This window comes from Burkholderia sp. 10_S31 (assembly GCF_056930375.1).
Window position 1 is genome coordinate 339,543 of sequence record NZ_JBXOWK010000003.1, and the last position, 54,926, is coordinate 394,468.

A 54,926-nucleotide genomic window follows, 5' to 3' on the forward strand; every position below is an offset into this window, starting at 1 on the left:
TCACCGAGGATCACGACCGCGCGATGCGCTTCCTGCGCGAAGTCGATTCGGCGAGCGTGATGGTCAACGCGTCGACGCGCTTCGCGGACGGCTTCGAATTCGGCCTCGGCGCGGAAATCGGCATCTCGAACGACAAGCTGCACGCACGCGGCCCCGTCGGCCTGGAAGGGCTCACGTCGCTGAAGTACGTCGTGCTCGGACACGGCGAAGGCCGCCAGTAAAGCGAGGCGCACAACCGATGGCAATGCTCTGGGTCAAGACGTTCCATATCGTTCTGATCGCCGCGTGGTTTGCTGGGCTGTTCTACCTGCCGCGCATTTACGTGAACCTGGCCATGGAGACCGATCCGGCCGCGGTGCGGCGCCTGCTGCTGATGGCGCGCAAGCTGTTCCGCTTCATGACGATGATCGCGGTGCCGGCGCTGGCCTGCGGGCTGTGGCTCTGGCTCGTGATCGGCATCGGCCAGGGGCAGGGCTGGATCCACGCGAAGGTGACGGTCGTGCTGCTGCTCGTCATCTACCACGCGTATTGCGGGCACCTGCTGCGGGTGTTCGAGCGCGGCGAGAACCGCCGCACCGACAAGTGGTATCGCGTGTTCAACGAGCTGCCGGTGCTCGGCATGCTTGCCGCGGTCGCGCTGGTCGTGATCAAGCCGTTCTGAGCGGCATGGCCGGCGCGGTTGCCGGCGTCGCTTGATGCACAACGACAAACGGCGCCCCGCGGGGCGCCGTTTGTCGTTGTGCGCGCGGTCTGCACGGTGCGTTCTCAATCCTTCGCGCCGTCGTCGATCCGGCGACGCGTGATCGCTTCCTTCGCGCGACCGACGCGCTCCATCAGCGCGGGCCCGCGCGACAGCGCGACGCCGACCGCGAGGATGTCGCCGATCGCGAGATGAGACATCCGCGACGTCATCGGCGAGAACACGTCGGTTTCCTCGGCCACGTTCGACGCGAGGCTTACCGTCGCGAGTTTCGCGAGCGGCGAATGGCTCTGCGTGATCGCGACGACCTTCGCGCCGCACGCGAGCGCGGAGCGCGCGGCATCGACGATGTCGCGCGTGCGGCCGGTGTTCGAAATCGCGACGACGACGTCGTGCGGGCCGAGCAGCGCCGACGACATCGAGAACGTATGCGGGTCCGAATACGCGACGCTCGGCACGCCGAGCCGGAAGAACTTGTGCTGGATGTCCTGCGCGGCGATGCCGGAGCCGCCGGCGCCGTAGAACTCGATGCGCGACGCGTTCGACAGCAGTGCGATGGCGTCGGCGACGCTGCCGGCCGACAGGCTGTTGCGCACCTCGATCAGCGCGCCGATCGTGCGGTCGAACACCTTGCCGATGATGCCGGGCGCGGGCTCGTCGGGTTCGACGTCGCGATACACCGACGACACGCCCGGCGCGACGCTCTGCGCGAGCCGGATCTTGAATTCGCGAAAGCCGCTGCAGCCGAGCGCCTGGCAGAAGCGCGCAATGGTCGGCTGGCTGACGCCCGCGCGGGTCGACAGCTCGGTCATCGCGAGGTCGAGCACCTCGCGGGGTGCGGCGAGGATATAGTCGGCGAGCTTGCGCTCGGACGGGCGCAGCTCGGCGCGGATCGCTTCAATGCGAGGCAGCATGGGACGGCGGATGAAAATCGGGTTCGGATGAGCGAGTGTATCGCAATCAAATTGTAGAAAATCTACAAGGAAATGCTAGCCTCGCTGTCAGTGATTTCTAGAGATGGTGGAGTGGTGAATTAGGGTTTTCACTAGGTAAACCCTTGCTGGTGGCGGGAATGAGGGTTACCCGCATGACAATCTGCATTGCGTGCTTGTAGTTTTTCTACTAGACTGGCTTCGTTCGTTCGACGCACTCGATCGTCCCCACGATTCCAACCGCCGGTGTCGCCGGCATACAGGAGCGCCCAGCATGACGTCGCTGCACCCCACTCTGGCGAAAGTCACCGAACGCGTGATCGCCCGCAGCCAATCGACCCGTTCCGCCTATCTGCAGCGCATCGACGGCGCGCAAGGCAAGTTCCCGGCGCGCGGCGCGCTGTCGTGCGCGAACCTCGCGCACGGCTTCGCGGGCCTCGAAGGCAGCGACAAGTTCCAGATCAAGGCGATTCGCGAGCCGAACATCGGCATTGTGTCCTCGTACAACGAAATGTTGTCCGCGCACGCGCCGTACAAGGATTTCCCCGACATCATCAAGGTCGCCGCGCGCGAGAACGGCGGCGTCGCGCAGTTTGCGGGCGGCGTGCCGGCGATGTGCGACGGCGTCACGCAGGGCAACCCGGGGATGGAGCTGTCGCTGTTCTCGCGCGAAGCGATCGCGATGGGCACGGCGATCGCGCTCACGCACAACATGTTCGACGCGGCGCTCTGCCTCGGCATCTGCGACAAGATCGTGCCGGGCCTGCTGATCGGCGCGCTGCAGTTCGGCCACCTGCCGACCATCTTCGTGCCGGCCGGCCCGATGACGAGCGGCCTGTCGAACGACGACAAGGCGAAGATCCGCCAGCAGTTCGCGACCGGCCAGGTCGGCCGCGATGCGCTGCTCGAAGCCGAATCGGCCGCGTATCACGGCCACGGCACCTGCACGTTCTACGGCACCGCGAACAGCAACCAGATGCTGATGGAGCTGATGGGCCTGCACCTGCCGGGTTCCGCGTTCGTCCATCCGCACACGCCGCTGCGTACCGCGCTGACGGCCGAGGCCGCGCGCCGCGTGCTCGACCTGACGGTCGAGCGCGGCCAGTACACGCCGATCGGCCATGTGATCGACGAGAAGGCGATCGTCAACGGGATCGTCGCGCTGCTCGCGACGGGCGGCTCGACCAACCACACGCTGCACCTCGTCGCGATCGCGCGCGCGGCCGGCATCCTGATCGACTGGAACGATTTCGACGAGCTGTCGGCGGTCGTGCCGCTGCTCGCGAAGATCTACCCGAACGGCAAGGCGGACGTGAACCATTTCCACGCGGCCGGCGGCGTCGCATTCCTGGTGCGCAACCTGCTCGATGGCGGGCTGCTGCACGAAGACGTGACGACGGTCGCGGGCAAGGGCCTGTCGCACTACACGAAGGAGCCGAAGCTGATCGACGGCACGCTCACGTGGGTCGACGGCGCGGCCGAGAGCCACGACACGAAGGTGCTGCGCGGCATTCGCGACCCGTTCCAGCCGGACGGCGGCCTGCGCCTGATGCAGGGCCGCCTCGGCCGCGGCGTGATCAAGATTTCGGCGGTCGCGCCCGAGCACCGCAAGGTGACGGCCCCCGCGATCGTGTTCGATTCGCAGGAAGCCGTGCAGGAAGCCTTCGATCGCGGCGAGCTGAAGCGCGATTTCGTCGCGGTCGTGCGCTTCCAGGGCGCACGCGCGAACGGGATGCCCGAGCTGCATCGTTTGACGCCGCTGCTCGGCGTGCTGCAGGATCAGGGCTTCCACGTCGCGCTCGTCACCGACGGCCGCATGTCCGGCGCGTCGGGCAAGGTGCCGGCCGTGATCCACGTGTCGCCGGAAGCGCTGCTGGCCGGCCCGCTCGGCAAGGTGAAGACGGGCGACACGCTCGTGATCGACGCGGAAGCCGGCGTCCTCGATATCGAGATCGACGAAGCCGAATGGCACGCGCGCCCGGTCGCGCAGCCGCTGCACCAGGCCGACAACGAAACGGGTTTCGGGCGCGAACTGTTCGGCGTGTTCCGCGCGGCGGCCGCACCGGCCGAGCAGGGCGCATCGGTTTTCGGGACGCTGGTCGGCGAAACGGCCGCTCACGTCGCTGCATGAATTTCAAGGAGCCAATTCAATGAAGACGATTGCTGAAATCGTGAAGCTGGGCCCGGTCGTCCCGGTGCTCGCATTCGACTCGGTCGAGCAGGGCGAACACGTGTCGCGCGCGTTGCACGCGGGCGGCGTCAAGGTGCTCGAGATCACGCTGCGCACGCCGGCGGGCCTGGAAGCGATCCAGCGCGCGAGCCAGCTCGCGGACGACATCGTCGTCGGCGTCGGCACGATCACGAAGCCGGAGCACTGCGAGCAGGCGAAGCGCGCGGGCGCGAAGTTCGGCGTGTCGCCGGGCCTGACGAAGGACCTGCACCTTGCGTCGCTCGACGCGGGCCTGCCGCTGCTGCCGGGCGTGATGACGCCGAGCGACATCATCCAGGCGCTCGAATTCGGCTACGAGATCGTCAAGTTCTTCCCCGCGCAGCAGGCCGGCGGCGTGCCGATGCTGCAGGCGTTCCACGGCCCGTTCCCGGCGCTGAAGTTCTGCCCGACGGGCGGCATCACGGTCGACACCGCGCCGAGTTTCCTGAAGCTGCCGAACGTCGTGTGCGTCGGCGGTTCGTGGCTTACGCCGAAGTCCGCGCTCGCCGCGCAGGACTGGGCCGAAGTCACGCGCCTCGCGCAAGCTGCAAGCCAGCTCCACCGCTAAGACTTGTACGAAACGAACGTTTGACCCTCGGCAAGCAAGCGCTTAGTGCTTGTTTTACCGAGGGTTTTTGCTGATGGAACCGGTTCTATCCGTGGACCGTAAAGATAAGTAAAATTCAGCGTCCTCACGGGGTGGGTACCCCCCGTGTTTCGGAGACCTGCATAGCCGGGCATACTCGCAACAACTCGCCCGGTTTCGAACAATCCAAGGAGGAGTGCCACATGGGGGCTGTCCAAGGCAGCATGCTGCTCGTATTCACGCTGATCGCGATCGCCGCGCTGATCCTGATGATCGCGCGCTACAAGATCTACCCGTTCCTGGTGCTGATCATCGTTTCGTTGGGCCTGGGTCTCGTCGTCGGCATGCCGATGGACAAGATCGTCAAGTCGTTCGAAACGGGCACGGGCGGCACGCTCGGCCACATCGCGATCGTCGTCGGCCTCGGCACGATGCTCGGCAAGATGATGGCCGAATCGGGCGGCGCCGAACGGATCGCGACCACGCTGATCGACTGGTTCGGTGAAAAGAACATCCACTGGGCGATGATGTTCGTCGCGATCATCGTCGGCCTGCCGGTGTTCTTCGAAGTCGGCTTCGTGCTGCTGATCCCGATCGCGTTCAACGTCGCGAAGCGCACCGGCAAGTCGCTGCTCGTCGTCGGCCTGCCGATGGTGGCCGGCCTGTCCGTCGTGCACGGGCTGATCCCGCCGCACCCGGCCGCACTGCTGGCCGTCCAGCAATACGGCGCCGATATCGGCAAGACCATCGCATTCGGCCTGATCGTCGGCGTGCCGACCGCGATCATCGCCGGTCCGCTGTTCGCGCTGACGATCTCGAAGTTCGTGAAGCTGCCGGAAAACAATCCGCTCGCCGCGCAGTTCGTCGATACGCACACGGACGGTCGAAAGCGCGAACTGCCGAGTTTCGGCATCACGCTGTTCACGATCCTGCTGCCCGTCGTGCTGATGCTCGTCGGCAGCTGGGCCGATCTGGTGTTCGCGCCGAAGTCGCTGCCGAACAACCTGCTGCGCTTTGCCGGCAACTCCGACGTCGCGCTGCTGATCGCCGTGCTGGTGAGCTTCTTCACGTTCGGCAAGCTGCAGGGCTTCAACCGCGACCAGATCCAGAAGTTCTGCGGCGAGTGTCTGGCGCCGATCGCCGGCATCACGCTGATCGTCGGCGCGGGCGGTGGCTTCGGCGGCGTCCTGCGCGACAGCGGGATCTCGCAGCAGATCGTCGAGACCGCGAAACACGCGCACCTGTCGCCGCTGCTGCTCGGCTGGTTCGTCGCGGCGCTGATGCGTCTCGCGACGGGTTCGGCGACGGTCGCGATGACGACGGCCTGCGGCATCGTCGCGCCGATCGCGGCGGCGTCGGGCGCGGCGGTTCGTCCGGAGCTGCTGGTGCTCGCGACGGGCTCCGGTTCGCTGATCTTCTCGCATGTGAACGACGGCGGCTTCTGGCTGATCAAGGAATACTTCGGGATGACGGTCGGCCAGACGTTCAAGACCTGGTCGCTGCTTGAAACCATCATCTCGGTGCTCGGTCTGAGCTTTACGCTGCTGCTGAGCCTGGTTCTGTAACAAGGGGTAGTCAATGATTCTGATCGCAATGGGCGTGTCGGGCGCGGGCAAGTCGCGAATCGGCGAAATGCTGGCGGAACGCCTGTCGTGCAGCTATACCGACGGCGACGCGTTTCACAGCGCGGCGAACAAGGAAAAGATGCACAACGGCATTCCGCTGACCGACGACGACCGCTGGCCGTGGCTGCGCACGATCCGCGCGGCCATCGAGGAAAAGCAGCGTGCCGGCGAGATGGCCGTGTTCACGTGCTCGTCTCTGAAGCGGTCGTACCGCGACGTGCTGCGCGGCACCGACACCGACGTGCGGTTCGTGTATCTGAAGGGTTCGTTCGAGGTGTTGCACGAGCGCCTGAAGAGCCGCACCGGTCATTTCTTCGATCCGTCGCTGCTGAAGAGTCAGCTCGACACGCTCGAGGAGCCGGGCCCGGACGAAGCGATCGAGGTCAGCATCGAGCTGACGCCCGAACAGATCGTCGATCAGGTCATGCTGAAGATCGGCTTCGCGCAGCACTGAGCGCGGTTCGCGGCGATCGTCAGGCAAATAGCGAAAAAGGCACCTTCGGGTGCCTTTTTCGTTTCAGGTGCGCGGGCAGGTCAGGCGGCGTGCGCGTGCTGGGGCGCAGCACGACGTCAACGCGTATCTGCTGAAGCGGCTGAACACGGTGTTTCCGCAGCACGATGGCCGTTTCGCGCTCGACTCCTGCTGGAGCGGCGTCAGCGACTTCACGCTGAACGGCGCGACCGACAGCCGCAAGACCGACGGCCGCCTGCCGATGTACATGGTGCAGGGCTGGAGCGGGCACGGCGTCGCGCAGACGGTGCGGATCGGCAAGGCGATCTGCGACGACTTCGTCGGACGCAATGACGATTTCTCGATGCTCACCGGCATCGACCGTCGCGAGATTCCGCTCGGCCGGCAGTTATCGCCGATCGCGATTCCGGCCGCGAAAGCGGCGATGAGCGTGATGAGCGTGATGAGCGCGCCGAATCCGGGGCGGATGATCTCGTTCTGATCGGCTGCGGCAGGCAACAAAAAGCCCGATGCGATCGCTCGCATCGGGCTTTTTACGTGCGGAGACGGCGGCGCTTACGCGATCCGCTTCGCGAGTTCGACCGCCTTGCCGATGTACGACGCAGGCGTCATCGCGAGCAGGCGGTCCTTCGCGTCCTGCGGGATCGCCAGCGTGCCGACGAATTCCTGCAGCGCTTCGCGCGTGATGCCCTTGCCGCGCGTCAGTTCCTTCAGCTGCTCGTACGGGTTCTCGATACCGTAGCGGCGCATCACCGTCTGCACCGGCTCCGCGAGCACTTCCCAGCAGTTGTCGAGATCTTCGTTCAGGCGCTGCGGGTTCACTTCGAGCTTGTCGAGGCCGCGGATCAGCGAGTCGTACGCGAGCAGCGAGTAGCCGAGCGCGACGCCCATGTTGCGCAGCACCGTCGAGTCGGTCAGGTCGCGCTGCCAGCGCGACACCGGCAGCTTGTCGGCGAGGTGGCGCAGCGTCGCGTTCGCGAGGCCGAGGTTGCCTTCCGAGTTCTCGAAGTCGATCGGGTTGACCTTGTGCGGCATCGTCGACGAGCCGATCTCGCCGGCCTTCGTCTTCTGCTTGAAGTAGCCGACCGAGATGTAGCCCCACACGTCGCGGTCGAGATCGAGCAGGATCGTGTTCGCGCGGGCGACCGCGTCGAACAGCTCGGCCATGTAGTCGTGCGGCTCGATCTGGATCGTGTACGGGTTGAACGTCAGCTTCAGGCGGTTCTCGATCACGTCGCGCGAGAACGCTTCCCAGTCGAATTCCGGATAGGCGGAGAGATGCGCGTTGAAGTTGCCGACCGCACCGTTCATCTTGCCGAGGATCTCGACCTTCTCGATGCGTGCGATCGCGCGCGCGAGGCGCGCGGCGACGTTCGCCAGCTCCTTGCCGAGCGTCGTCGGGCTGGCCGGCTGGCCGTGCGTGCGCGACAGCATCGGCTGCTCGGCGTGCGCGTGCGCGAGTGCGACGAGGCGCTGGTAGACCGTGCGCAGCGCCGGCAGGATCACGTGTTCGCGCGCACCGGCGAGCATCATCCCGTGCGACGTGTTGTTGATGTCTTCGGAGGTGCACGCGAAGTGGATGAATTCGCTGGCCTTCTCGAGTTCGGCCTGGCCCTTCACCGATTCCTTCAGCCAGTATTCGACGGCTTTCACGTCGTGGTTCGTCACGCGCTCGATTTCCTTGATGCGCGCGGCGTCGTGCGCGGTGAAGCGCTCGGCGAGCTGCAGCAGGAATTGTTCGGACGCATCGGAGAAGCGCGGGACTTCCGCGAAGCCGGCGCGCGACAGCGCGATCAGCCAGTGCACCTCGACGGTGACGCGGTGGCGCATGAAGGCGGCTTCGGAGAGCCAGTCGCGCAGCGCTTCGGTCTTGCTGGCGTAGCGGCCATCGATGGGCGAGAGCGCGGTGAGGGCGAAAAGCGTATCGGGACGAGTGTCGGACATGATCGGGCGGGCCGTGGAGCCGGGGCAACGAGGGGGAGAAGAATCCGGCATTTTACCATTGGCGCGGGTCGATCCCGGCCGAACCGGTCCGGCCGCCGCCGCCGCGGGCGATCGGCGTGCAACCGGCGCCCGGGCGGCGCGGCAATGGCCTGCCGGCGGGCGCCCGCGCCGGCTCGCCCGGCTGCCTGCCACGCCGCCGGCCGGGCCCGCCCGCCGGTAGAATGCAGGCTTCTTCCCGACCGCCGCCCGCCGCGCCCGCCTGCATGGAACTGAAATGGCTCGAAGACTTCGTCTCGCTCGCGGAAACGCGCAGCTTTAGCCGGTCCGCCGAACTGCGGCACGTGTCGCAGCCCGCGTTCTCGCGGCGCATCCAGGCGCTCGAGGCGTGGCTCGCGACCGAACTGATCGACCGTTCGGTCTATCCGACACGGCTCACGCAGGCCGGCCAGATCTTCTACGAGCAGGCGCTGACGATGCTGTCGCAGGCGCACGAGGCGCGCACGCTGCTGCGCGGCCACGTCGGCGCGCCGGTGCCGACCATCGAGTTCGCGGTGCCGCACACGCTGTCGCTCACGTATTTCCCGCGCTGGCTGCAGCGGATCGAGGCGAAGATGGGGCAGGTCCATACGCGGCTGCGCGCGCTGAACGTGCACGATGCCGTGCTGTCGCTGGTCGAGGGCGGGTGCGACCTCGTGATGGGCTATCACCACCCGAGCCACCCGGTCGCGCTCGACCCGGCCCGCTACGACATGCTGGTCCTCGGCAGCGAGCCGATCAGCGCGTTCTCGGCGCCCGGTCGCGCGGGCCGGCCGCGCTACATGCTGCCGGGCACGGCCGATGCCCGCGTGCCGTACCTGTCGTATACGCCGAACGCGTATCTCGGCCGGATGACCGAAGTCATCGTTGCGAACGCACCGACGCGGCTGTTCCTCGATCGCGTGTACGAAACCGATATGGCCGAAGGGCTGAAGGCGATGGCGCTCGCGGGGCACGGCGTCGCATTCCTGCCGCACAGCGCGGTCGAGGACGCGGTGGCGAGCGGCCGCCTGATCCGGCTCGACCGTTCCGCGCGCAGCGGCACGCATCCGTTCACGCTGACGATGGAGATCCGCCTGTATTGCGACAAGCTCGCGCTGCAGGGCGACGACCCGCGCCAGAAGCTCGTGCGCGCGCTGTGGGACGTCGTGCGCGACGAATTGCGCGAAGCAGCCGATTGACGAGCTGACGAGCGCGAGCGCGGCCGCGCGTGCGTGCGTGCGTGCGTGCGGCTGACAGCGAGCTTGTGGTGCCTGTCGGACGGCTGTCCCGCGGGCATCCGGCGCATTTCCCGACGATTCTTCGCGGACGCGATGCACGACCGATCGCGCGCGTTCTTGCGCAAATCGACCGCGGATTTGCGAAAAATCCCGATCATGCAAGAAACGCATAATCGAATAAGCAAACGGCATTGGATAAAAAAAACGGGTTTTTCGACAATGTGCGCAATCCGTTGAACGTTGGAGCGTCCATGTCTTCGCAACTGCAGTCCATCCCGTCCTACCTTCACGCCGACGATCTCGGCCCGTGGGGCAACTACCTTCAGCAGGTCGATCGCGTCGCACCGTACCTCGGTTCGCTGTCGCGCTGGCTGGAAACGCTGAAGCGTCCGAAGCGCATCCTGATCGTCGACGTGCCCATCGAGCTCGACAACGGTACCGTCGCGCACTTCGAAGGCTATCGCGTGCAGCACAACGTGTCGCGCGGTCCGGGCAAGGGCGGCGTGCGTTACCACCAGGACGTGACGCTGTCGGAAGTGATGGCACTGTCCGCATGGATGTCGGTGAAGAACGCGGCCGTGAACGTGCCGTACGGCGGTGCGAAGGGCGGCATCCGCGTCGACCCGCGCAAGCTGTCGCGCGGTGAGCTCGAGCGCGTGACGCGTCGCTACACCAGCGAAATCGGCATCATCATCGGACCGAACACCGACATTCCGGCACCGGACGTCAACACCAACGAACAGGTGATGGCGTGGATGATGGACACGTACTCGATGAACCAGGGCCAGACGTCGACCGGCGTCGTGACCGGCAAGCCGATCTCGCTCGGCGGTTCGCTCGGCCGCAAGGAAGCGACGGGCCGCGGCGTGTTCGTCGTCGGCTGCGAAGCGGCGAAGAAGAAGGGCCTGGAAATCGAAGGCGCGCGCATCGCGGTGCAGGGCTTCGGCAACGTCGGCGGCATCGCGGCGAAGCTGTTCCAGGAAGCGGGTTCGAAGGTGATCGCGGTGCAGGATCACACGGGCACGATCTACCAGCCGGCCGGCCTCGATTCGAACAAGCTGCTCGACCACGTGGCACGCACGGGCGGCGTCGCGGGCTTCGAAGGCGCGGAGCCGATGCCGAACGACGAGTTCTGGACGGTCGAAACCGACATCCTGATCCCGGCGGCACTGGAAAACCAGATCACCGAGAAGAACGCAGCGAAGATCCGCACGAAGATCATCGTCGAAGGCGCGAACGGCCCGACGACGACGGCGGCCGACGACATCCTGAGCGCGAACGGCGTGCTCGTGATCCCCGACGTGATCGCGAACGCGGGCGGCGTGACCGTGTCGTACTTCGAGTGGGTGCAGGACTTCTCGAGCTTCTTCTGGACGGAAGACGAGATCAACCACCGTCTCGAGCGCGTGATGCGTGAAGCGTTCGCCGGCGTGTGGGCGGTCGCGGAAGAGCACAAGGTATCGGTGCGTACGGCGGCGTTCATCGTCGCGTGCAAGCGCATCTTGATGGCGCGCGAAATGCGCGGCCTGTACCCCTGATCAGTCATTGCCGATCGGCGATCGGTTGACTACGATCGAAGCATGACGCAATCCACCCGATTGCGTGCATGAGCCTGCACGGGCGGTGCCGAATCCGGCACCGCCCGTGCGCGCATTCAGGCGCCGCGAGCGCGCCCGAAGCCGGGAGGACGGCTTCGCACAGGACGATTCGTAGTGCGGTAAACAACCAGTTCTTTCAAAAATATTACTTTGATACACTGGCTCGGGTTTTAGCCAAGGAGATGACCAAAATGAAATACCACAAGGCAGTCCTGATGGTCGCGGCGCTGTGCGCGTTCGCGAGCGGCGCGCATGCACAGGAGACCGGCACGCTGAAGAAGATCAAGGACACGGGCGTGATCGCGCTGGGCCACCGCGAATCGTCGATCCCGTTCTCTTACTATGACCAGAACCAGCAGGTCGTCGGCTATTCGCGCGAATTCCAGATGAAGGTCGTGGACGCGGTGAAGAAGAAGCTGAACCTGCCGAACCTGCAGGTCAAGAACATCCCGGTCACGTCGCAGAACCGCATCCCGCTCGTGCAGAACGGCACGGTCGACATCGAGTGCGGCTCGACGACCAACAACCTCGAGCGTCAGCAGCAGGCCGCGTTCTCCGACACGATCTTCGTGATCGGCACGCGCCTGATGACGAAGAAGGATTCGGGCGTGAAGGACTTCGCGGACCTGAAGGGCAAGACGGTCGTGACCACCGCCGGCACGACGTCCGAGCGCCTGCTGCGCAAGATGAACAACGAGAAGCAGATGGGCATGAACATCATCAGCGCGAAGGATCACGGCGACTCGTTCAACACGCTCGAGTCGGGCCGCGCGGTCGCGTTCATGATGGACGACGCGCTGCTCGCGGGCGAGCGCGCGAAGGCGAAGCAGCCGGGCGAGTGGGTGATCGTCGGCACGCCGCAATCGGAAGAGGCGTACGGCTGCATGATGCGCAAGGGCGATGCGGACTTCAAGAAGGTTGTCGACGACGCGATCTCGCAAGTCGAGAAGTCGGGCGAAGCCGCGAAGATCTACGCGAAGTGGTTCGAGAACCCGATCCCGCCGAAGGGGCTGAACCTGAACTTCCCGCTGTCCGATTCGATGAAGAAGCTGTACGCGAACCCGAACGACAAGGCGCTCGACTGACCACGCGGCCGTTGATGCAGAAATGACGCTACTGAAACGGAAGAGGCCACGCTTCTTCCGTTTCTTTTTGCTGGAGTCTTGCCCATGTCTTACCACTGGAACTGGGGCATCTTCCTGAGCCCCGTCTCGACCGGCGAGCCGACGACTTATTTCGGATGGCTGATGTCCGGCTTCTGGGTGACGATCGAAGTGTCGCTCGTCGCCTGGGTCATCGCGCTGATCGTCGGTTCGCTGTTCGGCGTGCTGCGCACGGTGCCGAACAAATGGCTGTCCGCGATCGGTACCGTCTACGTGTCGATCTTCCGGAACATTCCGTTGATCGTGCAGTTCTTCGTCTGGTATCTCGTGATACCCGAACTGTTGCCCGCGTCGATCGGCACCTGGATCAAGCAGTTGCCGCCGACCACGCAGTTCTTCACCGCGTCGATCATCTGTCTCGGCCTGTTCACGGGCGCGCGCGTGTGCGAACAGGTGCGCTCGGGGATCAACGCGCTGCCGAAGGGCCAGCGCGCGGCCGGCCTCGCGATGGGCTTCACGCAATGGCAGACGTACCGCTACGTGCTGCTGCCGGTTGCGTACCGGATCATCGTGCCGCCGCTCACGTCCGAGTTCCTGAACATTTTCAAGAACTCGGCGGTCGCGTCGACGATCGGCCTGCTCGACCTGTCCGCGCAGGCGCGCCAGCTCGTCGACTACACCGCGCAGACCTACGAGTCGTTCATCGCGGTCACGCTCGCGTACGTGATCATCAACCTCGTCGTGATGGCGTTCATGCGCTGGATCGAAGGCCGCACGCGGCTGCCCGGCTACATCGGAGGCAAGTGATGCATCAGTTCGACTGGAGTAGTATTCCCGGCGCGATACCGACGCTGTGGTCCGGCGCGATCGTCACGTTCAAGATCACGCTGATCGCGATCGTCGTCGGCATCGTCTGGGGCACGCTGCTGGCGCTGCTGCGGCTGTCGGGCGTGAAGCCGCTCGCGTGGTTCGCGAAAGCGTACGTGACGGTGTTCCGCTCGATCCCGCTCGTGATGGTGCTGCTGTGGTTCTTCCTGATCGTGCCGCAGGTGCTGCAGGGCGTGCTCGGGCTGTCGCCGACGATCGACATCCGGCTGGCATCGGCGATGGTCGCGTTCTCGCTGTTCGAAGCCGCGTATTATTCCGAGATCATCCGTGCCGGCATCCAGGCGGTGCCGCGCGGGCAGGTGAACGCCGCGTTCGCGCTCGGCATGAACTACGCGCAGGCCATGCGCCTCGTGATCCTGCCGCAGGCGTTCCGCGCGATGGTGCCGCTCTTGCTCACGCAGGCGATCGTCCTGTTCCAGGATACGTCGCTCGTGTACGTGATCAGTCTCGCGGACTTCTTCCGCACGGCCGCCAACATCGGCGATCGCGACGGCACGACCGTCGAGATGGTCCTGTTCGCGGGTGCATGCTATTTCGTGATTTGCTCGGTGGCGTCTGCCCTCGTCAAAGGTCTCCAGAAAAAGGTCACAAGATGATTTCCATCAAGAACGTTTCCAAGTGGTACGGCCAGTTTCAGGTCCTCGCCGATTGCACGACCGAGGTCAAGAAAGGCGAGGTGGTCGTCGTGTGCGGTCCGTCGGGCTCGGGCAAGTCGACGCTGATCAAGACCGTCAACGGCCTCGAGCCGTTCCAGCAGGGCGAGATCCTCGTGAACGGCCAGTCGGTCGGCGACAGGAAGACGAACCTGTCGAAGCTGCGCTCGAAGGTCGGGATGGTGTTCCAGCATTTCGAGCTGTTCCCGCACCTGTCGATCACCGAGAACCTCACGCTCGCGCAGGTCAAGGTGCTCGGCCGCGGCAAGGACGAGGCGAACGAGAAGGGCATGAAGCTGCTCGATCGCGTCGGCCTGAAGGCGCATGCGCACAAGTTTCCGGGTCAGTTGTCGGGCGGCCAGCAGCAGCGGGTGGCGATCGCGCGCGCGCTATCGATGGACCCGATCGCGATGCTGTTCGACGAACCGACGTCGGCGCTCGATCCGGAAATGATCAACGAAGTGCTCGACGTGATGGTCGAGCTCGCGCAGGAAGGGATGACGATGATGGTCGTCACGCACGAAATGGGCTTCGCGAAGAAGGTGGCCCATCGCGTGATCTTCATGGACAAGGGGGCGATCGTCGAGGACGACCGCAAGGACGATTTCTTCTCGAATCCGAAGTCGGATCGCGCGAAGGACTTCCTCGCGAAAATCCTGCACTGAGCGCGCGTGCAGCGCCTGCGCTGCATGCACGCTGATGAAAAAACCGCCCGGTTGAACACCGGGCGGTTTTTTTTCGCCCGCTGCTCGTTGCCCGTCGCCGCCGATGGTGCACGGGGCGACCGGGTTGCCGGGACCCGTCGGGTCGAGCTGCGAACGCAGGTACCAGCCGTTCGCAAAAGGCCGGAAGACGCGCACGGCGATCGGGCGCGGCCGTCAACGGTTCGGTCGCCTGGCGACGGGAACCGGGAAGGGCGCGAGTGCGCGTGGCTCAGAAATCGATCGGATCGTCGGCGTCGTCCGCGGCGCCGGCCGCCAGCGCTTCGCGACGCACACCGCCACACGGCGCGGACGCCGACGCGTCGAGCGCGGGGTTGCGCAGCTTCTCGAGCACGCGTTCGGGCACCGGAATCTGCATCCGCGCGGCGACGTCGCCGCACTGGAACATGATCAGCTCGCCTGGTTCGAACGAGGTCCAGATCTCGTTGTCGGTCAGCGGCTGCGTGGCGATCACCGCGACGCGATCCTCGGGCGTCGTGTATTTCGCGAAGTCGATCGACAGGTCTTCGTCGACCAGATGCGCGGTCGAGAACGGCCAGCGCCGCACGAGGTAGTGCAGCCGCGTCGAGCAGTGCGCGAAGAGCGCCTGGCCGTTCGACATCAGGAAGTTGAACACGCCGTGATCGGTGATGCCGCGCGTCAGTTCGCCGACGCGCTCGAACAGTTCCGGCAACGGCGGCTGCGCGCCGGGGAACGCTTCGCGCAGCCCCTGCATCAGCACGCAGAACGCCTTCTCGCTGTCGGTCGTGCCGACCGGATGGTAGACGCTGCCGTCGAGGTCGGGTTCGTAGTCCTGCAGATCGCCGTTATGCGCGAAGATCCAGTGCCGGCCCCACAGCTCGCGCATGAACGGGTGGCTGTTCTCGAGCAGGATGTGACCCTGCGTGGCCTTGCGGATGTGCGCGATCGTGTTCTTGGACTTGATCGGGTAGCGCTTGACCATTTCGGCGATCGGCGACGTGGCCGACGCCTGCTGGTCGATGAAGAGGCGACAGGCCTTGTCCTCGAAGAACGCGATCCCCCAGCCGTCGGCATGATGATCCGTGAGGCCGCCCCGGGCCGCGAAACCTGTGAAGGAGAATGTGACGTCCGTCGGCGCGGCGCAGTTCATTCCTAGGAGTTGGCACATTTTACGTGGGGCGGGGGGCGGAAGCAGGGTAACCAACCGGGTGAACCCCGGTACAATGTGGCTTCTAGCATATCACCGAGCCTTGAGCGGTAAAAAGCGGATTCCGCCGGCCGAAGGCCTCGTGTTGCGGTTTGCCGTCAGTCGGCCCGCGCACGCGCGTTCCGGCCCCGCAGATGGCCAGCCCGTTCCTCACGACGCCTCCTATGACTGCCTCGAACGCTTCCTCTCCGGCGACGCTCACGCTCGCCCGTCCCGACGACCTGCACCTGCACCTGCGCGACGGCGACATGCTGGCCGCGGTGCTGCCGCATACCGCGCGCCAGTTCGCGCGCGCGATCGTCATGCCGAACCTGAAGCCGCCCGTCACGACCACCGCGCACGCGCAGGCCTATCGCGAGCGGATCCTGGCCGCGCTGCCCGCCGGGATGACGTTCGAGCCGCTGATGACGCTGTACCTGACCGACAACACGGCGCCCGACGAAATCCGCCGCGCGCGCGACAGCGGCTTCGTGCACGGTGTGAAGTTGTATCCGGCCGGCGCGACGACGAACTCCGATCATGGCGTCAGCGATCTCGCCAAGTGCGCGAAGACGCTCGAGGTCATGCAGGAAACCGGCATGCCGCTGCTCGTGCACGGCGAGGTGACCGATCCGTCGATCGACATGTTCGATCGCGAGAAAGTCTTCATCGACCGCGTGATGACGCCGCTGCGCCGCGATTTCCCCGGCCTGAAGGTCGTGTTCGAGCACATCACGACGAAGGACGCGGCCGACTACGTGCGCGGCGCCGACGCGGCGCCCGGCCTGCTCGGCGCGACGATCACCCCGCAGCACCTGCTGTACAGCCGCAACGCGCTGTTCGTCGGCGGGATTCGTCCGCATTACTACTGCCTGCCGGTGCTGAAGCGCGAAACGCATCGCGTCGCGCTCGTCGAAGCCGCGACGTCCGGCAACCCGCGCTTCTTCCTCGGCACCGACAGCGCGCCGCACGCGCGCGACGCGAAGGAAACCGCGTGCGGCTGCGCGGGCTGCTACACGGCACTGCACGCGCTCGAGCTGTATGCGGAAGCGTTCGACCAGGCCGGCGCGCTCGACAAGCTGGAGAATTTCGCGAGCCGCTTCGGCGCCGATTTCTACGGGCTGCCGCACAGCACCGAGACGATCACGCTGCGTCGCGAGACCTGGGAACTGCCGCGCGAGGTTTTCGCTGGCGATACGCCGGTCGTGCCGCTGCGCGCCGGCGAACCGATCGGCTGGAAGTTCGCGTGACCGGCGCGCCGCCGCGCGGGGCCGGCCAGGCGGCCGGCGGCGGGGCGGCGGAGTTCGCGCGGATCGACTGGTCCGCGCCGTGGCTCGCGCCTTACGCGGCGCCGGGCCGTATGCTGCAGGCGGCCGCGCTCGCGGGCGAGGCCGCGTTGCGCGATGCACTGAATGGCGCGATGCAGGGCGGCGCGCGCGTCAGCGGCCGCGGCAGGCCGCTGCGCTTCGTGCCGCAGGCCGAGCTGCCGCCCGGCATCGCGTACGAAACCCATATCGCCGACACGGGCGGCGTCCCGACCCGCCACAATCTTCACGACTTCTTCAATGCGCTCGTCTGGTTCGCGTATCCGCGCACCAAGGCCGCGCTGAACGCACGCCAGGCCGCGACGATCGACGCGGCGGGCGGCGTCGGGCCCGTGCGCGGCACGCTGCGCGATGCGCTGACGCTGTTCGACGAGAACGCCGCGCTGTTCGTGACGGCCGAGCGCACGCTCGCCGACGCGTTGCGCGGCTTCAGCTGGCAGCAACTGCTGGTGGCCGCGCGCGACGCGTGGGGCACGCGCTGCGAGGCGCGGCTCGTCGGGCATGCGTTGCTCGAGAAGCTGGTCGCGCCTTACAAGTCCTGCACTGCGCATACGTGGATCGTCGAAGTGAGCGACGACTATTTCTCGTGGCCCGACGCGCAGCGCGCCGCGCATGTCGACGCGCGGATTGCCGGCGAACTCGCGACCCGCGAGCTGACGAGCCGCGATTTCGCGCCGCTGCCGGTGCTCGGCGTGCCGGGCTGGTGCGATGCGAATGCCGCGCCCGCGTTCTACGACGATCCGGCGGTTTTCCGCAGCGGCCGTCGTTCGCGCGCTGCCGGCGGCGGCGCGCAGTGCTAGAATGCGCGTCGCAAAGCAGGCTAGGCAGTCGCGGCCTCGCCGCCTTCGGGCAGGCGGGGGCGAGGAAAGTCCGGACTCCACAGGGCAGGGTGATGGCTAACGGCCATCCGTGGCGACACGCGGAACAGGGCAACAGAAAGCAAACCGCCGATGGCCCGGCGCAAGCCGGGATCAGGTAAGGGTGAAACGGTGCGGTAAGAGCGCACCGCGGCGACGGCGACGTTCGCCGGCACGGTAACCTCCACCCGGAGCAATTCCAAGTAGGCAGGCGCGCATTTTCGGATGCAGGACGGGGCCCCCGTCTCGTCTGCGGGTAGGAAGCTTGAGCGCGTCAGCAATGGCGCGCCTAGAGGAATGGCTGCCACGCGCTGCGCGCTTCGGCGTGCAGCGTGCACAGAATCCGGCTTATCGGCCTGCTTTGCGGTTCGAATGCGAAAGGGCCGGCGCTCCATCGGGAGCGCCGGCCCTTTTTTCATCCGCGGCTGCCGCGGGCTCAGTCCGCGACGATGTCGAACGAATGCGTGAGTTCGGCCGTCTTCGCGATCATGATCGACGCCGAGCAGTACTTGTCGTGCGACAGGTTGATCGCGCGCTCGACCGTGGCCGGGTTCAGGTTGCGGCCCGTGACGGTGAAGTGGAAGTGGACCTTCGTGAACACCTTCGGATCTTCGCTCGCGCGTTCGGCCTTCAGCGTGACCGAGCAGCCGGTGACTTCCTGGCGGCTCTTCTTCAGGATCAGCACGACGTCGTACGCGGTGCAGCCGCCGGTGCCGACCAGCACCATTTCCATCGGGCGCGGCGCGAGGTTATGACCGCCGCCTTCCGGCGCGCCGTCCATCGCGACGAGGTGCCCGCTTCCGGTCTGGGCGGAAAACGCCATGCCGTCCTGACCCATCCAGCTTACTTTGCATTCCATGCTTGTACTCCAGCGTTGCCTGATTCGGATTCGATCCGGCATTGTAGCCCGCTGCGCAACGGTCGGCTGATGCGCTGCACGACGCGAAACGTCGCGTCTGCGTGTGCGGCGCCCGGTGGGGCGTCGAACGCCGATTTCCCTGTCGCCTTTAGGGGTTTTACTCTAGATGCGACGTGTTATGTCTCCTGCGCGTGCAATCCAGATATTTGATTTTAAAGAGGAAAGATGCTTGGCTAGCGAAACGCGTCAAATTTCGTATTGTGGTGCGTGATTTCGCAATGCAAATTTTCTTGTGAAGTCGGCGACGCGTTCGTATAATGAGCCTCATTGGTTGTCGCGCTGCGGCAACCTCCGCATGTCTCCTCCACCCTCCTCCTAAGGTGGATTAAGCCCGAACCAGCCGTTCGGGCTTTTTTTCGTCCCATGCAAGCCTCGGCGCGCAGTTTGCGCGCTCCGACACCCGTATCGATCCCGATTACGCGTGCTGCCGTACGGCCGGCTGCGACGCCGCGTCGGGCGGCGTGTTGCTGGAACGGGCGGCGGGCGCCGGCGCGTGGGCGGCCGACGCGTGGCCGTGGCCGCGCGCGCAGAAATGGCGCACGCGTTCGCGCACCGCGCGCAGGCGGGCGATGCGATCTTCGGCATGGGCGCGGCGGGCATCGGCGATGCGGGCGTCGAGGGCGTCGAGCTTGGCCTCGCAGCCGGCCCGGGCGGCGACGGCGGGCGCGGCGGCGGCCAGCAAGGCGGCCGCGAGAAAGGGCGTAAGTCGTTGTTTCATCATGCTTGTTTGTTGTTTTTCCGTTGTCGGCCAGTCTGGCGCGGCAAGGTCAGGTGCCGCGCGTCGATGGGTGCCTCTCCCGGCGCTCGGTTCGCCTGGCGTGTTGGGGCACGACCGGATTTTGGCCCATTTCGGGCGCCGCCGGCACGGGGCGTGGATTCTCTTTGACCGCGCCGCGCTATTTCCTTTATAATTCAGGGCTTTTCCGCATTCATGCCCACGGAAAAAGAACAGGGAGAGCCTGCACCGCGCCTCGAAGCGCACACAGACAAGCAGGAAGAACACATCGGGCAAAGCATTTTTTTTGGATCGATCATGAAGACGTTTTCCGCAAAAGCCCATGAGGTGACGCGCGAATGGTACGTGATTGACGCGACGGATAAGGTTCTCGGCCGTGTTGCCAGCGAAGTGGCACGCCGTCTGCGCGGCAAGCACAAGCCTGAGTTCACCCCGCACGTCGACACTGGTGATTTCATCATCATCATCAACGCAAGCAAGTTGAAGGTCACGGGCAACAAGACTCTGGACAAGAAGTACTACCGTCACTCGGGTTACCCGGGCGGTATCTATGAAACGACGTTCGGCAAGATGCAAGAACGCTTCCCGGGCCGCGCGCTCGAGAAGGCGGTCAAGGGCATGCTGCCGAAGGGTCCGCTCGGCTACGCGATGATCAAGAAGCTGAAGGTCTACGCAGAAGCGACGCATCCGCACTCGGCTCAACAGCCGAAGGCGCTCGAGATCTAAGGGGAGCCCACATGATCGGTAACTGGAACTACGGTACGGGCCGCCGCAAGAGCGCAGTCGCACGTGTCTTTATCAAGGCTGGCAAGGGCGACATCATCGTCAACGGCAAGCCCATCGCTGACTACTTCTCGCGCGAAACGTCGCTGATGATCGTGCGTCAACCGCTGGAACTCACGAACCACGGCCAGACGTTCGACATCAAGGTCAACGTCAATGGCGGCGGCGAAACGGGTCAGGCAGGTGCAGTGCGCCACGGCATCACCCGTGCACTGATCGACTACGATGCGACGCTGAAGCCGTCGCTGTCGAACGCAGGCTTCGTCACGCGCGATGCACGTGAAGTCGAGCGTAAGAAGGTTGGTCTGCGCAAGGCACGTCGCGCAAAGCAGTTCTCGAAGCGTTAATTCCGCTTCATGGCCGCGCCGCTTTCGGGCGGCGTCCGCCGAAAAAACCGCCAGCTTTCGCGCTGGCGGTTTTTTTATGCCCGCGCGACGGCCGCCTGCATGGCCGGGCGCATTGAAATCAACAAGAACCTATTGATTTCATGGACATCAGCACGATCTTCTGATCGGCCCTACAATAGCGGCTAAAGCTTTTTGGAGAGTTCGCATGAACGCTGTTACCGAATCCGCAGCAACGACGGCCGAAATGCCGGTACCGTTCGTCTTCACCGACGCCGCGGCCGACAAGGTCAAGCAACTGATCGACGAAGAGGGCAATCCCGACCTGAAGCTGCGCGTATTCGTGCAGGGTGGCGGTTGCTCGGGCTTCCAGTATGGCTTCACGTTCGACGAGGAAGTCAACGAGGACGACACCGTGATGAACAAGAACGGTGTCCAGCTCCTGATCGACTCGATGAGCTACCAGTACCTGGTCGGCGCAGAGATCGACTACAAGGACGACCTCAACGGCGCCCAGTTCGTGATCAAGAACCCGAACGCAACGACCACCTGCGGGTGCGGCTCGTCGTTCTCGGTCTGAGCGCACGACGGATCCTGTCCGGTTCGCCGAAATGAAAAACGGGGCTTTATGCCCCGTTTTTCATGTCCATGCGCGGCGTGGGCCGCACGGAGTGCGTGCAGCTGGATCTCACTTCAGCGCGGATAGAGCGCGCCGAGCACGCGCTCGCCCGCGGCACCCGTCACGCTCGCGAGATTGCCGGGCTGGCGCGCGGTGAAGCGATACGCGAGCCACGCGAACGCGAGCGCTTCGACCTGCTGCGGCGGCACGCCGAGCGCGGCGGTCGTATTCACCGTCGCCGGCACGCCGGCCTCGCGCAGTGCATCCGCGAGCGCGGCGAGCAGCACCGGGTTGCGGGCACCGCCGCCGCAGACGAACACGGCCGTGCAGCCGGCCGCGTGCCGTGCGATCTCGCGGGCGACCGAGACGGCGGTGAGCGCCGTCAGCGTCGCCTGTACGTCTTCCGGCGCGACCTGCGCGAACCCGGCGAGCTTCGCATCGAGCCACGCAGGATTGAACAGGTCGCGGCCGGTGCTCTTCGGCGGCAGCGCGTCGAAGTAGGGCTCGTCGAGCAGCGCGTCGAGCAGCGGCGCGTGCACGGTGCCGCGCGCGGCGAACTTGCCGCCGTCGTCGAACGGCTTGCCGAGGTGGCGCATCGCCCACGCGTCGAGCAGCGCATTCGCGGGCCCGCAGTCGAAGCCGCGCACGTCGCCGCCTTCGCCGGGCAGGATCGTGATGTTGCTGATGCCGCCGAGGTTGCAGACGACCCGCGTCTCGCCCGGCGCGCCGAACACCGTCGCATGGAATGCCGGCGCGAGCGGCGCGCCGTGGCCGCCGGCCGCGACGTCGCGGCTGCGGAAATCGGCGATCACGTCGACATGGGCAAGCTCGGCGAGCAGCGCCGGATTGTTGAGCTGGCGCGTGTAGCCGCGCTCGGGACGGTGCCGGACCGTCTGGCCATGCACGCCGATCGCGCGGATCTCGTCGCGCGACAGCCCGGCCGTGCGCTGCAGTTCGTGACAACACACCGCGTAGCGTGCGACGAGCGCGTTCGCCGCGATCGATTCCCGGTCGATCTCGTTGTCGCCGGGCTGCTGCAGCGCGAACAGCGCGTCGCGCAGCGATTGCGCGAAGCCCACGAACGCCTCCGCGAGCACGACGGGCGCACGGCCGGTCTCGAAACGCACGGCGACGCCGTCGACGCCGTCCATGCTGGTTCCCGACATCAGTCCGAAGTAGATGCCGTCGGCCGGATGGGCGGGTTGCGGATGTCGTTGCGGCACGTTGGGTTCTCCTGGATCGAGCGGCGCGGGCCGGTGCCACGCGCCTTGCGCCCGATTATCCGCGCAACCTGACGCGTCGTTAAGCGATGCACGCGCAAGTTATGGGAAAATCCCTGTCTTTGCGACATTCTTCCTGGCACCGATGAGCACCGAACCCAGTTCCAAGCCTGTTTTCCCGATTACCGACGAAGTCCGCCATGCGCTCGCCGTCACGAAGCGCGGCGTCGACGAGCTGCTGATCGAGGAAGAGTTCGCGCAGAAGCTCGCGCGCAGCGCAGCCACCGGCAAGCCGCTGCGCATCAAGCTCGGCCTCGATCCGACCGCGCCCGACATCCACATCGGCCACACGGTCGTGCTGAACAAGATGCGCCAGCTGCAGGACCTTGGCCATACCGTGATCTTCCTGATCGGCGATTTCACGTCGCTGATCGGCGACCCGTCGGGCCGCAACGCGACGCGCCCGCCGCTTACGCGCGAACAGATCGAATCGAACGCGAAGACCTATTTCGAGCAGGCCGCGCTCGTGCTCGATCGAGAAAAAACCGAGATCCGCTACAACAGCGAATGGTCGATGCCGCTCGGCGCGGACGGGATGATCAAGCTCGCGTCGCGCTACACGGTCGCGCGGATCCTCGAGCGCGAGGATTTCACGAAGCGCTTCCAGGGCGGCGTGCCGATCTCGATCCACGAATTCCTGTACCCGCTGATGCAGGGCTACGACTCGGTCGCGCTGAACGCCGACCTCGAACTCGGCGGCACCGACCAGAAGTTCAACCTGCTGGTCGGCCGCGAACTGCAGAAGCAGTACGGCCAGGAACAGCAGTGCATTCTCACGATGCCGCTGCTCGAAGGTCTCGACGGCGTCGAGAAGATGTCGAAGTCGAAGGGCAACTACGTCGGCATCAGCGAGAAGCCGACCGACATGTTCGGCAAGCTGATGAGCATCTCGGACACGCTGATGTGGCGTTACTTCGAACTGCTGTCGTTCCGCAGCCTCGACGAGATCGCCGGCTTCAAGCGCGACGCCGAAGGCGGCCGCAACCCACGCGACTTCAAGGTGCTGCTCGCGCAGGAAATCGTCGCGCGCTTTCACTCGCAGGCCGACGCCGAGCGCGCGCTCGAGGACTTCAACCACCGCGCGAAGGGCGGCGTGCCGGACGACATCCCGTCGGTCACGCTCGCGGGCGCGCCGCTCGCGATCGGCCAGCTGCTGAAGCAGGCGGGCCTCGTGCCGTCGACGAGCGAAGCGCTGCGCAACATCGAGCAGGGCGGCGTGAAGATCGACGGTGCGACCGTGTCCGACAAGGGCCTGAAGGTCGAGGCCGGCGAGTTCGTCATTCAGGTCGGCAAGCGCCGCTTCGCGCGCGTCACGCTGACCGCATGATCGCGCTGATCCAGCGCGTGAAGCGCGCCGACGTACGCGTCGGCGACCGCACGACGGGCGAGATCGGCGCGGGCCTGCTCGCGCTCGTCTGCGCGGAGCGCGGCGACACCGAGGCCGCGGCCGACAAGCTGCTCGCGAAGCTGCTCGGCTATCGGGTGTTCAGCGACGCGGCCGGCAAGATGAACCTGCCGGTGTCGAACATCGATGGCGCCGGCGGCGCCGGCGGCCTGCTGCTCGTGTCGCAGTTCACGCTCGCGGCCGATACCAACAGCGGGCTGCGGCCGAGTTTCACGCCGGCCGCGCCGCCCGACGAAGGCGCGCGGCTGTTCGACTATTTCGTCGCGGCTGCGCGCGAGCGCCATCCGGTCGTCGAGACGGGCGAGTTCGGCGCCGACATGCAGGTGTCGCTCGTCAACGACGGCCCCGTGACGTTCTGGCTGCAAGTGCGGCCCTGATTCTTTCCCGGAGACGCGCCGCGATGGCCACCACGCAGATCCTGTTCATTCGCCATGGCGAGACGGCCTGGAATCGCATCAAGCGTATCCAGGGCCATATTGACATTCCGCTGGCCGACACGGGGCTCGCGCAGGCGCAGCGGCTGGCCGTCCGGCTTGCGCGGGAAGCGCGCGAAGGGCAGCGGATCGACGCGATCTATTCGAGCGACCTGATGCGCGCGCAGCAGACCGCGCAACCCTTTGCCGATGCGCTCGGGCGGCCGCTGCAATTGCGCGAAGGGCTGCGCGAACGCGCGTACGGCGTGTTCCAGGGACACGACAGCACCGAGATCGAGGCGCTGTTTCCGGATGCCTACGCCGCGTGGCAGACCCGCGACCCGGGTTTCGCGCCCGACGGCGGCGAGTCGCAGCGCGAGTTCTATCACCGAGTGCTGCACGCGCTCGAGCCGATCGTCGCCGCGCATCCTGGCGGCCGGATCGCATGCGTCGCGCACGGCGGCGTGCTCGACTGCGTGTACCGTTTTGCAAACGGTCTCGACCTGTCCGCGCCGCGCAGCTATCAATTGCTCAACACGAGCATCAACGTCGTCGATTACGTCGATGGCCGCGCGCAGGTCGTGCAATGGGCCGACGTGTCGCATCTGGATGCCACGAGCGACGACGACGGGTATCGCAAGGTACTCTGATTCGATCGCATCGGCGGCCCCGCCCGGCGTGGCCGGCCGGAGCCGTCTTCCGCGTCGGGCTTACTGCGGCAGTGCGTGGCGCGTCTTGTAGTCGAGCGCATACGCGATCTTGCCAGGCTTGTCGGCCGTGATCGGCTGGCGCAGCTTGTCGAATTCCCCCTTGCTGTACTTCTTCCCGCCGTTGATCGCACCCGTGCGCCCGAGATCGGCGCCCGTCTTGCCGTCGATCACGGGATCCGTGGCCGCGACCATGCGCGTCGACGCATTCCACACCGCGTTCAGATAGCCGGTATCGGCCTTGGCCGGATCGGGATCGGTTGCACCCGCGCGCGTCAGGTCGTAGCTCGCGAGCGAGAACGTGCCCGGCTGCGCGCGCAGCCAGTCGGCCCAGTAGAACTCGAGGTAGTCGGTGGATTGCGCGGGCTTGCCGTAGCCGATGTCGCGCGTGAAATAGACGAGCGACCGGTAGCGGTCGTTTGTCATTCCGAGCTTCAGGCCGAGGCCGCTCGGCAGTTGCGTGCTCGTGATCGCGTTGCCTTCGCCGTCCTTCAGGCGCACGTAGCCGCGGCTTTGCATCTGCTGCCAGAACGCATCGCCCGAGTAGTCGCTCAGGTTGTCCTTCACGACGACGTGCACATGCAGCGTCGGGCCGCCGTCGGGCGTTTCGTAGTAGGTCGACAGGCCGTGATGGCCGTCGGTCACGTACAGCGTGTCGCCGTTCGGGCCGATCACGACCGGGCTCAGCACCGAGCGGTCGCGCGCATTCGCGTCGGTCGTCGTGCACGTGTAGCTGGCTGGTTCGCGCAGCGTCGATTGCGCGCTGTAGCCGCTCGATGCGACGCCGCCGAGGCCTTCGTCCGCGCAGAAGTCGTCGAACTTCTTGTCGGGCTGCAGTTCGTAGCGGCCGAGCTTGTAGTAGATCTGGTCGTAGCCGATCGCGCCTTGCGTCGGATGGAGATCGCCGAGCGTCACGTCGATCAGCTCGCCTGCGCGCGCGGCCTTCCATTTGCCTGGCTGCGGCGTGACGGTCGCGGGCGGCGCGGGTGCCGCGGTGTTGCCGTCGGATGGCGTTTGCGCATCCGAACGGGCGACGGCGGCGACATCGTCGCCTCCGCACGCGGCGAGGGCGAGAGCGGTGGACAGGCTGGCGGCGAGGGCGAAACGGATCGGCAGGCGTGGCATCGCTGGCATCGGAAGTCGGTCGGGTGGGCGGAACGCCGCGCGGACGACCGACGTGCAGGACGTGCGAGCGTGCGCGCAGGCAAGTCCGTCAGCTTGTCACAAGTATTTGACAGCAAATTGAAATGATATGAAGGATCGTCAGGCGGGCGGGTTGCCGTCGGGCGGTGTCGCAGTTGCGCGGCGGCGTGCGCGTTTCGACGCGCCGTTGACGAGCGCCCAGCGCAGGACGGGGGCGACGGCCCGGATGCCGGGCCGGACCACGGCGCGTCGCAGCGGTGCGAACGTCGATACACCGAGCATGCGCTGCGCCCAGGGCGGCAGCAGGTCGATCCCTGCATGCATCATCAGCGACGCGGCCGGCCGCAGCGCGGGCGTTGCGACCGGCACATTCAGCAGGATGTCCATCACGTCGAAGGTGCGCGGCCCGGCTGCGAGTTCGGGCTGCATGCGCGCGAGATAGGCCGCTATCTCGGCCCGTGAGCGGGGAACATCCTCGGCGCCGAGCAACTCGGCGATCAAGGCCGTTTCGGCGTAGTAGCCGTCCTGCGACTCGCCCGACAGAGACGGATTCACATAGCGCAAATGCGCGGCGAGGAAGCTCGATACTTCGGCGACATGCACCCACGTCAGCAATGCCGGATCGTCGGCTCGGTACGGCCGGCCGTCGGGCGCGGTACCCGATATGCGCGCGTGGATCGCCTTCACGCGCTCGATCAGCGCGAGTGCGTCCGCGCGGCTGCCGAACGTCGTGCCCGTGATGAACGTGGCGGTGCGCCGCAAGCGGCCGAGGATGTCGGTGCGAAACGACGAGTGATCCCAGACGCCCGCGAGCGCGAGCGGATGAAGCGCCTGCAGCAGCAGCGCGGCGATGCCGCCCGTCATCATCGACGTGAAATCGGCATGCACGCGCCAGCAGATGGCGTCGGGGCCGAACAGCCCAGGATCGCCGGGCGGCGACGAGAGATCGATCGACGGACCACCGCCGCCTGCTGTCAGATGCGTGATGCCGGCCACGAGCCGCTTGCGGATCGGCTCGGCCCAGCGCGGGCCCGGTGCGGGGGCGGCGTGGTGAGGGCTGGGCGGCGTGGTCATGGCTGGCTTGGTGCGGGCAGCGTGCTACTTCCCGTCGGGGGTATCCCACATCCCGCGTTCGGCGTTGCCGGCATCGGGTGTAGAGAGCCCGAAGTGGCGATACGTGAGCAGCGTCGCGACGCGCCCGCGCGGCGTGCGCTGCAGGAAGCCCTGCTGGATCAGGTATGGCTCGAGCACGTCCTCGATCGTGTCGCGTTCCTCGCCGATCGCCGCCGCGAGGTTGTCGATGCCGACCGGGCCGCCGTCGAACTTGTGCAGGATCGCCTCGAGCAGCTTGCGGTCCATCAGGTCGAAGCCGACCGGATCGACGTCGAGCATCGCGAGCGCGGCGTCGGCAACGGCCGCTGTGATCTGGCCGTCGGCCTTCACTTCCGCATAGTCGCGCACGCGGCGCAGCAGCCGGTTCGCGATCCGCGGCGTGCCGCGCGAGCGCTTCGCGATCTCCAGCGCGCCGTTCGGATCGATCTGTGCGTTCAGCAGCGATGCCGAGCGCCGCACGATGCGCGACAGCTGGTCGGCATCGTAGAACTCGAGGCGCGCGACGATCCCGAAACGATCGCGCAGCGGGTTGGTCAGCATCCCCGCGCGCGTGGTTGCGCCGACCAGCGTGAACGGCTGCAGGTCGAGCTTCACGCTGCGCGCGGCCGGCCCTTCGCCGATCATGATGTCGATCTGGTAATCCTCGAGCGCCGGATACAGGATTTCCTCGACGACCGGCGACAGCCGGTGGATTTCGTCGATGAACAGCACGTCGTTCGCTTCGAGGTTGGTCAGCAGCGCGGCGAGGTCGCCCGCGCGCTCGAGCACGGGGCCCGACGTCTGGCGCAGGTTCACGCCCATCTCGCGCGCGATGATGTGTGCGAGCGTGGTTTTGCCGAGGCCCGGCGGCCCGAACAGCAGCACGTGGTCGAGCGGCTCGGAGCGGCGCTTCGCGGCCTCGATGAAGATCTCGAGCTGGCCGCGCACCTTTTCCTGGCCGACGTAGTCGTCGAGCTGGCGCGGCCGCAGCGCGCGTTCGAACACCTCCTCGTGCGACGAGGTGGGCGTGGCGGCGATGATCCGCTCGGCGGCGAGTTTGTCGGTTTCAATCATGCGGCCATTGTACCGCGCACCGTCACGCGGCCGAACTGGCCGAACGGCCGACTGGCGCGCGCCGCATCGCGGCGCGACACTGGCTCCGACAGCCGGTTCGGGCGCCTGCCCGGGCCGCCGTTACACCTTCGACAGCGCCTTGAGCGCGAGCTTGATGCCCTCGGACACGCCGGTGCCGGCCGGCACGTTCTTGATCGCGGCGAGGCCTTCCTTTTCGGAATAGCCGAGTGCGACGAGCGCGTTGAGGATGTCGGTCGCGTGGTCGGACGGCGACGCGGCAGCGGCGAGCGCACCGAGGTCCGCGCCGAGCTTGCCCTTCAGTTCGAGCAGCAGGCGCTCGGCGGTCTTCTTGCCGATGCCGGGCAGGCGCGTGAGGCGTGCGGCGTCCTGCATCGTCACCGCCTGCGCGAGCTCCTGCACGCTCATGCCGGACAGCACGGCGAGCGCCATGCGTGCACCGATGCCGGTGATCTTCAGCAGTTCGCGGAAGGTCGTGCGCTCCTGCGGCGTCAGGAAGCCGTACAGCAGGTGCGCATCCTCGCGCACGATCTGCTGCGTGAGCAGCACGACGCGCTCGCCCGTTTGCGGCAGGTTGTAGAAGGTGCTCATCGGCACGTCGATTTCGTAGCCGACGCCGTTGCAGTCGACGAGCAGGTGAGGCGGGTTCTTTTCGAGCAGGATGCCGGCGATGCGACCGATCATGGATGGCGGGATGCGAGGAAGAAAGCGCGAGTGTAGCGCAGGTGCGGCGCGATGCCGATGGGTCGGCCATCAGGTCGGGGCGATGCGCCGCGCGTGCGCGACGCGGGTCGATCAGGCGGACAGGGCTGCGGCAGGCGCAATGCGCGCGCCGCGCCGGGCGGCTGCGTGCGGTCGTATCAGCCGACGAGCCGTCCGCGCCGCACGCGCAGCCCCTTTTTCGCGAGCGCCGGCGCAAGGCCGCCGATCGTGCCGAGCGTATTGCCGCTGTGCGCATGGCAGATCGCCATCCCGAGCGCGTCGGCCGCGTCGCTGCCGGGCTGGCCGGTGAGATTGAGCAGTCGCGTGACCATCTCCTGCATCTGCGACTTGGTTGCGCGGCCGTACCCGACGACGGCCTGCTTCAGTTGCAGCGCGGTGTATTCGGCGACGGGCAGGCCGCCCGCGACGAGCCCGCAGATCGCGGCGCCGCGCGCCTGGCCGAGCAGCAGTGTCGACTGAGGGTTCACGTTGACGAACACCTGTTCGATCGCAGCCTGGTCGGGCGCATGTTCGCGCACGAGCGTCGATACGCCCTGGAAGATCGTGCCGAGCCGGGTGGCCAGGTCGGCCGTCGGCGTGCGGATCACGCCGCTTGCGACATAGGCGAGCCGGTGTCCGCTGACGTCGATGACGCCGAAGCCGGTGACGCGCAGGCCGGGGTCGATGCCGAGAATTCGCATGAGTGAGGAGAAAAACCTGATGCAGCGATACTACAACGAATGGTGCGCGGCACCGGCCGCACGGTCGCGTGCGCCGGCGCCGCGCAATAAAAAACCCGGCGGGTGCGATGCCGCCGGGTTTGCGTGCGGCGGCCGCGCGGGCCGCGTGCGATCAGTGACGGAAGTGACGCACGCCCGTCAGGATCATCGCGATGCCGTGCTCGTCGGCTGCCGCGATCACCTCGTCGTCGCGCATCGAGCCGCCCGGCTGGATCACGCAGGTCGCGCCTGCCGCCACGACGACGTCGAGACCGTCGCGGAACGGGAAGAACGCATCCGACGCGACGGCCGAGCCGGCCAGCGTGAGGCCTGCGTTCTGCGCCTTGATGCTCGCGATGCGTGCGGAATCGACGCGGCTCATCTGGCCTGCGCCGACGCCGAGCGTCATGCCGTTGCCGCAGAACACGATCGCGTTCGACTTCACGTACTTCGCGACGCGCCATGCGAACAGCAGGTCGTCCATTTCCTTCGCGGTCGGCTGGCGCTTCGTGACGACGCGCAGCTCGCTCGGCTGCACGTTCTTCGAATCGAGCGATTGCACGAGCAGGCCGCCGCCCACGCGCTTCAGGTCGAATGCGTTATGGCCTTCGCCCAGCGCGATCTCGAGCAGGCGCACGTTCTGCTTCGCGGCAAACACCTGCTTCGCGGCGTCCGTGAACGACGGCGCGATCAGCACTTCGACGAACTGCTTCGCCACCGCCTGCGCGGCCGTCTCGTCGACTTCGCGGTTGAACGCGATGATGCCGCCGAACGCCGACGTCGGGTCGGTCTGGAATGCCTTCGCGTACGCGTCGGCCGAGTCGTTGCCGACCGCGACGCCGCACGGGTTCGCGTGCTTGATGATCACGCAGGCCGGCGCGTCGAACGTCTTCACGCATTCCCACGCCGCGTCCGAATCCGCGATGTTGTTGTACGACAGTTCCTTGCCCTGCAGCTGGCGGTAGTTCGCCAGTGCGCCGGCCGGCGCCGCGAGGTCGCGGTAGAACGCGGCGCTCTGGTGCGGGTTCTCGCCGTAGCGCAGGTCCTGCACCTTGTCGAACGCCATGTTCAGCGTCGCCGGGTACGCGCTGCGCGATGCGTGCTGCAGCTCGTCGGTCAGGCTCGTCAGGTAGTTCGTGATCGCGCCGTCGTACTGCGCGGTGTGCGCGAACACCTTCGTCGCGAGGCGGAAGTTGGTCGCGTAGCCGATCGCGTTGCCGTTCGCCTTCATTTCGTCGAGCACGACCGCGTAGTCGGCCGGATCGACGACGACCGTCACGTCGCGGTGGTTCTTCGCGGCCGAGCGCAGCATCGTCGGGCCGCCGATGTCGATGTTCTCGATCGCGTCGGCGAGCGTGCAGTCGTCCTTCGCGATCGTCGCGACGAACGGGTACAGGTTCACGACCAGCAGGTCGATCGTCGGGATGCCGTGCTGCTCCAGCGCCTGCATGTGCTCGGGCAGGTCGCGGCGGGCGAGGATGCCGCCGTGCACCTTCGGGTGGAGCGTCTTCACGCGCCCATCGAGCATTTCCGGAAAGCCCGTGTAGTCGGCCACTTCGGTAACGGGCAGGCCTGCATCGGCGAGGAGTTTTGCGGTGCCGCCGGTCGACAGCAGCTTGACGCCGAGGTCGGACAGCGACTTTGCGAAGTCGACGATACCGGTCTTGTCGGAAACGGAAATGAGCGCTTGCTTGATCATGATGGAACCACCAATAGCCAGGGAAACGGGGACGGGACGGCCGCCTACAGCAGGCCGTGCTGCTGCAGCTTTTTGCGCAGCGTATTGCGATTGATGCCGAGGTACTCCGCGGCGAGCGACTGGTTGCCGCCGGCCTGTACGAGCACGACCTCGAGCATCGGCTTTTCGACGCAGGACATCACCATTTCATAGACGTCGTGCGGATTGGAGCCGTCTAGATCCCGGAAATACACGTCCAGGCTCTCGCGGACACATTGTTCGATGTTGTGCTTGCTCATGCTGCTAACTGGTTATGGTCGTCCGACTCGCCCTGGCCGTTTTCCTCTTCGTCATCGACGTAGACGAGGTGGTCCGACAGCGCCTTTTGCGCCTCGAAGAATGCATTGACGGCGGCGAGCTGCTCGCGGGTGGAATCGAGCGTGTTCATCTTGTGCCGGAACCCGTTGGCACCGGAAAGGCCGCGAGTGTACCAGCCGATGTGCTTGCGCGCAGTACGGACGCCCGTGAATTCACCGTAGAACGCGTAGTGGTCTTCCAGGTGCTCGTTCATCACGTGCTGGATCTCGTCGATCCGCGGCGGGGGCAGCAGCTCACCGGTTTGCAGGAAATGATCGATTTCACGGAACAGCCACGGCCGGCCTTGCGCGGCGCGACCGATCATCAGTGCATCGGCGCCGGTTGCGTCGAGCACGGCCTTCGCTTTCGCCGGCGACGTGATGTCGCCATTCGCGACGACCGGGATGCGCACGGCCGCCTTCACGGCCGCGATGGTGTCGTATTCCGCGTCGCCGCGGTACAGGTCGGCACGGGTGCGGCCGTGCACGGTCAGCATCGAGATGCCGGCGGCTTCGGCGAGGCGCGCGACCGTGATCGCATTCTTGTGCTCGCGATCCCAGCCGGTGCGGATCTTCAGCGTGACGGGCACCGCATCCGGCCCCGTGCCGACCGCCGCGACGACTGCCTCGACGATCCGCTGCACGAGCGGCTCGTTCTGCAGCAGCGCGGAACCGGCCGCGACGTTGCAGACCTTCTTCGCCGGGCAACCCATGTTGATGTCGATGATCTGCGCGCCGTTGTCGACGTTGTAGCGGGCCGCTTCGGCCATCATCGCCGGATCGGCGCCGGCGATCTGCACGGCGATCGGCTCGACTTCGCCTTCGTGGTTCGCCCGCCGCATCGTCTTCGCGCTTTTCCACAGCTGCGCATTGGACGCGACCATCTCGGACACGGCGTATCCGGCCCCCAACTGCTTGCACAGCTGGCGGAACGGACGATCCGTCACCCCGGCCATCGGGGCAACGAACAGGTTGTTACGCAAAACGTGAGAGCCGATAACGGGCATCGCAATGGCACCGCCCGCGAGCGCCGGGCGTCGCGGGCAAAAAAGGCGGAGGGAAAACGCGCATTTTACCGTATTCCCATGCCCCGCCGATTTGACCCGGTTTGCGTGGTCCGGCTGCGCGCAATGCGCGGTGTGCGTCGCGCGTCAGTTGCGCTGGCCGAACATCATCTGGCGCGCGATCGCCTTCTTGAGCGGCGGCACGAATTCGAGCACGGTGAGCGCTGCGCCGCGCAGCAGCGGAAGCGGGCCGGCGTCGACCGTGAACAGGCGCGCGAGCGTGTCGGTCGCGCCGATCGTGAAGCGCCGGTCGAGCGCGCGCCGCGCGTTGAAGGTGGCGAGCGCCGTCGCTTCGAAGCCCTGCGTGGACAGCGTGTCGACGAGCGTATGCGCATCGCGCAGCCCGAGGTTGAGCCCCTGGCCGGCGACCGGATGCAGTGTTTGCGCGGCGTTGCCGACGATCGCGATGCGCCCGTTGATGAGCGTCTGCGCCGCGTTCAGCCCGAGCGGGAACGATGCGCGCCCCGCGATCGCGACGAACCGACCCATCCGCTCGCCGAAGGCCGTGCCAAGCTCGCGCAGGAACGCGTCGTCGGGGAGGGCGGCGCGGCGGGCCGCCTCGTCGGGCGTGCAGCACCAGACGAGCGAATACTCGGCCTGGCGCGGGCCGTCGAGCGGCAGCAGCGCGAGCGGGCCTTCGTGCGTGAAGCGTTCCCACGCGACGTTCGGGCGCGGCGCCGAGACGGTGACCGTGCCGACGATCGCGGTCTGACCGTAGTCGCGGCGATGCTTGCCGGCATCGGCCTGCTGCTCGTGGAACAGCCCGCCCTCGGCATTGATGACGATGCGCGCGCGCAGCGTGCGCTCGCCTTGCGGGCCGTCGAGCATCAGCGTGACGCCGTCGGCGTCTTGTTGCGGCGCGCGCGCGGTGGTCGACGTGAGCCAGTCGACGCGCGTGCCGCGCACCACCTGCGCGAGCGCCTGCACGATCGAGCCGTAGCGCACCACGTAGCCGAGCGCGGCGAGATCGTGCTCGTCGCGGTCGATCAGCGTGCGGCCGAAATGGCCGCGCTGCGACACGTGGATGTGTTCGATCGGCGTCGCGTCGCCGGGCCACGCGAGCGTGTCGAGCAGCACGCGGCTGCCGTGCGATACGGCGATCGCGCGCGGATCGTTCGCGCTCGCGGCCGGCTCGCGTGCGTCGATCAGTGCGATCGACGCGTGCTGCGTCGCGCTGCGCCGCGCGAGCCAGCCGGCGAGCGCGAGCCCGACGGGGCCCGCGCCGACGATGGCGAGGTCGTAGTCCGGCGTGGCCGGGGAGGAAGCGGTCGTCATCAGTGTTCGTGAAACGAAGTAACGGTCAACGGCGGGTCGGCAGAGGCGCGACAGCAGCCTGCGGCGCGCTCAGGTGCCGTGCGCCGCGCCCGCACGCATCAGCGCCTCGATCTCGGCGGCCGCCACCGGCACGTCGCGCGTGATCAGCTCGCAGCCGTGCTCGCGCACGATCGCGTCGTCCTCGATGCGGATGCCGATGTTCCAGTATTCGGACGGCACGTCGTCGGCTGCCCGCACGTACAGGCCCGGCTCGACGGTGAGTGTCATGCCGGGTTTCAGCGTGCGCCACGGCAGCGCGCCGTTGGCGTCGCGCGCGGCGAGCCGCTCGCGATAGTCGCCGCAATCGTGCACGTCCATACCGAGCCAGTGGCCGGTGCGGTGCATGTAGAAGCGTGCGTATGCGCGCTCGGCGATCACGTCGTCGACGCTCGAGAAGCGCGTCTTCGCGATGATGCCGGTATCGAGCAGCCCCTGCGCGAGCACGCGCACGGCCGCGTCGTGCGGCGCCTCGAACGGCACGCCCGCGCGCGTCGCGTCGATCGCGGCCTGCTGCGCGGCGAGCACGATGTCGTACAGCGTGCGCTGCGCGGGCGAGAAGCGCCCGTTGGCCGGGAACGTGCGCGTGATGTCCGACGCGTAGCCGTCGAGCTCGCACGCGGCATCGATCAGGATCAGGTCGCCGTCCTGCGCGGCCGCATTGCCGGCCGGGTAGTGCAGCACGCACGCATTTGCGCCGGCCGCGACGATCGAGCCGTACGCGGGTGCTTGCGCGCCATGCTTGCGGAACGTGTACAGCAGCTCGGCCTCGAGTTCGTATTCGCGGATCCCCGGGCGGCACACCTGCATCGCGCGGCGATGCGCGAGCGCGGAGATGTGCGCGGCACGCATCATGATCGCGAGTTCGTGTTCGTCCTTCACGAGCCGCATGTCGTCGAGCAGCGGCGTGAGGTCGAGCAGCGCGTCCGGCGCGGCGACACCCGCACGCGCCTGCGCGCGCACCGCATCGATCCAGCCGGCGAGCTGGCGGTCGAACTCGGCCGATGCGCCGAACCGGTAGTGCACGGTGCCCGCATCGGCGAGCAGCCGCGGCATTTCGGTGTCGATCACGTCGACCGCGTAGGCCGTGTCGAAGCCGAACGCATCGCGCGCGGCCTCGGGCCCGTAGTGGAAACCTTCCCAGATCTCGCGGTCGGCATTCTTCGCGCGGCAGAACAGGATCGATTCCGGCGCGCCGTGCGAGCCGGCCGCATTCAGCACGAGCATGGCGTCCGGCTCGGTGAAGCCCGTCAGGTAATGGAAGTAGCTGTCATACCGGTACGGAAAGGCCGTGTCGCGGTTGCGCAGCATTTCCGGCGCGGTGGAGACGATGGCGACGCCGCCGCCCGCGGCGCGCAGTGCGGCAAGCACGCGTTCGCGGCGCTGGCGGTAGACGTCGACGGCGATGGCGGTATCGAGGGGCGCATTCATTCGTGCGATTGTAGCGCCGCCGGACGCGGTGCGTGAGTGGGGTGGCCGCAAGCCACGCCGGACGGGGCTCGGCGATGGCTGTTGCAAACCATCCACAGGCCGGACGGGCGATTTTCTACCCGGCCACGCCGGCCGGTTATGATCGGCGACAACGTATACTCTCGGCGGTTCCCTTAAAAAGGCAGATGATGAAATTAATCGGTTCGCTCAGCAGCCCGTACGTCCGAAAGGCGCGGATCGTGCTTGCTGAAAAGAAGATCGACTACAAGCTGGAGCTCGAAAACGTGTGGGCGCCGGAGACGGACATTCATGCATCGAATCCGCTCGGCAAGGTCCCGTGTCTCGTGATGGAAGATGGTGCCGCGGTGTTCGATTCCCGCGTGATCTGCGAATACGTCGATACGCTGTCGCCGGTCGGCAAGCTGATTCCGCCGTCGGGGCGCGAACGTGTCGAAGTGCGTTGCTGGGAAGCGCTGGGCGACGGTGTGCTCGACGCGGCTGTCGCGATCCGTCTCGAACACACGCTGCGTGACGAAGCGCAGCGCAGCGCGAGCTGGATCGCGCGCCAGCAGCGCAAGATCGACGACGGTCTCGTCGCGATGTCGCAGGGCCTCGGCGGCAAGACGTGGTGCGTCGGTAATCATTACACCCTCGCCGACATCGCACTCGGCTGCGCGCTCGGCTACCTCGACTTCCGGATGCCCGAGCTCAACTGGCGCGATCGCCATCCGAATCTCGACAAGCATTTCGTGAAGCTGTCGCAGCGGCAGACGTTCGCCGACACGCTGCCGCAGGGCTGACCGGCCACCGGCTGCGGATCGAGCAGGCAAGAGAAAAGCGCCCCGCGGGGCGCTTTTTTTGGGCGGATCGCCCGTGCGAAGGGCGATCGCGCGTCATTCGATCGACGTGTAGACGGTCTCGCCGAGCACGAACGAATCGCTGCGCGCGATCGGCCACCACTTGTCGTACAGCGTATAGCCGCAGGTCCGGCCGTCGAGCAGCGCGCCGGGCTTCAGGTACTTCAGCAGCTGCGACATCAGCCGCACTTCGTGCGACGCGACGCGCTGCACGATGTGATGCGCGCGCAGCTCGGACGGATGACCGAGACCGGCCGCCTGCACGAGTTCCTGAAGCGCGTGCAGCGTATTGCGATGGAAGTTGTACACGCGCTCGGCCTTGTCGGGCACGACGAGGGCGCGCTGGCGCACCGGGTCCTGGGTGGCGACGCCGGTCGGGCAGCGGTCGGTATGGCAATGCTGCGCCTGGATGCAGCCGACCGCGAACATGAAGCCGCGCGCCGAGTTCACCCAGTCGGCGCCGATCGCGAGCGTGCGCGCGATGTCGAACGCGGTGATGATCTTGCCGCTCGCGCCGATCTTCACGCGCTCGCGCACGCCGATCCCGACGAGCGTGTTGTGCACCAGCAGCAGCCCTTCCTGCAGCGGCACGCCGACATGGTCGGTGAATTCGAGCGGCGCCGCGCCGGTGCCGCCTTCCGCACCGTCGACGACGATGAAGTCGGGCACGATGCCCGTCTCGATCATCGCCTTCGCGATCCCGAAGAATTCCCACGGATGGCCGATGCACAGCTTGAAGCCGGTCGGCTTGCCGCCCGACAGCGTGCGCAGCCGCTCGACGAATTCGAGCAGCCCGCGCGGCGTCGAGAATTCCGAGTGGGTCGCGGGCGAGATGCAGTCCTTGCCCATCGGCACGCCGCGCGTCTCGGCGATCTCGGGCGTGATCTTCGCGGCCGGCAGCACGCCGCCGTGGCCGGGCTTCGCGCCTTGCGACAGCTTGATCTCGATCATCTTGACCTGCGGATCGGCGGCCTGCTTCGCGAACTTGTCGGGGTTGAACGTGCCGTCGTCGTTGCGGCAGCCGAAGTAGCCGGACGCGATTTCCCAGATGATGTCGCCGCCGTTCTCGCGGTGGTATTTCGACAGCGAGCCTTCGCCCGTGTCGTGCGCGAATCCGCCTTTCTTCGCGCCGAGGTTCAGCGAGCGGATCGCGTTCGCGGACAGCGAGCCGAAGCTCATCGCCGAGATGTTGAAGATCGAGATGTCGTACGGCTGCGCGCGGTTCGCGCCGACCCGGATGCGGAAGTCGTGGTTCGGCAACTTCGTCGGCGCGAGCGAGTGGCTGATCCATTCGTGCGCGACGGCCTTCACGTTCAGTTCGGTGCCGTACGGGCGGTTGTCGGCGACGTTTTTCGCGCGCTGGTAGACGAGGCTGCGCTGCGCGCGCGAAAACGGCTTCTCGTCGGTGTCGTCCTCGACGAAATACTGGCGGATCTCGGGGCGGATGAACTCGAACAGGAAGCGGAAATGGCCCCAGAGCGGGTAATTGCGCAGGATCGCGTGGCGGTCCTGGTTCAGGTCGTACAGGCCGAGTGCGACGAGGGCGACGGGGAGGATGATCCACAGCCAGGAAAGCACGTGGATCGACGCGAGTGCGGCCGCCGCGACGAGCAGCAGGACGGCACACCACATCGCGAGGTAGCGTCGTGAAAGCATGGGGGCTCCGTAAGCATCTTGAAATGCCGCCATGCGTACGCTGCGAAGGCGGCGCACCGGCCGCGGCGGAATCGTGTTCCGCCGGGCGCGGCGTGCCGCAAGTCTAAACCGAATGGATGTCAGCGTGCTTCGGCGAGCGTGCCCGGGTGGGTTGCCGCCGCGGCCGGCGCCGTCTGGCCGGGCTGGCCGGTGGCCGCGAATTCGATGATGCCGCCGCCCAGGCAGATTTCGCCGTCGTACAGCACGGCCGACTGGCCGGGCGTGACCGCCCATTGCGCGTCGTCGAACGCGAGCGAGAAGCGTCCTTCGTCGGCCCGACCGAACGAGCATGCCGCATCCGCCTGCCGGTAGCGTGTCTTCGCGCCGCACGAGAAGCCGTCGGCCGGCGGCTCGCCCGCGACCCAGCTCACGTTGCCGGCGACGAGCTCGCGCGACAGCAGCCACGGATGGTCGTGGCCCTGCACGACGTACAGCGTGTTCGACGCGATGTCCTTCGCGGCGACGAACCACGGCTCGCCGCTGCCGTCCTTGCTGCCGCCGAGGCCGATGCCCTTGCGCTGGCCGAACGTGTAGAACGCGAGGCCGATATGTTCGCCGACCACCTTGCCGTCCGGCGTCTTCATCGGGCCGGGTTTCGTCGGAAGATAGCGGTTCAGGAAGTCGCGGAACGGCCGTTCGCCGATGAAGCAGATGCCGGTCGAGTCTTTCTTCTTCGCGTTCGGCAGGCCAATCTGCGCGGCGATCTCGCGCACCTTCGTCTTCGGGATCTCGCCGAGCGGGAACATCGTCTTCGACAGCTGCGCCTGGTTCAGCCGGTGCAGGAAGTACGACTGGTCTTTCGTATGATCGAATGCCTTCAGCAGTTCGAAGCGACCGTCGCGCTCGCGCACGCGCGCGTAGTGGCCGGTCGCGATCATTTCCGCGTCGAGCGACATCGCGTGATCGAGGAACGCCTTGAACTTGATCTCGGCGTTGCACAGCACGTCCGGGTTCGGCGTGCGGCCGGCCGAGTATTCGCGCAGGAATTCGGCGAACACGCGGTCCTTGTATTCGGCCGCGAAGTTCACGGCTTCCACGTCGATGCCGATCAGGTCGGCGACCGACACGACGTCGATCCAGTCCTGGCGCGTCGAGCAATATTCGCCGTCGTCGTCGTCTTCCCAGTTCTTCATGAACAGGCCGACCACGTCGTACCCCTGTTCCTTCAGCAGCCATGCGGTCACCGACGAATCGACGCCGCCCGACATGCCCACTACTACACGGCGCTTGCTCATTTGTTCACCGCCTGACGGTCGAATGCTTCCGGACGTGGCGCGACCGAATGCGTATGCACGAAATCGAGCGGAATGCGCCGCCCGGCGAGATAGTCGTCGACGCAGCGCATCACCGCCGGCGAGCGGTGGCGCTCGCTGCACGCGCGCAGTTCGTCGGCGCTCATCCACAGTGTGCGGACGATGCCGTCGTCGAGCGTGTGGCCCGGCAGCGGCTCGCCGGCCGTGCCGCAGAACGTGAAGCGCAGGTAGGTCGCGCCGGCGCTGCCGGGGCGATCGTAGTGCGCGAGATACACGCCGACGAGCGCATCGGGGACGAACGGATGCGCGGTTTCCTCGAGCGTCTCGCGGATCACGGCGTCGGCGAGCGTCTCGCCGGCTTCGAGATGGCCGGCCGGCTGGTTGATGCGCAGGCCCGTCGAGGTTTCTTCCTCGATCACGAGAAAGCGACCGTCGCGCTCGACGAGCGCCGCGACGGTCACATGCGGGGTCCAGATTTCGGGTTTCATGGTTCGGCATTTTACCGGTTGCGCCCGGACGCTGCCGGTCCCTTCGTTAGACGAATCCGACCCTCGTCATTCGTATGGCGACGACGGAACGCCCCGGTTGCAGCGAGGTGTATCGGCGGCGCGGCCTGCATCGATCGGCTCGCGGGCCGGGCGGAGGGGGCCATAGGCCTACCGGCAACAGCCCGCCGGCCAGCAGCCCGTCGCGACAGTCCATCGGCAGCAGCTCACCGGCAGCAGCTCACCGGCAGCAGCTCACCGGCAGCAGCTCACCGGCAGCAGCTCACCGGCAGCAGCTCACCGGCAGCAGCTCACCGGCAGCAGCTCACCGGCACCAGCTCACCGGCACCAGCTCACCGGCACCAGCTCACCGGCACCAGCTCACCGGCACCAGCTCACCGGCACCAGCTCACCGGCACCAGCAGAGTCGCACCCCATTTTTCACGGCGCGACGATCGTCGCGACGCAGGCGGCGATCGTGTCCCGCACGCGCACGATCGCCGGGTCGCGCTGCGTGCTCGTTCGCCAGCCGATTTCCACCGGGTAGCGTGGCAGCTCGACCGGGCACGCGAGCGCGCGCAACGACGTCGACTGCGCGATCGCGCGTGCAGCGTGCGCCGGAATCGTCGCCACGGCGTCGGATCCTGCGAGCAGGTACGGCAGCGCAGCGAAGTGCGTGGTCGAGGCCGAGACGCGCCGCTTGTGGCCGAGCGCGGCCAGCGCCTCGTCGACGATCCCGATCACGCCGCCCGACGACACGAGCAGGTGATCGCGCTGCAGGAAATCGGCGAGCGCGAGCGTGCGCGGAGATCGCGCGCGGCCGGCCGGATCGATCAGGCACGCGTAGCCGCCCGTCGCGACCGCCCGCCGGCTGAGGCCGTTCGCCGAAAACCCGCCCGACGCGATCGCGAGGTCGACGCCGTGCCGCAGCAGCGCGTCGCCGGCGATGCCGCTATGGGTCTGCCGGAAGATCAGCCGGATACCCGCGGCTTCCCGCGCGACCGCGTCGATCAGCGCGCGGCCGAGCGCGATCTCGAAGTCGTCCGACAGCCCGATCGAGATCGTGCGGCCGACCCGCTCGCCGCCGTCGGCCGCAATGGCGAGGCTTTCGCGGCAGCGGTCGAGCGCGTCGGACAGGATCGGCTTCAGCTCGTCCGCGCGCGGCGTCGGCGCGAGGCCGCGGCCGGTGCGCACGAACAGCGGATCGGCGTAGATCACGCGCAGCCGCGCGAGCGCCGCGCTGACCGCCGACTGCGTGAGGTCGAGCCGCAGCGCCGCGCGGCTCGCGCCGCCTTCCTCGTACAGCGCCTCGAACACCTTCAGCAGGTTCAGGTCGAGCCCGGCGATATCATCCGCATTCATGTCAGTTATCGTTGTATCGATTTGATCGATGAAATGATATCGACAAAGATGGCGTTACCCCATTCACCGGAGACGCCTTCATGTCCACCTCAGTCATCGCCGCGCTGCAGATCGGCGCGTCGCCCGCCGGCACGCGCGCCACGCTCGACACGATCCTCGGCTACGAAACCGCGATCCGCGACAGCGGCGCGTCGCTTGTCGTGCTGCCCGAGGCCGTGCTCGGCGGCTATCCGAAAGGCGAGATCTTCGGCACGCGGCTCGGCTACCGGCTGCCCGAGGGCCGCGACGCCTATGCGCGCTACGCCGCGCAGGCGATCGACGTGCCGGGGCCGGAAACCGACGAACTGACCGCGCTGTCGCAGCGCACGGGCGCGAGCCTCGTGGTCGGCGTGATCGAGCGCGGCGGCAGCACGCTGTATTGCACGGCGCTGTTCTTCGATCCGCGCGACGGACTCGTCGCGAAGCACCGCAAGCTGATGCCGACCGGCACCGAGCGGCTGATCTGGGGGCAGGGCGACGGCTCGACGCTGCCGGTGGTCGACACGGCCGCGGGCCGCGCGGGCGCCGCGATCTGCTGGGAGAACCACATGCCGCTCCTGCGCTGCGCGATGTATGCGAAAGGCGTGCAGATCTGGTGCGCGCCGACCGTCGACGAGCGCGACCTGTGGCAAAGCTCGATGCGGCACATCGCGCACGAGGGGCGCTGCTTCGTCGTGAGTGCGTGCCAGGTGCAGCCGTCGCCGCGCTCGCTCGGCATCGACGTGCCGGGTTGGGATCCCGAGCGGCCGCTGATCCGCGGCGGCAGCGTGATCGTCGGGCCGCTCGGCGACCTGCTGACGGAGCCGTTGATCGGCGAGGCCGGGCTCGTGACCGCGCGCATCGATACCGACGAACTCGTGCGTGCGCGTTACGACTTCGACGTTGTGGGGCACTATGCGCGCGCCGACGTGTTTTCGTTGCACGTCGACGAGCGGCCGAAGCGGCCAGTGGTGTTCGAGGGCTGACGGGTGTTGCCGGGGCGCACGCCCCGGTGCAGGGGGCAGGCTTGCGGCTTGCTGTCGCCGCGTGCGCTTCAGCGCATCGGCGCGTCCGCGATCCGCATATAGTCGGCGATCCGCCGGCCTTCCATGTCCGGAAACTGCTCGTGCACGGTGATGTCGCCCATCCGCGCGATGTCGAAGGTGCGGAAGTCGCCGCGCAGTTCGCACCACGCGCCGATCGTCCAGCGTCCGCCCCAGTAGACGAGCCCGAGCGGCCACACGCGGCGCTGCGTGTGCGCGCCGAGCCGGTCGCGGTAGTCGAAGCTGACGACGTGGTGCGTGTCGACCGCCTGGTGGATCGCATCGACCTTCGCGCAGAACGTCTCGTCGATGTGGAACGACGGCGCGAACACCGGCAGGCGATCGAGCGCGGTGCGCTTGTCGGCCGGCATCGCCGACGCGATCTTCGCGAGCGCCGAGCGCGCACCGCCCGCGAAGCGCGCGCCGCCCCAGGTCTCGAGCATCCGCGCGCCGACCGCGAGCGCCGCGAGTTCCTCGGCCGTGAACGTGAGCGGCGGCAGGCTCGCGTTGCGGTTCAGCCGGTAGCCGATACCGGCTTCGCCTTCGATCGGTACCCCTGACAGTTGCAGGTCTCGCACGTCGCGATAGACCGTGCGCGGCGACACCGACAGCCAGTCGGCGAGCTGCTGTGCGGTCGTGAGACGACGCCCGCGCAGCAGCTCGGCGATCTGGAACAGGCGGTCGGCACGGCGCGTCATGGCTGCACCTCGACTCCAACGGCGACGGGGACTTCGCGATGATAGCGCCGCGCCGGCCGGATCGTGGATGCGCTCAGTGGCATTTCGGTGCGTGCAGGCCGACGCGGTTGCCTTCGGTGTCGATCAGGTAGCCGATGTAGCCGTAGTTGTTCGGCAGCTCGATGACCGAGCCCTGCACGACGCCGCCCGCGCGTTTCGCGCGTTCGAGCGCCGCGACGACCGACTCGCCGGCGTTCAGGTACACGAGCACGCCGTTCGCGCTCGGCTTCATCTGCTGCGGATCGAACACAATGCTGCCGCCCGTGCTCGACGCTTCGTGATCGAACACGGCCATCGGCACGCCGCCGATGACTTCGCGCTGCAGCGTCGTTTGCAGCACGGTTTCGTAGAAACGGATCGCCCGGTCGAAATCGAGGGACGGGATGTCGAACCATGCGATCGCGCGTTCCAGCGTTGCGGTTTCGGTTGCAGTTGCAATTGCAGTTGCGGACGTCATGACGAGCTCCTTGTTTTGTTCGGGTTCTTGAGGGAAACCAGCCTTGCATTGCGCCGGGATTGCAGTGTGATCGGGGGCTGCTGACAGCGTGCTGTCAGTAGTCATGGCGGTGCTGACAAAACGCCGCTTCGTCGGCACAGGCGCCGTGCGAAACCTCGGCGGCGCGCGGGTGGCGGGGCGCCACGCGGGGGGCTGCCCGCATGGGGGCGGCAGAAAGAAAAAATGCCCGGCGGATCGGCCGGGCATCGTCTGGGTGTCAGCGGGCGGCCGCAGCGGCCGGCGCGGGGTGTGGGCGCGTCAGGCGTCGCCTTCCGGCGCGGCCGGGCGTGCCTTCACGCTGCCGGCGATCAGGTCGAAGCGGAACAGCCGGCATTCGAGCGCGCCGTTGAACAGCGGCGTTTTCGCCGATTCGCGCAGCCGCAGCTGGCCCGGCAGCGACCGGTCCGACGTCAGCAGAAACGCCTGCCAGCCCGTGAAGCGCTGCTTGAGCGCATCGCCGAGCGCGTTGAAGAACTCGCTGTCGGGCGCATCGGTGTGCGTGCGGCGGAATGCGTCGTCGTTGCCGCGGTTGCGGCCCGTCTCGCGCACCTCGCCGCGCGCGCTGCGGCCGCGCACCTCGATCCGCTCGCCGTACGGCGGGTTCGCGAGGATGATGCCCGGGCCGTCGCACGGCGGCGTCATCCCGCGCGCGTCGACCTGCTTGAGCCATACCGACGGCACGCCCGCGCGCTCGAGGTTCGCGCGCGCCTTCTCGAGCATGTCGCCCGAGATGTCGCTGCCGTACACGCCGAGCGTATCGCGCTTGCCGCGCGCCGCGCGCTTCACGTCGAGCGCCGCGACCTTCAGGCCCTGCCATGCGGTGATGTCGTACTGCTTGAGCTTTTCGAAGCCGAAGCGGCGCTCGACGCCCGGCGCGACGCCGAGCGCGATCTGCGCGGCTTCCGCGAGGAACGTGCCGCTGCCGCACATCGGGTCGTACAGCGGCGTGCCGGGCGTCCAGCCCGTCAGGCGCAGGATGCCGGCCGCGAGGTTCTCGCGCAGCGGCGCGGCGCCCTTGTCGAGGCGCCAGCCGCGCTTGAACAGCGGCTCGCCCGATGTATCGAGGTACAGCGTGCACTCGTTGGCCGTCAGGAACGCGAACACGCGCACGTCCGGCGCGCCGGTGTCGATGCTCGGCCGCGAGCCGGTCTTCTCGCGCATCCGGTCGCAGATCGCGTCCTTCACGCGCAGCGTCGCGAATTCGAGGCTCTTCAGCGGCGACTTGATCGCGGTGATGTCGACGCGCAGCGTCTGCGTCGACGCGAACCAGCGTTCCCACGGCTGCTCGAGCGCGAGCGCGTAGACGTCCTGTTCGTTGCGGTACGGGCGGTGTGCGATCTTCAGCAGGATCCGGCTCGCAATCCGCGAATGGAGGTTCGCGGCCATGCCGGCGGCCCAGCCGCCACGGAAATGAACGCCGCCCGGCACCTGCGCGCCCGCGGTGAACGGCGCGCCGTCCAGATGGCGGCCGGCGATTTCGGCCAGCTCGGCGGCAAGCGCCGCTTCGAGGCCGCGCGGGCAGGGAGCGAAGAATTCGTACAGGGTGGGCGAGGACATAAGGCGGGTGAGGACGTGCAAAAGTCCACTATTGTACGCGGCGCGGGCGGCTGGAGCGGGCGTTGCGTCCGATTTGGGGCGCCGGCGCGGGCGCACCGGCCGTGACGGCGGGCCGCTCGGCCCGCGCGGCGGCGCCCGCGCCGGCGTCGAACGGTCAGTGCGAGTCCGGCTGGCCGGCCCGCGCGGCCGGGACGGCGGCCGGCCAGAACAGCGCGGACGGCTTCGACAGGACCGTGCGCACGATCGCGCCGACCAGCGCGCGCACCTTGGTGCGGCGCAGGCTGCGCGAGCGCACGGCCATCGTGAACGCGAGCGCGAAGCTCACGAGCACGTTGAGGATCGCCATGCTCAGCACGCCGGCGCAGGCCCACCACAGCTCGGGCGTACTCAACGCATCCTTGCCGAGCACGCCGAGCGCGATCCCGATCGAGCCGGCCGACAGCGTCACGTGCCGCACCTCGAACGGGAACAGGAACACGGTGACGATCGCCGGGATCAGGCCGAGCATCAGGCCGAGGCCGACGTTGGCGACCACGCCTGCGACGTTCGACCGGCAGAAGTGCGCGAGCTTCGCGGCGCCCGACGCGCCGAGCGTGAGCCGCAGCCGGCGGTTGTAGGTGAGCGCGTCGCCGACCCGGTGCAGCACGAACCAGTTGTCGGCCCAGCCCGCGAGCAGGCTCGACGCCCACAGCAGCACGCCCGTGAGCGCTGCGTAGAGCGGCGTCGGGCCCAGCAGCGAGAACGAATGCAGTGTCGCGTGCGCCTTGTCCGGCGAGATCAGGTTCGCGTGCAGCAGGTTGCCCGCGAACAGCTGCACGAGCAGGCACACGGGCAGCACGACGAGCACGTTGCCGGAGATCGCCGCGGCTTGCGTGCGGATCAGCGCGATCACCGACGCGACGAACGCCTTCACGCCTTCCTCGTGACCGGTGTCGTCGAGCTCGCGCGCGAGCGTCGGCGCGGTCATCGCGGGCTGCTTGGTCGCGAGCGTGAAGTGCAGGAAGTGCATCAGCATGAAGCTGGCCGCGTAGTTGACGCCCGCGAGCAGGCCTTCGAGCATCGACTGCAGGTGCGCGCCCGTGATCGCGAACTTCACGCACACGGTCGCGACGGTCACGAGGCCGCCGCCCGCGGCCATCCGCAGCATCTTCAGGTACTCGGCGCGACCGCGCGAGATGTAGTGCTCGCCGGTGTCGGCATTGGTCTCGACGAGCTTGCGCGCGAACAGCGAGAAGTTGCTGCGCACGAGGTGCGTGACGCTCTGGCTGTTCTGGTTCGCGTCGACGAGCTCGGCCGTCAGGCGCGCCATCCCGCGCAGGTCGTCGCGTGCCATCCATGCGTTGAGCAGCATTTCCGCGCGCAGGATGCGCATGCGCATCCGTTCGACCTGGAACACGATGTCGACCGACACGCCATTGCGGTACAGGTGCGCGAACACGTCGTCGACCGCGATCCGGCATTCGTCGAGCAGCACGCGCAGGTAGTTCACCTCGTGCAGCAGCTTGCTCGCGTCGCCGCCGTCCTCGGCGGCCGCGTGCGCGGTTTCGACCGCGAGCATTGCGCGCGTCAGGCGATAGAACGGCTGCGTTTCGAGCGGCTTGCGCGCGTCGTCGTCGGACAGCCGGCTGCGTACCGTCTGCGACAGGCCGGTCGAACTGATCTGGCAGGTCAGGTTGTGCAGCGCGGCCAGCAGGTCGCGCGAGAACGAGCCGGGCTCGTGGCGCTCTTCGTCGGTGACGTCGAACGAGATCAGCTCGGCGAGGCGCGCGAGCAGGTCGTCGGGCAGCGCATCGATCCATTGCGCGTCTTCCGGCGTCGGGAACATCAGCGTGAACAGCGCCGCGAGCTCGCGGCGGTTCGGCGCGGGCGGAATCAGCGACGCGTCGATCCGCTCGAACAGCGCGCCGAAGAAGCCGGAATGCACCGGCATCCCAGCATCGCACAGCAGCGAGATGCCGTCGCATTCGCGCAGGATCCCGCGCAGGATGCGCGCCGCATGCGATTTCCACGCGGGATTGCGGTCGAGCACGTGGAACAGGTAGCGCAGCCGCGCGTGGGCCGGGTACGCGCGCGTGTCGGCATCGCGCTCGGCCGGCGCATCCTGCGCGGCCTGCATCGCGCCGTTGCGGCGCAGCCAGTGCGCGAGCTCGATCAGCCATTCGCTGCGCTCGGCGTACGACACGTCCGCGTCGGCATGCGCGAGCAGCGCATCGAGCTGGTGGCCCGCATTGCGCGACGCGCGCCACTTCTTGATCAGGGTCGTCAGGGAACGAAACATAAACGGAATAGCGAAAGCCCTGGACGGGCGGGTTCGGGATGCCGGCCGGGAACACGGCGCGGCGCCGGGGAGAACGGTGAGGCTGGTCGCGTAGCCGGACGACGCGTGGCGATCCGCGATGCGGCTGCCCCGATGCGCCGCGCGCGGATGCGCGCGAGCCCCGGGAGGCGTGGCGATCGGATCGGACGCGGGCGGATCGCCGCTGGCTCGCGCGCACGACGGGCGGCGCAAGCCGGGAAGTGCGTAGGATCGTCAATCGGGCGCGAAAACGCAAGCCGACCGCGGTGTGTGGCGCCGGTTCCGGCGGATTTTGACAAACAATGCAAAGCCGCCGTTCGGCCGATGGATGCCGTGCGGCGTCGGCCGTATCGGCGATGGCGGCGAATTGGCGTGCGCGGCGCCGCGCGCACGCGGTTCGCCGCCGATGGCGGCTATCGGGCGGCGCATGCCGCATGCGGTCGCATGCGCGAATGCACCGGGCCGCGCGCCGTGCGCTTACGCGCCGGACTTGCCGGTCGCGCCCGCGTCGCCGCCGGGCGTCGGATTGGCCGGGCAGGGCACGGCAGGCGCGGCGGACGTTGCCTTGCCGGACGCGGTCGAGGCCGCCGTCGCACCGCCCCGCGCGGCCATTGCGCGCACGCCGGACGCAGCCTGCGCTGCAATCACGTCCAGTGCGCGCCGGTGTCCGGCAACGAGCGCGTCGTAGCCGTCGGCGACCGGTTCCGCGACGCTCGTGCGGCACGTCATCACCGCCTGCGTGCCGAGCGCGCGCACGCTCCACACCGCATCGATCGCCGCACGCTTGCCGGGCCACGACTCGAAGCGCTGCACGTTCACGCTGATCCGATAGACGGGCACGCCGGCCGGATACGCGGAATTCGCGACGTCGATCGTGCCGAGCTGCGCGGCGAGATCGTCGGACAGCGCGCGGCGAATCTCGTCGGCGGGCGGCGCGGCCCAGCGCTCCTGCTCGAGCACGTCGACCTGCGCGGCGTTCTTCTGCACGACGAGCTGGTTCTTCGCGACCTGCTCGGGCACGCCGACGGACGGCACTTCGATCAGGAACGCCGGATTGGCGGGCGCGGTGCGCACGGGCGCCGCGGCGTCGGCCGGGCTCAGCGTATAGAACCGCGCGGGCGGCGAGCTGCACGCGGCGAGCGCGAGTGCGGCGAAGGCCGCCGCCGCGCCGCTCGCGAAACCGTTCACGCGTGTCGTCATTGTTGGTCTCCTGGCTTGCCCTTGAGCAGCGATTCGGGATGGCGCTCCAGATAGTCGGCGAGCGCGTTCAGCGATTGCAGCGTGCGCGTGAGCTCCTTCAGCGCGCCGCGCACGTCGGACTGCAGCGGCGAATCCTGCTGCAGCGTCGCCTCGGCGGTCGAGAAGGTCTGCTTCGCGGCCGACAGCGTGTCGCGCGCTTCCGGCGCGACCTGCGTGTCGAGCTGCTTGAACAGCTTGTCGGCGTTCGACAGCGCGCTGTTCAGGTTCGCGCCGATCTGGTCGAACGGCACCTTGTCGAGCTTCTTCGCGATGTCGGCGACCTGCAGCTGCAGCTCGTCGAGCGTGTTCGGCACGGTCGGCAGCTCGAGCGGCTGGCGCGCCGCGTCGATCGTCACGGCCGGCGCCTTCGGGAAGAAGTCGAGCGCGACGTACAGCTGGCTCGTCAGCAGGTTGCCGGTGCGCAGCTGGCCGCGCAGCCCGTGCTTGACGAGGCGCTCGACGATCTCGCGGCGGGCCGGTTCGCCCTTGCTCTCGATCGTTTCGCGGAAACGCCGGCCGAGCCGCTCCGGATAGATGTTCATCGTCACCGGCATCAGGAAGTTCTTGGTCTTCGGATCGAAGTCGATGCCGATGTTCGTCACTTCGCCGAGCACGATGCCGCGGAAATCGACCGGCGCGCCGACGGCAAGCCCGCGCAGCGACTGGTTGAAGTTCATCACGACCTGCAGCGGCTGGCCGTCCGGGTCGCGCATCGCGTCGGCCTCGTCGGAGCCGAGGCGGAAGGTCGTGTTGTTCGGAGCGGTTGCGCCGCTGTCCTGGTTCGGCGGCGTCTGGAACGCGATGCCGCCGAGGATCACCGTCGCGAGCGACTGCGTGTTCAGCTTCAGGCCGCTCGAATCGAGCCGCAGGTCGACGCCGCTCGCCTGCCACCAGCGCGAGTTCACGCCGACGTACTGGTCGTACGGCGCGTTGACGAACACGTTGAACGTGACGCCCGTGCCGTCCTTGTCGAGCGAGAAGCCGACCACCTGGCCGACCTGCACGCGGCGGTAGTAGATGGGCGAACCGATGTCGACTGAGCCGAGCGAATCGCCGCGCAGCACATACTGTGTGCCCTTCTGGTCGCCGGTCACGGCCGGCGGCGTCTCGAGGCCCGTGAAGTCGCTCTGCGTGTCCTGCCCGTGGCCGGCGTCGACGCCGATGTACGCGCCCGACAGCAGCGTGCCGAGCCCCGACACGCCGGTCGTGCCGACGCGCGGACGCACGATCCAGAAGCGCGAGCCCTTGACCGCGAAGTCCTCGGCTTCCTTCTTCAGCTGCACCTGGACGAGCACGCGCGACAGGTCCTTCGACAGCTTGATCGTCTTGACCATGCCGATCTCGACGTCCTTGTACTTGACCTGCGTCTTGCCCGGCTCGAGCCCTTCCGCGCTGTGGAAGCTGATCGAGATTTCCGGGCCGCGCTCGCGCACGGACTTGATCACGAGGCCGATGCCGATCAGCGCGGCGATCAGCGGCACGAGCCAGACGAGCGACGGCAGCCAGCCGCCTTTCGTCGAGATCGCCGGATCGGGTGGCCGGGACGCGTCGTGCTGCGGGCCTTGCGGACTATTCATGGTGTTTCCCTGAGGTTTCGACTGGATCCCAGATCAGGCGGGGATCGAACTGCATCGACGCGAGCATCGTCAGGATCACGACCGAGCCGAACGCGAGCGCGCCGGGGCCGGCCGTGATCACGGCGAGCGAACGGAAATGGACGAGCGCGACGGTCAGCGTCACGACGAAGATGTCGAGCATCGACCAGCGGCCGATCCGCTCGACGATCCGGAACAGGCGCGTGCGCTGCAGCGGCCGCCACGCGGCGCGCCGCTGCGCGCTGGTCACGAGGATCGTCAGCACGCCGAGCTTGAGCATCGGCACGAGGACGCTGGCGACGAACACGACGACGGCGAGCGGCCAGTCGCCCGATGTCCAGAAATAGATGACGCCGCTCATGATCGTGTCTTCCTGCGAGCCGACGATCGACGACGTGTGCAGGATCGGCAGCAGGTTCGCCGGGATATAGAGGATCGCGGCCGCGATCAGCAGCGCCCAGGTGCGCATGATGCTGTTCGGCGTACGGAAATGGAGCGCGCTGCCGCAGCGCGCGCAATGCGCGTGCGGATGATCGATCGTCTGCACGAGCCCGCACGCGTGGCAGCTGGCGTAGCCCTCGCGGGCGGCGGTCGGTGTCGTCATCGGCGGGGACCTTGCGGCAGCGGCGTGGCGTCGTCGGGCCGCGCGGGCGAGCGGCCGGCGCGCAGGTCGTCGGCGATGTCCCACAGCGTGCGCGGATCGAACATCAGCACGACGGCGGTCATCAGCGTGAGCGCGCCGAACGCGAACAGCGCGGCGTCGGGAACGACCCTTGCGAGACTCACCATCTTCACGATCGTCACGAGGATGCCGAGCATGAACACCTCGATCATGCCCCACGGCCGCACGAGCTGGATCATGCGCAGCACGAGGTTGAGGCCAGGCGGCACGACACCGCGGCGGATCGGCAGCAGCACGTAAAGCAGCGCGGCCATCTCGACGAGCGGGAACAGCACGGTCGAGCAGAACACCATCACGCCGACGACCGCCATGTCCTGGTGCCACAGCGCATCGATCGCGCCGATCAGCGTCGTCTGCACGCGGGTGCCGTTCAGGTCCATTTCGAGAATCGGGAACGTCTGCGCGATGACGAACGTGACCAGCGCCGCGACCGCGAGCGCGGTGATTCGCTCGATCTGCGTGGTGCTGTTGCGATAGAGCAGCGCGTCGCAACGCGGACAGCGCGCGATTTCGCGGCCGCTGAGGCGCGGTTTATGCAACAGTGCGTCGCATTCGTGGCAGGCAATCAGGTCGTATCGTTGCATGGAGAAGGCGGTTGCGTGACGGCAGATGCGTGCGTCGACGGGGCCGGAACCCGCGCCAATCTTACCAAAACGGCCTTTTCGCGGTGTCAACGCCCGTGTTTATTGTGACCGTTCGGTAACCTGACGCGAACGTGGCAGCCGGCTGGCGAGCCTGTCCTCAGAGTCCGCGCGTGACAAAAGGTTGCGGTAGCATGGCGCCCTTGACAAGCGTCGGACGAATTTACCGGCGCAGCCGTTCGCTCAACTGAGGAATCCAAGATGGCATCGAATTCGCTGCCGGCCAGGCCGGCACGTTACACGCAGACCGCGATCGCGCTGCACTGGCTGATCGCGCTGCTGATCATCTGTGGCTTCGCGCTCGGCTGGGTGATGACCGACATCCCCGGTTTCACGCCGACCAAGCTGAAGTATTTCTCGTGGCACAAGTGGATCGGCGTGACGGCATTCGCGCTGGCCGTCGTGCGCGTGCTGTGGCGTGCGACTCACGCGGCGCCCGCGCTGCCGGGCGATACGCCGGCGTGGCAGCGTGCGGCGTCGCACGGCGTGCACATCCTGCTGTACGTGCTGATGCTCGTGATTCCGATGACCGGCTACCTGTACAGCTCGGCGTCGAACATCCCGGTCGTGTACCTCGGCATCGTGCCGCTGCCGCGCCTGATCGATCCCGATCCGGTGCTGAAGGAAACCTTCAAGACGCTTCACGTGTCCTTGAATTACATTTTGCTTGCGCTCGTCTCGCTGCACGTGCTCGCGGCGCTCAAGCACCAGATGTTGGACCGCGACGGCCTGCTGTCGCGGATGCTTCCCTTTGCCAAATGAAGGATCCCATGAAAGTGTCTTTCTCCCGCTCCATGCTGACCGCGTTCGCCGCGGTGTCACTTGTCGCGTCGGCCGCGGCGCACGCCGACGTCGACCTCGCGAAGAGCAAGGTGTCGGCCGTCTCGAAGCAGATGAACGTGCCGACCGAAGGCGCATTCAAGAAGTTTTCCGCGCAGGTGAAGTTCGATCCGGCGAAGGCCGCGCAGGGCAGCGCGCAAATGACGATCGACATCGCGAGCTTCGATCTCGGCGACAAGATGTACAACGACCAGGTCGCGGGCAAGGACTGGTTCGACGCGAAGGCGTATCCGCAGGCGACCTTCGCGTCGTCGGCGATCGCGCCGGCCGGCGGCAACAAATACAACGTGACCGGCAAGCTGACGATCAAGGGCAAGTCCGAGACCATCACGGTGCCCGTCACGGTCACGCAGAACGGCGCGACGCAGACCTTCGACGGCGTGCTGCCGATCAAGCGTTCGGCGTTCAACGTCGGCACCGGCGAGTGGAAGGACACGTCGATCGTCGCCGACGACGTGCAGATCAAGTTCCATCTCGTCGCCACGAAGTAAGCGGCGGGCTGTCGCATCACCCGAATGCCGCGCGAGGGCGCGGCGCTGTTCCAAGGAGAATGAGTTTGAAAAAGCATCTGATCATCGCCGCGGGCGCGCTGGCCGCGTCGCTGTCGTTCTCGGCGTTCGCCGACAGCGCGACGTACCAGTTCGACCCGAGCCACACGTACCCGAGCTTCGAGGCCGACCACTTCGGCGGCCTGTCGGTCTGGCGCGGCAAGTTCGACAAGTCGAGCGGCACCGTGACGCTCGACCGCGCGGCGAAGACGGGTACGGTCGACGTGACGACCGACATCGCATCGATCCACACGGGCAGCGCGAAGCTCGACGAGCACCTGCAGACGGCCGAATTCTTCGACGCAACCAAGTTCCCGCAAGCAAACTACAAGGGCACGATCAAGTTCGACGGCGACAAGCCGGTGTCGGTGGTCGGCAGCCTGACGCTGCACGGCGTCACCAAGCCGCTGACGCTGAAGATCGATTCGCTCAAGTGCATGCCGCACCCGATGCTCAAGCGTGAAGTGTGCGGCGTCGATGCGGTCGGCGAATTCAGCCGCGACGATTTCGGCCTCGACTATGGCAAGCAGTACGGCTTCAAGATGAAGACGAAGCTGCTGATCACGGCCGAAGCCGTCAAGCAGCAGTAACGCGCCCGACCGGGCCGGCTCGCGTCACGCCGCCGGCCCGCCGCGTGCCAGCCGCCGCGCTCCCGTTTCCGGGGGCGCGGCGGTTTTTTTTGCGCGCCTATAATCGTCGGCACAGCTCGCGGCGCGAGATCGGACGCGTCGGACAGAACGTACAACGACAAGGAGATCGCCGATGCACGCCGTCACGCAGTCCAGCTCCATCGCTTCGTCGCCGCGCGTGTGGCGCGCGGTGGTCGCCGCGTCGATCGGCAACGCGCTCGAATGGTTCGATCTCGTCGTCTACGGCTTCTTCGCGGTGACGATCTCGAAGCTGTTCTTTCCGGCAGGCAACGACACCGTGTCGCTGCTGCTCACGCTCGGCACGTTCGGCGTGTCGTTCTTCATGCGCCCGCTCGGCGCGATCGTGCTCGGCGCGTACGCCGACCGCGCGGGCCGCAAGGCCGCACTCACGCTGTCGATCCTGCTGATGATGGCCGGTACGCTCGTCATCGCGGTGCTGCCGACCTACCAGACGATCGGCGTCGCCGCGCCGCTGATCCTCGTCGCCGCGCGGCTGATGCAGGGCTTCTCGGCGGGCGGCGAGTTCGGCAGCGCGACCGCGTTCCTCGCCGAACACGTGCCGGGCCGGCGCGGCTTCTTCGCGAGCTGGCAGGTCGCGAGCCAGGGTCTCACGACGCTGCTCGCCGCGGGCTTCGGCACCGTGCTGAACGCACAGCTTACGGCCGACCAGATGGCCGCGTGGGGCTGGCGCATTCCGTTCTTCTTCGGGCTGCTGCTCGGGCCCGTCGCTTACTACATCCGCTCGAAGGTCGACGAGACGCCCGAGTTCCTCGCGGCCGAAAGCACCGCGAGCCCGTTGCGCGACACGTTCGCGACGCACAAGGCGCGGCTCGTCGCCGCGATGGGGGTGGTGGTGCTCGGCACCGTCGCGACCTATCTCGTGCTGTTCATGCCGACCTACGGCGTGAAGCAGCTCGGCCTCGCGCCGTCGGCCGCGTTCGCGGCGATCCTCGTCGTCGGCGTGATCCAGATGGCGTTCGCGCCGCTCGTCGGCCACTGGTCGGATCGTTACGGCCGCGTGCGCGTGATGTTCGCGCCGGCGGTCGGCATTCTCGTGCTGATCTATCCGGCGTTCGCGTATCTGGTCGCGCATCCGGGCTTCGGCACGCTGATCGCGCTGC

The 54,926-nt window shown here is 67.2% G+C and carries 55 protein-coding genes, 1 other RNA gene and 1 pseudogene (2 of these 57 cut by a window edge); 29 read left to right on the forward strand and 28 right to left on the reverse strand.

What is annotated here, in order from left to right:
* Positions 1-221, forward strand: partial view of a glutamate-5-semialdehyde dehydrogenase gene (locus AC1Z3W_RS21560; RefSeq protein WP_057926779.1) — the 3' end only. 1,051 nt of this gene lie to the left of the window's left edge; only the last 221 of its 1,272 coding nucleotides appear in the window; its start codon lies beyond the left edge, outside the window; the stop codon is at positions 219-221.
* Positions 222-238: 17 nt separating this feature from the next.
* A complete protein-coding gene (locus tag AC1Z3W_RS21565; protein WP_006760213.1) occupies positions 239-661 on the forward strand; it encodes a CopD family protein in 423 nt (140 codons plus the stop codon).
* A gap of 104 nt (positions 662-765) precedes the next feature.
* On the opposite strand, the gene AC1Z3W_RS21570 is transcribed toward AC1Z3W_RS21565, so the two are convergent.
* Complete coding sequence (locus tag AC1Z3W_RS21570; protein WP_011350936.1) at positions 766-1,614, reverse strand: MurR/RpiR family transcriptional regulator; 849 nt, start codon at positions 1,612-1,614, stop codon at positions 766-768.
* 292 nt (positions 1,615-1,906) lie between these two features.
* Here AC1Z3W_RS21570 and edd point away from each other — a divergent pair, with 292 nt between their 5' ends.
* The 5 genes and pseudogenes from edd to AC1Z3W_RS21595 form a co-directional block, all read left to right on the forward strand.
* Positions 1,907-3,763, forward strand: a complete 1,857-nt coding sequence (gene edd, locus AC1Z3W_RS21575) for a phosphogluconate dehydratase (RefSeq protein ID WP_483508405.1) — start codon at positions 1,907-1,909, stop codon at positions 3,761-3,763.
* Positions 3,764-3,782: 19 nt separating this feature from the next.
* A complete protein-coding gene (eda, locus tag AC1Z3W_RS21580; RefSeq protein ID WP_057926777.1) occupies positions 3,783-4,409 on the forward strand; it encodes a bifunctional 4-hydroxy-2-oxoglutarate aldolase/2-dehydro-3-deoxy-phosphogluconate aldolase in 627 nt (208 codons plus the stop codon).
* A 221-nt stretch (positions 4,410-4,630) separates the two neighbouring features.
* Positions 4,631-5,992: a GntP family permease gene (locus AC1Z3W_RS21585; RefSeq protein ID WP_124834576.1), complete on the forward strand. Its 1,362-nt coding sequence runs from the start codon at positions 4,631-4,633 to the stop codon at positions 5,990-5,992.
* A 13-nt stretch (positions 5,993-6,005) separates the two neighbouring features.
* Positions 6,006-6,506, forward strand: coding sequence for a gluconokinase (locus tag AC1Z3W_RS21590; RefSeq protein WP_057926775.1), 501 nt, complete (start codon positions 6,006-6,008; stop codon positions 6,504-6,506).
* Positions 6,507-6,584: 78 nt separating this feature from the next.
* Positions 6,585-7,005 (forward strand): annotated as a pseudogene (locus AC1Z3W_RS21595) (FAD-dependent oxidoreductase); the annotation flags it as partial.
* 74 nt (positions 7,006-7,079) lie between these two features.
* On the opposite strand, the gene purB reads toward AC1Z3W_RS21595, so the two are convergent.
* Complete coding sequence (gene purB, locus AC1Z3W_RS21600) at positions 7,080-8,468, reverse strand: adenylosuccinate lyase (RefSeq protein ID WP_057926773.1); 1,389 nt, start codon at positions 8,466-8,468, stop codon at positions 7,080-7,082.
* 263 nt (positions 8,469-8,731) lie between these two features.
* Here purB and AC1Z3W_RS21605 point away from each other — a divergent pair, with 263 nt between their 5' ends.
* From AC1Z3W_RS21605 to AC1Z3W_RS21630, 6 genes are all read left to right on the forward strand, one after another.
* Entirely contained in the window at positions 8,732-9,685 is a 954-nt protein-coding gene (locus tag AC1Z3W_RS21605; RefSeq protein ID WP_124834577.1) for a LysR substrate-binding domain-containing protein, read from the forward strand.
* A gap of 290 nt (positions 9,686-9,975) precedes the next feature.
* Complete coding sequence (locus AC1Z3W_RS21610; protein ID WP_057926771.1) at positions 9,976-11,262, forward strand: Glu/Leu/Phe/Val family dehydrogenase; 1,287 nt, start codon at positions 9,976-9,978, stop codon at positions 11,260-11,262.
* 251 nt (positions 11,263-11,513) lie between these two features.
* Entirely contained in the window at positions 11,514-12,407 is an 894-nt protein-coding gene (locus AC1Z3W_RS21615; protein WP_057926871.1) for a glutamate/aspartate ABC transporter substrate-binding protein, read from the forward strand.
* 84 nt (positions 12,408-12,491) lie between these two features.
* Positions 12,492-13,232, forward strand: coding sequence for an amino acid ABC transporter permease (locus tag AC1Z3W_RS21620; RefSeq protein WP_027788374.1), 741 nt, complete (start codon positions 12,492-12,494; stop codon positions 13,230-13,232).
* Positions 13,232-13,909: a glutamate/aspartate ABC transporter permease GltK gene (gene gltK, locus AC1Z3W_RS21625; RefSeq protein ID WP_057926770.1), complete on the forward strand. Its 678-nt coding sequence runs from the start codon at positions 13,232-13,234 to the stop codon at positions 13,907-13,909. The genes AC1Z3W_RS21620 and gltK overlap by 1 nt, the downstream gene beginning before the upstream one ends.
* Positions 13,906-14,631 (forward strand): amino acid ABC transporter ATP-binding protein, encoded by a 726-nt coding sequence (locus AC1Z3W_RS21630; RefSeq protein WP_057926769.1) that lies wholly within the window; start codon positions 13,906-13,908, stop codon positions 14,629-14,631. The genes gltK and AC1Z3W_RS21630 overlap by 4 nt, the downstream gene beginning before the upstream one ends.
* 268 nt (positions 14,632-14,899) lie before the next feature.
* Here AC1Z3W_RS21630 and AC1Z3W_RS21635 read toward each other — a convergent pair whose 3' ends face one another.
* Positions 14,900-15,817: a class II glutamine amidotransferase gene (locus tag AC1Z3W_RS21635; RefSeq protein WP_057926768.1), complete on the reverse strand. Its 918-nt coding sequence runs from the start codon at positions 15,815-15,817 to the stop codon at positions 14,900-14,902.
* Positions 15,818-16,020: 203 nt separating this feature from the next.
* Between AC1Z3W_RS21635 and pyrC the strand changes: the two genes are divergently transcribed.
* From pyrC to rnpB, 3 genes are all read left to right on the forward strand, one after another.
* Positions 16,021-17,085, forward strand: a complete 1,065-nt coding sequence (pyrC, locus tag AC1Z3W_RS21640) for a dihydroorotase (protein ID WP_175827366.1) — start codon at positions 16,021-16,023, stop codon at positions 17,083-17,085.
* Positions 17,082-17,960: a DUF3025 domain-containing protein gene (locus AC1Z3W_RS21645; RefSeq protein WP_175827365.1), complete on the forward strand. Its 879-nt coding sequence runs from the start codon at positions 17,082-17,084 to the stop codon at positions 17,958-17,960. The genes pyrC and AC1Z3W_RS21645 overlap by 4 nt, the downstream gene beginning before the upstream one ends.
* A gap of 12 nt (positions 17,961-17,972) precedes the next feature.
* Positions 17,973-18,384, forward strand: an RNA gene (rnpB, locus tag AC1Z3W_RS21650) — RNase P RNA component class A.
* A 69-nt stretch (positions 18,385-18,453) separates the two neighbouring features.
* Here the strand turns inward: rnpB and AC1Z3W_RS21655 are convergent.
* Positions 18,454-18,918 carry an OsmC family protein gene (locus tag AC1Z3W_RS21655; protein WP_082664710.1) on the reverse strand — a complete coding sequence of 155 codons (465 nt, stop codon included), beginning with the start codon at positions 18,916-18,918 and terminating at the stop codon, positions 18,454-18,456.
* Positions 18,919-19,351: 433 nt separating this feature from the next.
* Positions 19,352-19,657: a DUF1090 family protein gene (locus tag AC1Z3W_RS21660; protein WP_057926765.1), complete on the reverse strand. Its 306-nt coding sequence runs from the start codon at positions 19,655-19,657 to the stop codon at positions 19,352-19,354.
* Positions 19,658-19,969: 312 nt separating this feature from the next.
* Between AC1Z3W_RS21660 and rplM the strand changes: the two genes are divergently transcribed.
* The 4 genes from rplM to erpA are packed head-to-tail and all read left to right on the forward strand — an operon-like array spanning position 19,970 to position 21,379.
* Positions 19,970-20,398, forward strand: a complete 429-nt coding sequence (rplM, locus tag AC1Z3W_RS21665; protein WP_009687896.1) for a 50S ribosomal protein L13 — start codon at positions 19,970-19,972, stop codon at positions 20,396-20,398.
* Positions 20,399-20,409: 11 nt separating this feature from the next.
* Complete coding sequence (gene rpsI, locus AC1Z3W_RS21670) at positions 20,410-20,802, forward strand: 30S ribosomal protein S9 (RefSeq protein WP_011883283.1); 393 nt, start codon at positions 20,410-20,412, stop codon at positions 20,800-20,802.
* A gap of 9 nt (positions 20,803-20,811) precedes the next feature.
* Positions 20,812-20,988, forward strand: a complete 177-nt coding sequence (locus AC1Z3W_RS21675) for a hypothetical protein (protein WP_162492267.1) — start codon at positions 20,812-20,814, stop codon at positions 20,986-20,988.
* 19 nt (positions 20,989-21,007) lie between these two features.
* Entirely contained in the window at positions 21,008-21,379 is a 372-nt protein-coding gene (gene erpA / locus AC1Z3W_RS21680) for an iron-sulfur cluster insertion protein ErpA (protein ID WP_006751888.1), read from the forward strand.
* 113 nt (positions 21,380-21,492) lie between these two features.
* Here erpA and AC1Z3W_RS21685 read toward each other — a convergent pair whose 3' ends face one another.
* Positions 21,493-22,641, reverse strand: coding sequence for an anhydro-N-acetylmuramic acid kinase (locus AC1Z3W_RS21685; RefSeq protein ID WP_057926764.1), 1,149 nt, complete (start codon positions 22,639-22,641; stop codon positions 21,493-21,495).
* A gap of 142 nt (positions 22,642-22,783) precedes the next feature.
* Between AC1Z3W_RS21685 and tyrS the strand changes: the two genes are divergently transcribed.
* The 3 genes from tyrS to AC1Z3W_RS21700 are packed head-to-tail and all read left to right on the forward strand — an operon-like array spanning position 22,784 to position 25,166.
* On the forward strand, positions 22,784-24,025 hold the full coding sequence (tyrS, locus tag AC1Z3W_RS21690) for a tyrosine--tRNA ligase (RefSeq protein ID WP_057926763.1): 1,242 nt from the start codon (positions 22,784-22,786) through the stop codon (positions 24,023-24,025).
* On the forward strand, positions 24,022-24,480 hold the full coding sequence (dtd, locus tag AC1Z3W_RS21695; protein ID WP_006751891.1) for a D-aminoacyl-tRNA deacylase: 459 nt from the start codon (positions 24,022-24,024) through the stop codon (positions 24,478-24,480). Before tyrS ends, dtd begins: the two co-directional genes overlap by 4 nt.
* 23 nt (positions 24,481-24,503) lie before the next feature.
* Entirely contained in the window at positions 24,504-25,166 is a 663-nt protein-coding gene (locus tag AC1Z3W_RS21700; protein WP_124834294.1) for a histidine phosphatase family protein, read from the forward strand.
* Between the two features lie 60 nt (positions 25,167-25,226).
* On the opposite strand, the gene AC1Z3W_RS21705 is transcribed toward AC1Z3W_RS21700, so the two are convergent.
* From AC1Z3W_RS21705 to AC1Z3W_RS21750, 10 genes are all read right to left on the reverse strand, one after another.
* Positions 25,227-26,348 (reverse strand): ParB/Srx family N-terminal domain-containing protein, encoded by a 1,122-nt coding sequence (locus AC1Z3W_RS21705; protein ID WP_483508406.1) that lies wholly within the window; start codon positions 26,346-26,348, stop codon positions 25,227-25,229.
* 138 nt (positions 26,349-26,486) lie between these two features.
* The gene (locus AC1Z3W_RS21710) at positions 26,487-27,440 is read right to left on the reverse strand and encodes an oxygenase MpaB family protein (RefSeq protein WP_124834296.1); all 954 of its coding nucleotides are present in this window, start codon (positions 27,438-27,440) and stop codon (positions 26,487-26,489) included.
* Positions 27,441-27,464: 24 nt separating this feature from the next.
* On the reverse strand, positions 27,465-28,532 hold the full coding sequence (gene ruvB, locus AC1Z3W_RS21715) for a Holliday junction branch migration DNA helicase RuvB (RefSeq protein WP_057926759.1): 1,068 nt from the start codon (positions 28,530-28,532) through the stop codon (positions 27,465-27,467).
* A gap of 120 nt (positions 28,533-28,652) precedes the next feature.
* Entirely contained in the window at positions 28,653-29,234 is a 582-nt protein-coding gene (gene ruvA / locus AC1Z3W_RS21720; protein ID WP_057926758.1) for a Holliday junction branch migration protein RuvA, read from the reverse strand.
* 176 nt (positions 29,235-29,410) lie between these two features.
* Positions 29,411-29,953, reverse strand: a complete 543-nt coding sequence (gene ruvC / locus AC1Z3W_RS21725) for a crossover junction endodeoxyribonuclease RuvC (protein ID WP_057926757.1) — start codon at positions 29,951-29,953, stop codon at positions 29,411-29,413.
* Positions 29,954-30,104: 151 nt separating this feature from the next.
* Complete coding sequence (gene purH / locus AC1Z3W_RS21730) at positions 30,105-31,670, reverse strand: bifunctional phosphoribosylaminoimidazolecarboxamide formyltransferase/IMP cyclohydrolase (protein ID WP_057926756.1); 1,566 nt, start codon at positions 31,668-31,670, stop codon at positions 30,105-30,107.
* Between the two features lie 44 nt (positions 31,671-31,714).
* Entirely contained in the window at positions 31,715-31,948 is a 234-nt protein-coding gene (locus AC1Z3W_RS21735) for a Fis family transcriptional regulator (RefSeq protein ID WP_006476892.1), read from the reverse strand.
* Entirely contained in the window at positions 31,945-33,012 is a 1,068-nt protein-coding gene (gene dusB / locus AC1Z3W_RS21740; RefSeq protein ID WP_057926755.1) for a tRNA dihydrouridine synthase DusB, read from the reverse strand. Before dusB ends, AC1Z3W_RS21735 begins: the two co-directional genes overlap by 4 nt.
* A 144-nt stretch (positions 33,013-33,156) precedes the next feature.
* Positions 33,157-34,344, reverse strand: a complete 1,188-nt coding sequence (locus AC1Z3W_RS21745; protein ID WP_483508407.1) for a UbiH/UbiF/VisC/COQ6 family ubiquinone biosynthesis hydroxylase — start codon at positions 34,342-34,344, stop codon at positions 33,157-33,159.
* Positions 34,345-34,413: 69 nt separating this feature from the next.
* A complete protein-coding gene (locus tag AC1Z3W_RS21750) occupies positions 34,414-35,811 on the reverse strand; it encodes an aminopeptidase P N-terminal domain-containing protein (RefSeq protein ID WP_483508408.1) in 1,398 nt (465 codons plus the stop codon).
* Between the two features lie 185 nt (positions 35,812-35,996).
* On the opposite strand from AC1Z3W_RS21750, the gene AC1Z3W_RS21755 reads away from it, so the two are divergent.
* The gene (locus tag AC1Z3W_RS21755; RefSeq protein WP_057926752.1) at positions 35,997-36,611 is read left to right on the forward strand and encodes a glutathione S-transferase family protein; all 615 of its coding nucleotides are present in this window, start codon (positions 35,997-35,999) and stop codon (positions 36,609-36,611) included.
* Positions 36,612-36,704: 93 nt separating this feature from the next.
* Here AC1Z3W_RS21755 and AC1Z3W_RS21760 read toward each other — a convergent pair whose 3' ends face one another.
* From AC1Z3W_RS21760 to AC1Z3W_RS21775, 4 genes are all read right to left on the reverse strand, one after another.
* Entirely contained in the window at positions 36,705-38,324 is a 1,620-nt protein-coding gene (locus AC1Z3W_RS21760; RefSeq protein WP_483508409.1) for an FMN-binding glutamate synthase family protein, read from the reverse strand.
* Between the two features lie 119 nt (positions 38,325-38,443).
* Complete coding sequence (gene mnmA, locus AC1Z3W_RS21765) at positions 38,444-39,598, reverse strand: tRNA 2-thiouridine(34) synthase MnmA (protein WP_175826751.1); 1,155 nt, start codon at positions 39,596-39,598, stop codon at positions 38,444-38,446.
* The gene (locus tag AC1Z3W_RS21770; protein WP_057926749.1) at positions 39,595-40,104 is read right to left on the reverse strand and encodes an NUDIX hydrolase; all 510 of its coding nucleotides are present in this window, start codon (positions 40,102-40,104) and stop codon (positions 39,595-39,597) included. Before AC1Z3W_RS21770 ends, mnmA begins: the two co-directional genes overlap by 4 nt.
* Positions 40,105-40,542: 438 nt before the next feature.
* Positions 40,543-41,463 carry a LysR family transcriptional regulator gene (locus AC1Z3W_RS21775; RefSeq protein WP_483508410.1) on the reverse strand — a complete coding sequence of 307 codons (921 nt, stop codon included), beginning with the start codon at positions 41,461-41,463 and terminating at the stop codon, positions 40,543-40,545.
* An 80-nt stretch (positions 41,464-41,543) separates the two neighbouring features.
* Here AC1Z3W_RS21775 and AC1Z3W_RS21780 point away from each other — a divergent pair, with 80 nt between their 5' ends.
* The gene (locus AC1Z3W_RS21780) at positions 41,544-42,467 is read left to right on the forward strand and encodes a carbon-nitrogen hydrolase family protein (RefSeq protein ID WP_124834302.1); all 924 of its coding nucleotides are present in this window, start codon (positions 41,544-41,546) and stop codon (positions 42,465-42,467) included.
* A gap of 68 nt (positions 42,468-42,535) precedes the next feature.
* On the opposite strand, the gene AC1Z3W_RS21785 is transcribed toward AC1Z3W_RS21780, so the two are convergent.
* The 8 genes from AC1Z3W_RS21785 to AC1Z3W_RS21820 all read right to left on the reverse strand — a co-directional run bounded on the left by AC1Z3W_RS21785 (position 42,536) and on the right by AC1Z3W_RS21820 (position 51,710).
* Positions 42,536-43,222, reverse strand: a complete 687-nt coding sequence (locus tag AC1Z3W_RS21785) for a helix-turn-helix transcriptional regulator (protein ID WP_124834303.1) — start codon at positions 43,220-43,222, stop codon at positions 42,536-42,538.
* 73 nt (positions 43,223-43,295) lie between these two features.
* Positions 43,296-43,718, reverse strand: a complete 423-nt coding sequence (locus AC1Z3W_RS21790; RefSeq protein ID WP_483508411.1) for a VOC family protein — start codon at positions 43,716-43,718, stop codon at positions 43,296-43,298.
* A gap of 297 nt (positions 43,719-44,015) precedes the next feature.
* Positions 44,016-45,314, reverse strand: a complete 1,299-nt coding sequence (locus AC1Z3W_RS21795) for a THUMP domain-containing class I SAM-dependent RNA methyltransferase (RefSeq protein WP_483508412.1) — start codon at positions 45,312-45,314, stop codon at positions 44,016-44,018.
* A gap of 154 nt (positions 45,315-45,468) precedes the next feature.
* A complete protein-coding gene (locus tag AC1Z3W_RS21800) occupies positions 45,469-47,592 on the reverse strand; it encodes a site-specific recombinase (RefSeq protein WP_057926743.1) in 2,124 nt (707 codons plus the stop codon).
* Positions 47,593-48,087: 495 nt separating this feature from the next.
* The gene (locus AC1Z3W_RS21805) at positions 48,088-48,810 is read right to left on the reverse strand and encodes a PqiC family protein (protein WP_483508413.1); all 723 of its coding nucleotides are present in this window, start codon (positions 48,808-48,810) and stop codon (positions 48,088-48,090) included.
* Positions 48,807-50,426 carry a PqiB family protein gene (locus AC1Z3W_RS21810; RefSeq protein ID WP_057926741.1) on the reverse strand — a complete coding sequence of 540 codons (1,620 nt, stop codon included), beginning with the start codon at positions 50,424-50,426 and terminating at the stop codon, positions 48,807-48,809. Before AC1Z3W_RS21810 ends, AC1Z3W_RS21805 begins: the two co-directional genes overlap by 4 nt.
* Positions 50,419-51,048, reverse strand: coding sequence for a paraquat-inducible protein A (locus AC1Z3W_RS21815; protein ID WP_057926740.1), 630 nt, complete (start codon positions 51,046-51,048; stop codon positions 50,419-50,421). The genes AC1Z3W_RS21810 and AC1Z3W_RS21815 overlap by 8 nt, the downstream gene beginning before the upstream one ends.
* Positions 51,045-51,710 carry a paraquat-inducible protein A gene (locus tag AC1Z3W_RS21820; RefSeq protein ID WP_057926739.1) on the reverse strand — a complete coding sequence of 222 codons (666 nt, stop codon included), beginning with the start codon at positions 51,708-51,710 and terminating at the stop codon, positions 51,045-51,047. The genes AC1Z3W_RS21815 and AC1Z3W_RS21820 overlap by 4 nt, the downstream gene beginning before the upstream one ends.
* A 258-nt stretch (positions 51,711-51,968) precedes the next feature.
* Here AC1Z3W_RS21820 and AC1Z3W_RS21825 point away from each other — a divergent pair, with 258 nt between their 5' ends.
* From AC1Z3W_RS21825 to AC1Z3W_RS21840, 4 genes are all read left to right on the forward strand, one after another.
* The gene (locus AC1Z3W_RS21825) at positions 51,969-52,529 is read left to right on the forward strand and encodes a cytochrome b (RefSeq protein WP_057926738.1); all 561 of its coding nucleotides are present in this window, start codon (positions 51,969-51,971) and stop codon (positions 52,527-52,529) included.
* An 8-nt stretch (positions 52,530-52,537) separates the two neighbouring features.
* Complete coding sequence (locus tag AC1Z3W_RS21830; protein ID WP_124834307.1) at positions 52,538-53,098, forward strand: YceI family protein; 561 nt, start codon at positions 52,538-52,540, stop codon at positions 53,096-53,098.
* A gap of 65 nt (positions 53,099-53,163) precedes the next feature.
* Positions 53,164-53,745, forward strand: coding sequence for a YceI family protein (locus AC1Z3W_RS21835; RefSeq protein WP_057926869.1), 582 nt, complete (start codon positions 53,164-53,166; stop codon positions 53,743-53,745).
* Between the two features lie 172 nt (positions 53,746-53,917).
* Positions 53,918-54,926, forward strand: partial view of an MFS transporter gene (locus AC1Z3W_RS21840; protein WP_057926737.1) — the 5' portion only. 269 nt of this gene lie beyond the right edge of the window; the window shows 1,009 of its 1,278 coding nt (coding positions 1-1,009); the start codon lies at positions 53,918-53,920; the stop codon falls past the right edge of the window.

Coding starts and splice junctions, on each gene's coding strand:
- AC1Z3W_RS21620 (WP_027788374.1), top strand. CDS start 12,492: ATGTCTTACCACTGGAACTGGGGCATCTTCCTGAGCCCCGTCTCGACC.
- rpsI (WP_011883283.1), top strand. CDS start 20,410: ATGATCGGTAACTGGAACTACGGTACGGGCCGCCGCAAGAGCGCAGTC.
- AC1Z3W_RS21655 (WP_082664710.1), bottom strand. CDS start 18,918: ATGCCGGATCGAATCCGAATCAGGCAACGCTGGAGTACAAGCATGGAA.
- AC1Z3W_RS21770 (WP_057926749.1), bottom strand. CDS start 40,104: ATGAAACCCGAAATCTGGACCCCGCATGTGACCGTCGCGGCGCTCGTC.
- AC1Z3W_RS21800 (WP_057926743.1), bottom strand. CDS start 47,592: ATGTTTCGTTCCCTGACGACCCTGATCAAGAAGTGGCGCGCGTCGCGC.
- AC1Z3W_RS21815 (WP_057926740.1), bottom strand. CDS start 51,048: ATGACGACACCGACCGCCGCCCGCGAGGGCTACGCCAGCTGCCACGCG.
- AC1Z3W_RS21825 (WP_057926738.1), top strand. CDS start 51,969: ATGGCATCGAATTCGCTGCCGGCCAGGCCGGCACGTTACACGCAGACC.
- AC1Z3W_RS21785 (WP_124834303.1), bottom strand. CDS start 43,222: ATGACGCGCCGTGCCGACCGCCTGTTCCAGATCGCCGAGCTGCTGCGC.
- AC1Z3W_RS21570 (WP_011350936.1), bottom strand. CDS start 1,614: ATGCTGCCTCGCATTGAAGCGATCCGCGCCGAGCTGCGCCCGTCCGAG.
- AC1Z3W_RS21795 (WP_483508412.1), bottom strand. CDS start 45,314: ATGTCCTCGCCCACCCTGTACGAATTCTTCGCTCCCTGCCCGCGCGGC.
- AC1Z3W_RS21805 (WP_483508413.1), bottom strand. CDS start 48,810: ATGACGACACGCGTGAACGGTTTCGCGAGCGGCGCGGCGGCGGCCTTC.
- eda (WP_057926777.1), top strand. CDS start 3,783: ATGAAGACGATTGCTGAAATCGTGAAGCTGGGCCCGGTCGTCCCGGTG.
- purH (WP_057926756.1), bottom strand. CDS start 31,670: ATGATCAAGCAAGCGCTCATTTCCGTTTCCGACAAGACCGGTATCGTC.
- AC1Z3W_RS21705 (WP_483508406.1), bottom strand. CDS start 26,348: ATGCCACGCCTGCCGATCCGTTTCGCCCTCGCCGCCAGCCTGTCCACC.
- AC1Z3W_RS21610 (WP_057926771.1), top strand. CDS start 9,976: ATGTCTTCGCAACTGCAGTCCATCCCGTCCTACCTTCACGCCGACGAT.
- purB (WP_057926773.1), bottom strand. CDS start 8,468: ATGTCCGACACTCGTCCCGATACGCTTTTCGCCCTCACCGCGCTCTCG.
- AC1Z3W_RS21710 (WP_124834296.1), bottom strand. CDS start 27,440: ATGACCACGCCGCCCAGCCCTCACCACGCCGCCCCCGCACCGGGCCCG.
- dtd (WP_006751891.1), top strand. CDS start 24,022: ATGATCGCGCTGATCCAGCGCGTGAAGCGCGCCGACGTACGCGTCGGC.
- AC1Z3W_RS21790 (WP_483508411.1), bottom strand. CDS start 43,718: ATGACGTCCGCAACTGCAATTGCAACTGCAACCGAAACCGCAACGCTG.
- AC1Z3W_RS21660 (WP_057926765.1), bottom strand. CDS start 19,657: ATGATGAAACAACGACTTACGCCCTTTCTCGCGGCCGCCTTGCTGGCC.
- AC1Z3W_RS21605 (WP_124834577.1), top strand. CDS start 8,732: ATGGAACTGAAATGGCTCGAAGACTTCGTCTCGCTCGCGGAAACGCGC.
- AC1Z3W_RS21830 (WP_124834307.1), top strand. CDS start 52,538: ATGAAAGTGTCTTTCTCCCGCTCCATGCTGACCGCGTTCGCCGCGGTG.
- pyrC (WP_175827366.1), top strand. CDS start 16,021: ATGACTGCCTCGAACGCTTCCTCTCCGGCGACGCTCACGCTCGCCCGT.
- ruvB (WP_057926759.1), bottom strand. CDS start 28,532: ATGATTGAAACCGACAAACTCGCCGCCGAGCGGATCATCGCCGCCACG.
- edd (WP_483508405.1), top strand. CDS start 1,907: ATGACGTCGCTGCACCCCACTCTGGCGAAAGTCACCGAACGCGTGATC.
- AC1Z3W_RS21745 (WP_483508407.1), bottom strand. CDS start 34,344: ATGACGACCGCTTCCTCCCCGGCCACGCCGGACTACGACCTCGCCATC.
- AC1Z3W_RS21565 (WP_006760213.1), top strand. CDS start 239: ATGGCAATGCTCTGGGTCAAGACGTTCCATATCGTTCTGATCGCCGCG.
- AC1Z3W_RS21810 (WP_057926741.1), bottom strand. CDS start 50,426: ATGAATAGTCCGCAAGGCCCGCAGCACGACGCGTCCCGGCCACCCGAT.
- AC1Z3W_RS21675 (WP_162492267.1), top strand. CDS start 20,812: ATGGCCGCGCCGCTTTCGGGCGGCGTCCGCCGAAAAAACCGCCAGCTT.
- mnmA (WP_175826751.1), bottom strand. CDS start 39,598: ATGAGCAAGCGCCGTGTAGTAGTGGGCATGTCGGGCGGCGTCGATTCG.
- dusB (WP_057926755.1), bottom strand. CDS start 33,012: ATGCCCGTTATCGGCTCTCACGTTTTGCGTAACAACCTGTTCGTTGCC.
- erpA (WP_006751888.1), top strand. CDS start 21,008: ATGAACGCTGTTACCGAATCCGCAGCAACGACGGCCGAAATGCCGGTA.
- tyrS (WP_057926763.1), top strand. CDS start 22,784: ATGAGCACCGAACCCAGTTCCAAGCCTGTTTTCCCGATTACCGACGAA.
- AC1Z3W_RS21615 (WP_057926871.1), top strand. CDS start 11,514: ATGAAATACCACAAGGCAGTCCTGATGGTCGCGGCGCTGTGCGCGTTC.
- AC1Z3W_RS21820 (WP_057926739.1), bottom strand. CDS start 51,710: ATGCAACGATACGACCTGATTGCCTGCCACGAATGCGACGCACTGTTG.
- AC1Z3W_RS21750 (WP_483508408.1), bottom strand. CDS start 35,811: ATGAATGCGCCCCTCGATACCGCCATCGCCGTCGACGTCTACCGCCAG.
- AC1Z3W_RS21755 (WP_057926752.1), top strand. CDS start 35,997: ATGATGAAATTAATCGGTTCGCTCAGCAGCCCGTACGTCCGAAAGGCG.
- AC1Z3W_RS21635 (WP_057926768.1), bottom strand. CDS start 15,817: ATGTGCCAACTCCTAGGAATGAACTGCGCCGCGCCGACGGACGTCACA.
- AC1Z3W_RS21780 (WP_124834302.1), top strand. CDS start 41,544: ATGTCCACCTCAGTCATCGCCGCGCTGCAGATCGGCGCGTCGCCCGCC.
- AC1Z3W_RS21585 (WP_124834576.1), top strand. CDS start 4,631: ATGGGGGCTGTCCAAGGCAGCATGCTGCTCGTATTCACGCTGATCGCG.
- AC1Z3W_RS21630 (WP_057926769.1), top strand. CDS start 13,906: ATGATTTCCATCAAGAACGTTTCCAAGTGGTACGGCCAGTTTCAGGTC.
- ruvC (WP_057926757.1), bottom strand. CDS start 29,953: ATGCGAATTCTCGGCATCGACCCCGGCCTGCGCGTCACCGGCTTCGGC.
- AC1Z3W_RS21760 (WP_483508409.1), bottom strand. CDS start 38,324: ATGCTTTCACGACGCTACCTCGCGATGTGGTGTGCCGTCCTGCTGCTC.
- AC1Z3W_RS21700 (WP_124834294.1), top strand. CDS start 24,504: ATGGCCACCACGCAGATCCTGTTCATTCGCCATGGCGAGACGGCCTGG.
- gltK (WP_057926770.1), top strand. CDS start 13,232: ATGCATCAGTTCGACTGGAGTAGTATTCCCGGCGCGATACCGACGCTG.
- rplM (WP_009687896.1), top strand. CDS start 19,970: ATGAAGACGTTTTCCGCAAAAGCCCATGAGGTGACGCGCGAATGGTAC.
- AC1Z3W_RS21775 (WP_483508410.1), bottom strand. CDS start 41,463: ATGAATGCGGATGATATCGCCGGGCTCGACCTGAACCTGCTGAAGGTG.
- ruvA (WP_057926758.1), bottom strand. CDS start 29,234: ATGATCGGTCGCATCGCCGGCATCCTGCTCGAAAAGAACCCGCCTCAC.
- AC1Z3W_RS21590 (WP_057926775.1), top strand. CDS start 6,006: ATGATTCTGATCGCAATGGGCGTGTCGGGCGCGGGCAAGTCGCGAATC.
- AC1Z3W_RS21735 (WP_006476892.1), bottom strand. CDS start 31,948: ATGAGCAAGCACAACATCGAACAATGTGTCCGCGAGAGCCTGGACGTG.